Raw genomic sequence first — 57671 nt, forward strand, 5'->3', positions numbered from 1 at the left:
CGCAGCAGCGCCGAACTGCTGCCCGCCGCCCAGGCATTCATCGGCAAGGACGGCACAGTCAGCGCCTTCGAGAACAAGCTGATCGTCAACGCCAGCCCCGAACGCATCGACGACCTGCGCACCCTGCTGCAACAACTGGATACCGCACCCAAGCGCCTGCTGATCAGCGTCGACAACAACGACAGCAACTTCCAGGACAACCGTGGCAACGCGCGCGTCATCCACTATGGCACCAGCAACCGTGACGGCGGCATGCAGCAGATTCAGGCCAGCGAAGGCCAGCCGGCGCTGATCCAGATTGGCCAGAGCATCCCGATCACCAGTACCAGCACCGACGGCTACGGGCGCATCCAGAGCAACACCGAATACCGCAACGTGACCCAGGGTTTCTACGTCACCCCCAGCTTGAGTGGCGATACGGTTCGTCTGCAAATAAGCACCAATAATGACCGTATCAGCCAGGAACGTGCTGATGTAGTGAAAGTGCAAAGCACCGACACGACAATCACCGGCAAGCTCGGAGAATGGATCACCCTGGCCGGCTACAACCAGCAGAGCCAAGCCGACCGTAGCGCCTCAAGCCACAGTTACAGCACCCAACGGGGTGAAAACATGACTTTGCGCGTCAAAGTCGACCTTCTCGACTGATCCCAGGCAATTCAAGGCCTCGACCAAAGGCCTTGAAACTGACTGCCAAGTCGCATTAGACCAAAGATGTAGTAAGTGAAAAAAACCACTACAAAACATTTGACAGGGTCTTTTTCCCAAGGGCATGATGGCCTCGCTCCCGCTAATCAGGGGCCCTGGCAAGGGCCTTCGAGGCGCGCTCCTCCCACCCCTGGAGGCGTCTCGTGTCTATACGGCCCACAAGGCGGTTCGACGGGATTGCGACTGCAACGAAGAAGTTGTCCCGAGGGACGGAAGCGCATCACCGCAGTACTGGCAATCGCGTAGCACCGCAGCAAGGCAACCACGAGCCAACCTGCCGGAGCATCCTTTCGCCTGGCCTGCACACCCTTCCCCTTCGAGCCTTCGCGTTCGCCGCCGCACTCCTGCGAACAGGACAGCCGCCAGCTCCTGATCTGCTCCGAGCATCAGCACAATTACCCCAAGATCGATGCGACGAGGTTTATTTCCATGGCACTGACACGCGAACAGCAAATTGCAGCCCTCGAGAAAGACTGGGCCGAGAACCCGCGCTGGAAAGGCGTGACCCGTACCTACACCGCCGCTGATGTCGTTCGCCTGCGTGGCTCCCTGCAGCCGGAGCACACCCTGGCCCGCCTGGGTGCAGAAAAACTGTGGAAGTTGGTCACCGAAGGTGCCCACCCGTCCTTCCGCCCAGAAAAAGATTTCGTCAACTGCATGGGCGCCCTGACCGGCGGCCAGGCAGTGCAGCAGGTCAAGGCCGGCATCCAGGCCATCTATCTGTCCGGCTGGCAGGTTGCCGCCGACAACAACTCGGCCGAGTCCATGTACCCTGACCAGTCGCTGTACCCGGTCGACTCGGTACCGACCGTGGTCAAGCGCATCAACAACGCCTTCCGCCGCGCCGACCAGATCCAGTGGAAAGCCGGCAAGAACCCGGGTGACGATGGCTACATCGACTACTTCGCACCGATCGTGGCCGACGCCGAAGCCGGTTTCGGTGGCGTACTGAACGCCTACGAGCTGATGAAGAACATGATCGAAGCAGGCGCCGCCGGTGTGCACTTCGAAGACCAGCTGGCCTCGGTGAAAAAATGCGGCCACATGGGTGGCAAGGTACTGGTACCGACCCAGGAAGCCGTGCAAAAGCTGGTGGCAGCGCGCCTGGCAGCTGACGTATCGGGCGTGCCGACCATCATCCTGGCCCGTACCGACGCCAACGCCGCCGACCTGCTGACCAGCGACTGCGACCCGTACGACCAGCCGTTCGTGATTGGCGAGCGCACCCGTGAAGGCTTCTACAAGGTACGCGCCGGCCTCGACCAGGCCATCGCCCGCGGCCTGGCCTACGCGCCGTACGCCGACCTGATCTGGTGCGAAACCGCCAAGCCGGACCTGGACGAAGCCCGCCGCTTCGCCGAAGCGATCAAGAAGGAGTATCCGGACCAGATCCTGTCGTACAACTGCTCGCCTTCCTTCAACTGGAAGAAGAACCTGGACGACGCGACCATCGCCAAGTTCCAGCGCGAGCTGTCGGCAATGGGCTACAAGCACCAGTTCATCACCCTGGCCGGCATCCACAACATGTGGCACGGCATGTTCAACCTGGCGCACGACTACGCCCGCAACGACATGACCGCCTACGTGAAGCTGCAGGAGCAGGAATTCGCTGACGCCAACAAAGGCTACACCTTCGTGGCGCACCAGCAGGAAGTGGGCACTGGCTACTTCGACGACATGACCACCGTGATTCAGGGTGGCGCATCGTCGGTGACTGCACTGACCGGTTCGACCGAGGAAGAGCAGTTCCACTGATAGTGGGTTGCTGTTGAAGAAAGGCCCGAGGCTTGTTAAAGCCCCGGGCCTTTCTTTTGGGTCTGTACCCAGAAATACACGGAACCTGTAGGAGCGGCCTTGTGTCGCGAAAGGGCTGCAAAGCAGCCCCAGCATTTTTTGCCTCGATGCTTAAATCCTGGGGCCGCTCTGCGGCCCTTTCGCGACACAAGGCCGCTCCTACAAAGCAATCGCGAAGCCCTGCAATACCTCAGTGCTTCATGCCCAGCTCCGCATCATCCATCAGCGCCTTGGCCATCGCGCTCAGATAGTGGGCGGCCCAGATCATCATCGGTTTCTCATCCATCAGGCCGGTGATGGTCAGTTCGCGCACGTAACCCATCAATTCCGAAGACTGCTCGCGGGCGTCACGACAGGGAATGCCTGACTCGATGCGGAACAGTGGGTGGGTGCCGTTTTCGCCTTGGTAGAACGTGGTCTTGCCGACAGTGAATTGGGTGTCTTCTGTGGTCATTTTTGAATCCCCTGAAAATTCTCGACTGCCTGGACGGGCCCTTTCGCGGGTAAACCCGCTCCCACAGGGACTGTGCAAGCCTTGAAGACTGTGGTGATCCTGTGGGAGCGGGTTCACCCGCGAAGAGGCCCGCCCAGACAACACATCACTCAAGCCTCAGTGCAAAGTCCGAGGCTCAGCGGGCATCTGCACCTGGATCAATGCCGACTCAAGCAAAGCCCGCAGCGCCTCAAGCTCATGCATCGAGGTCATCATCAGGATCGACGCCGGTGATTTGGGCTGCACCAGCAAGGCCTGATGCACCACGGTCGCCGCGCACAGTGCGTAGTCGGTGGCCTGGATCAGGGTGTCTTCGAGGGAATGGGGGTTGTGGGGTGGATCGGGGACAACTTTCAGCATGACTCGCTCCTTTCTTTCCTGTTTGGCTACCATCCGCCCGCTGTCAAACGGTTGGGTGGCAGCTATGCGCGGGTTGACAGACCGGTGGAAAGAAAGAAAGACCGGCGCACGCGAGCGTGCCCACACGCACAGCCGCCATTGAGGCAAAGCGAGTGCACCTTCTTTCAATTCCGGCCTGTCAAAGCCGTGTCGTTGATGTGCAACGGCACGCCGAGACTAGAGCGCTGCCACAGCAGCCGCAACGGAAAAAAGGCGGCAAGAGTATGTTTGGGAAATGGCCTACATGGAAGGGGTTAAATCCGACATCTCAGGTGTTCTGCGCCCGGTTGCGTCAGGGCGGCGAGGTGCCTGCCTTGGTTTTTGCGGTGTTGCATAGATCGAGCGCCGCCCGCGCGGCGCTTCGCGGGACAAGCCCGCTCCCACATTTGTTGCAACGTGGCCATGCCTGTGGGAGAGGCGTTGTCCGCCTTGGCGCATGACTTGAGACAGATGGGACGGCAGCAGTTCCAGTCGAGAAATCAGGCCAGGGCAACCAGGCTGACAACCATGGCCTGACAGGTTCGGCACGTTGCAACAAATGTGGGAGCGGGCTTGTCCCGCGAAGCGCCGCGCGGGCGGCGCTCGGTCTCACAGGCGCCACATTCCTTTCATCAAGCCCATGGCAGCCCCAACACAATCCAAAGGCATCACCGGCAAAACCCACGATCAGGTCTATGCTTGAGGCAGCCCAGCCGCAAGGACCGCCCATGCCTCGCCCAAGCCACCTGATGATTCTCGCCTTGGCCGCCGCCACCCTCTATATATATGCACTGGCCAGCGACAACACCTTGCTCGCCCTCCTGGCCAAACCGATCCCGGTACTGACCCTGATCGCCTGGCTGCGCAGCACCCCTGCCACACCTTATCGCCAGTGGATCACCCTAGGCCTGGCACTCTCGGTACTCGGCGACATCCTGCTGGCCATCCCCGCCGACCTGTTCGTGTTCGGCCTTGCTGCCTTCCTCTGCGCCCACCTGGCCTACCTGCGCGCCTATTGCAGCCAGACCCTGCGCCCAGCCCTGCCCGCACTGCTGCTGAGCGGCATCACCGGCATCACTCTGCTCGGCGTACTGGCCAGCCGCGGCCTCGGCCCACTACTGATCCCGGTCGTGCTCTACGCCTTGGCCATCAGCGCCATGCTCTGGCGCGCCCTGGCCTGTGGCGGGCTCGCCGCGCTCGGCGCCTGCCTGTTCGTGCTTTCCGACAGCCTGATCGGTATCGACCGCTTCGTCAGCCCGTTCGCCGCCGCGCCGTACCTGATCATCCTCACCTACTGGCTCGGCCAATGGGCGATCGCTTCATCAGCCAGTCATCGCTCAATCGGTAAAGTATTGACCCAGGGCGGGGCAAGCGGCGTCAGAAGCTGCTAGAACAGGCGTTTTTTGCATTTGCAAGTAGGGGGAATCGCCAGATGAACTTTACAAGACACAGAACAACGGAAATATCAGACATCAGATCAAATGATATTAATTATCATTTCGAAACTTGCAATTCGTTACCATTCGCAGGAAACATAATTAACAAAACCGCACGCAATGCCCGAATCTCAAGGCTTTCAGCCAGTTACAAGCGGCTTTTGTACTTAATCCTACGAATAAATTTGCTACAGAAATTTTACTTGCACGGGGTTTACCCATAAAATCAGCGCGATTGATTCAGCTGCGACATTTGGTCACTGCATGTGCGACACCAGGTCGCCGCTCTACACTTATTTCAGACTGCAGAGCTGGGTCTCTGTATAAGGATCTCTAGCATGTCCGATTCGGCAGGACTCATCGCCCACAACTGGGGCTTTGCCATCTTCCTCCTGGGTGTCGTCGGCCTGTGCGCCTTCATGCTCGGCCTTTCCAGCCTGCTCGGTAGCAAGGCCTGGGGCCGCGCCAAGAACGAACCCTTCGAATCCGGCATGCTGCCCGTCGGCAGCGCCCGCCTGCGCCTGTCCGCCAAATTCTATCTGGTCGCGATGCTGTTCGTGATCTTCGATATCGAAGCCCTCTTTCTCTTTGCATGGTCTGTGTCCGTCCGCGAAAGCGGCTGGACCGGATTCGTCGAAGCACTCGTTTTCATAGCAATTCTGTTGGCTGGTCTTGTCTACCTATGGCGCGTCGGGGCACTTGATTGGGCTCCCGAAGGTCGCCGCAAGCGGCAAGCGAAGCTGAAACAATGAGGCTTTGGCATGCAATACAATCTCACCAGAATCGATCCGGATGCGCCCAACGAGCAGTACCCGGTCGGTGAACGGGAAACCGTCACCGATCAACTGCTGGAGGACCAGGTCCACAAGAACATCTTCATGGGCAAGCTTGAAGATGTGCTGCGTGGCGCGGTCAACTGGGGTCGCAAGAACTCCCTCTGGCCGTACAACTTCGGCCTGTCCTGCTGCTACGTGGAAATGACCACGGCCTTCACGGCACCCCACGACATCGCCCGCTTCGGCGCCGAAGTCATCCGGGCATCGCCGCGTCAGGCCGACTTCATGGTCATCGCCGGTACCTGCTTCGTCAAAATGGCGCCGATCATCCAGCGCCTGTACGAGCAGATGCTCGAGCCGAAATGGGTAATTTCCATGGGTTCGTGCGCCAACTCCGGCGGCATGTACGACATCTACTCGGTCGTTCAGGGGGTCGACAAGTTCCTCCCCGTGGACGTCTATGTGCCCGGCTGCCCGCCACGCCCTGAGGCTTTCCTGCAAGGCTTGATGCTGCTGCAGGAGTCGATCGGCCAAGAACGACGCCCGCTTTCCTGGGTTGTTGGTGATCAAGGTATTTACCGTGCCGAGATGCCAGCCCAGAAAGACCTGCGTCGTGAGCAGCGCATTGCAGTAACCAACCTGCGCAGCCCCGACGAAGTCTGATCCAGCGACCTGCCGCCCGCTCCCCTGGAGCCGGCGGCCTGGCTTCATTCTTAACGTTGACCCAAAGCGACCGAGACCATGACAGCGGACAACGCTATTTTCATTCCGCCCTACAAGGCTGACGACCAGGATGTGGTCGTCGAACTGCACAACCGTTTTGGCGCCGAAGCATTCGTCGCCCAGGAAACCCGCACCGGCATGCCCGTGCTGTGGGTCAAGCGCGAGCAGCTCAAGGAAGTGCTGAGCTTCCTGCGCGGCGTAGCCAAACCGTACAGCATGCTGTACGACCTGCACGGCGTCGACGAGCGCCTGCGCACCCAGCGCCGCGGCCTGCCAGCCGCCGACTTCAGCGTGTTCTACCACCTGCTGTCGATCGAGCGTAACAGCGATGTGATGATCAAGGTGTCGCTCAGCGAAGGCGACCTGAACCTGCCGACCGTGACCGGTATCTGGCCGAACGCCAACTGGTACGAGCGCGAAGTCTGGGACATGTTCGGCATCGACTTTGCCGGCCACCCGCACCTCAGCCGCATCATGATGCCGCCCACCTGGGAAGGCCACCCGCTGCGCAAGGACTACCCGGCCCGCGCTACCGAGTTCGATCCCTACAGCCTGACCCTGGCCAAGCAGCAGCTTGAAGAGGAATCGGCACGCTTCAACCCTGAAGCCTGGGGCATGAAGCGCCAGGGCGCCAACGAGGACTACATGTTCCTCAACCTCGGCCCCAACCACCCTTCCGCGCACGGTGCCTTCCGTATCGTCCTGCAGCTGGACGGTGAAGAGATCGTCGACTGCGTACCGGACATTGGCTACCACCACCGTGGCGCCGAAAAAATGGCCGAACGCCAGTCCTGGCACAGCTTCATCCCCTACACCGACCGTATCGACTACCTCGGCGGGGTAATGAACAACCTGCCGTACGTGCTCGCGGTCGAGAAGCTGGCCGGCATCAAGGTGCCACAGAAGGTCGACACCATCCGCGTGATGCTGGCCGAGTTCTTCCGTATCACCAGCCACCTGCTGTTCCTGGGTACCTACATCCAGGACGTCGGCGCCATGACCCCGGTGTTCTTCACCTTCACCGACCGCCAGCGCGCGTACACCGTGATCGAAGCGATCACCGGTTTCCGCCTGCACCCGGCCTGGTACCGCATCGGTGGCGTTGCCCACGACCTGCCGCGCGGCTGGGACAAGCTGGTCAAGGACTTCGTCGAATGGCTGCCCAAGCGCCTCGACGAGTACGAAAAGGCCGCCCTGCAGAACAGCATCCTCAAGGGCCGTACCATCGGCGTTGCCGCGTACAACACCAAGGAAGCCCTGGCCTGGGGTACCACCGGTGCCGGCCTGCGTGCCACCGGTTGCGACTTCGACCTGCGTAAAGCCCGCCCCTACTCCGGCTACGAGAACTTCGAGTTCGAAGTACCGCTGGCCCACAACGGCGATGCCTACGATCGCTGCATGGTCCGTGTCGAGGAGATGCGCCAGAGTATCCGCATCATCGACCAGTGCCTGCGCAACATGCCGGAAGGCCCGTACAAGGCGGATCACCCGCTGACCACGCCGCCGCCGAAAGAGCGCACCCTGCAGCACATCGAAACCCTGATCACGCACTTCCTGCAAGTCTCGTGGGGCCCGGTCATGCCGGCCAACGAGTCGTTCCAGATGATCGAGGCGACCAAGGGCATCAACAGTTACTACCTGACGAGCGATGGCGGCACCATGAGCTACCGCACCCGGATCCGTACCCCGAGCTACCCGCACCTGCAGCAGATCCCTTCGGTGATCAAAGGCAGCATGGTCGCCGACCTCATTGCGTACCTGGGCAGTATCGACTTCGTTATGGCTGACGTGGACCGCTAAGCATGAACAGCACGCTTATCCAGACAGACCGTTTCGCCCTGAGCGAAACCGAGCGCTCGGCCATCGAGCACGAAATGCATCACTACGAGGACCCGCGCGCGGCGTCCATCGAAGCCCTGAAGATCGTCCAGAAGGAACGTGGCTGGGTGCCGGACGGCGCCATCCACGCCATCGGCGAAGTACTGGGCATCCCGGCCAGCGACGTCGAAGGTGTCGCCACCTTCTACAGCCAGATCTTCCGTCAGCCGGTCGGCCGCCACATCATCCGCGTGTGCGACAGCATGGTCTGCTACATCGGCGGCCATGAATCCGTGGTCAGCCAGATTCAAAGCGAACTGGGCATCGGCCTGGGCCAGACCACCGCCGACGGCCGCTTCACCCTGCTGCCGGTATGCTGCCTGGGCAACTGCGACAAGGCCCCGGCGCTGATGATCGACGACGACACCTTCGGTGACGTGCAGCCGGCTGGTGTTTCCAAATTGCTGGAGGGTTACGTATGACCATTACTTCCTTCGGCCCGGCCAACCGCATCGCGCGCACGGCCGAAACCCACCCGCTGACCTGGCGCCTGCGTGACGACGGCGAGCCGGTCTGGCTTGCCGAGTACGAATCGAAGAACGGCTACGCTGCCGCCCGCAAGGCGCTGGCGCAGATGTCGGCCGACGACATCGTGCAAAGCGTCAAGGACTCCGGCCTCAAGGGGCGCGGTGGTGCAGGCTTCCCCACTGGCGTGAAGTGGGGCCTGATGCCCAAAGACGAATCCATGAACATCCGCTACCTGCTGTGCAACGCGGACGAAATGGAGCCGAACACCTGGAAAGACCGCATGCTGATGGAGCAACAGCCCCATCTGCTGGTAGAGGGCATGCTGATCAGCGCCCGCGCCCTGAAGGCCTACCGTGGCTACATCTTCCTGCGTGGCGAATACACCACCGCAGCGAAGAACCTGAACCGCGCCATCGAGGAAGCCAAGGCCGCCGGCCTGCTGGGCAAGAACATCCTCGGCAGCGGTTTCGATTTCGAGCTGTTCGTGCACACCGGTGCCGGCCGCTACATCTGCGGTGAAGAAACCGCACTGATCAACTCGCTGGAAGGCCGCCGCGCCAACCCGCGCTCCAAGCCGCCCTTCCCTGCCGCCGTGGGCGTGTGGGGCAAGCCGACTTGCGTGAACAACGTCGAAACCCTGTGCAACGTCCCGGCCATCGTCGCCAACGGCAACGACTGGTACAAGTCGCTGGCCCGTGAAGGCAGCGAAGACCACGGCACCAAGCTGATGGGCTTCTCCGGCAAGGTGAAGAACCCGGGCCTGTGGGAACTGCCTTTCGGCGTCACCGCCCGCGAACTGTTCGAAGACTACGCCGGCGGCATGCGCGACGGCTTCAAGCTCAAGTGCTGGCAGCCAGGTGGCGCCGGTACCGGCTTCCTGCTGCCCGAGCACCTCGACGCGCAGATGTACGCCGGCGGCATCGCCAAGGTCGGCACCCGTATGGGTACCGGTCTGGCAATGGCGGTGGACGACAGCATCAACATGGTTTCGCTGCTGCGCAACATGGAAGAGTTCTTCGCCCGCGAATCGTGCGGCTGGTGCACCCCATGCCGTGACGGCCTGCCATGGAGCGTGAAGATGCTGCGCGCACTGGAGAAAGGCCAGGGCCGCGCCGAAGACATCGAGACGCTGCTGGGCCTGGTCAACTTCCTCGGCCCTGGCCGTACCTTCTGTGCTCACGCACCAGGTGCCGTCGAGCCGCTGGGCAGTGCCATCAAATACTTCCGGTCCGAGTTCGAGGCCGGTGTCGCTCCAGCTGCGGCTGGCGATGCCCTGCGCCCCGACCTGGCCAAGCCAATCCAGGCCGGGCCGATCGTGGTCGGCGCATAACAAGATGATTAGGCGGGTGGTCCGTGCCACTCGCCAGCTTGCCGGCAGGCCCGAGAAATCGTGGCGTGTCGCAAGCTCACCGATTTCCATTAGCCACGCCCGCTCACGCGGGCCAACGAAGAACTTTGAACAATGGCCACTATCCACGTAGACGGCAAAGCGCTCGAAGTCAACGGTGCAGACAACCTGTTACAGGCCTGTCTGTCGCTCGGCCTCGACATCCCTTATTTCTGCTGGCACCCGGCGCTTGGTAGCGTTGGCGCCTGCCGGCAGTGCGCGGTCAAGCAGTACACCGACGAGAACGACACCCGCGGTCGTATCGTCATGTCCTGCATGACCCCTGCCTCCGACGGCACCTGGATCTCCATCGACGATGAAGAGTCCAAGGCGTTCCGCGCCAGCGTCGTCGAATGGCTGATGACCAACCACCCGCACGACTGCCCGGTGTGCGAGGAAGGCGGTCACTGCCACCTGCAGGACATGACGGTAATGACCGGCCACAACGAGCGCCGCTACCGTTTCACCAAGCGTACCCACCAGAACCAGGACCTCGGCCCGTTCATCGCCCATGAGATGAACCGCTGCATCGCCTGCTACCGCTGCGTGCGCTACTACAAGGACTATGCCGGTGGTACCGACCTGGGCGTTTACGGCGCCCACGACAACGTGTACTTCGGCCGCGTCGAAGACGGCGTGCTGGAAAGCGAATTCTCCGGCAACCTGACCGAGGTCTGCCCGACCGGCGTGTTCACCGACAAGACCCACTCCGAGCGCTACAACCGCAAGTGGGACATGCAGTTTGCCCCGAGCATCTGCCACGGCTGCTCCAGCGGCTGCAACATCAGCCCGGGCGAGCGCTACGGCGAACTGCGTCGGGTGGAAAACCGCTTCAACGGCTCGGTAAACCAGTACTTCCTGTGCGACCGTGGCCGCTTCGGCTATGGCTACGTCAACCGCAAGGATCGCCCACGCCAGCCACACCTGGCCGACGGCACCAAGCTTGGCCTGGACGCCGCCCTGGACAAGGCCGCCGACCTGCTGCGCGGACGTACCATCGTCGGTATCGGCTCGCCACGCGCCAGCCTGGAAAGCAACTACGGCCTGCGTGAGCTGGTCGGTGCCGAGTACTTCTACTCGGGTATGGAAGCCGGCGAACTGGCCCGCGTACGCCTGGCCCTGAACGTGCTGAACAACAGCCCGCTGCCGGTCCCGACCCTGCGCGACATCGAAGACCACGACGCCGTGTTCGTGCTCGGTGAAGACCTGACCCAGACCGCTGCCCGCGTCGCCCTGGCCGTGCGCCAGGCCACCAAGGGCAAGGCCGAGGCCATGGCCGAAGCGATGAAGGTGCAGCCGTGGCTCGACGCCGCCGTGAAGAATATCGGCCAGCACGCGCTGTACCCGCTGTTCATCGCTTCGCTGGCTGAAACCAAGCTGGACGACGTCGCCGAAGAATGCGTGCACGCCGCCCCGGCCGACCTGGCCCGCATCGGTTTCGCCGTGGCCCACGCCATCGACCCGAGCGCCCCTGCCGTCGAAGGCCTGGACGCCGAAGCGAAAGCCCTGGCCCAGCGCATCGCCGACGCCCTGGTCGCGGCCAAGCGCCCACTGGTCGTAGCCGGTACCTCGCTGGCCGACCCCGCGCTGATCGAAGCCGCCGCCAACATCGCCAAGGCGCTGAAGCTGCGCGAGAAGAACGGCTCGCTGAGCCTGGTGGTGCCTGAAGCCAACAGCCTCGGCCTGGCCATGCTCGGTGGCGAGTCGGTCGATGCCGCGCTGGACGCGGTCATCAGCGGCAAGGCCGACGCCATCGTCGTGCTGGAAAACGACCTGTACGCCCGCGTACCGGCCGCCAAGGTCGATGCAGCCCTGGCCGCGGCCAAGGTAGTGATCGTTGCCGACCACTCGAAAACCCCGACTGTCGACCGCGCCCACCTGGTGCTGCCGGCCGCCTCGTTCGCCGAAGGCGACGGTACCCTGGTCAGCCAGGAAGGCCGCGCCCAGCGCTTCTTCCAGGTCTTCGACCCACAATACCTGGACAGCAGCATCCAGATCCACGAAGGCTGGCGCTGGATGCACGCCCTGCGTGCCACCCTGCTGAACAAGCCGGTCGACTGGACCCAGCTGGATCACGTCACCAGCGCCTGCGCCGAAGCCGCCCCGCAACTGGCCGGTATCGTCAACGCCGCGCCAAGCGCCGCGTTCCGCATCAAGGGCATGAAACTGGCCCGTGAGCCGCTGCGCTACTCCGGCCGTACCGCCATGCGCGCCAACATCAGCGTGCACGAGCCGCGTACTCCGCAAGACAAGGACACCGCGTTCGCCTTCTCCATGGAAGGCTACTCGGGTTCGGCCGAACCGCGTCAGCAAGTGCCGTTCGCCTGGTCGCCGGGCTGGAACTCGCCGCAAGCCTGGAACAAGTTCCAGGACGAGGTCGGTGGCCACCTGCGTGCAGGTGACCCGGGCGTACGCCTGATCGAACCGCAAGGCGACCGCCTGCACTGGTTCAATACCATTCCGGGCGCCTTCAACCCGGCCCGTGGTACCTGGACTGCCGTGCCGTTCTTCCACCTGTTCGGCAGCGAAGAAAGCTCCTCGCGCGCCGCACCGGTACAAGAGCGCATCCCGGCAGCCTACGTGGCCCTGGCCAAGTCCGAAGCCGACCGCCTGGGCGTCAACGACGGTGCCCTGCTGAGCCTGAACGTTGCCGGTGTGGCTCTGCGCCTGCCGCTGCGTATCAATGAAGAGCTGGGCGCTGGCCTGGTCGCGTTGCCGAAAGGCCTGGCCGGCATTCCGCCTGCCATCTTCGGTGCATCCGTCGAAGGTCTGCAGGAGGCAGCACAATGAGCTGGTTCACCCCCGAAGTGATCGATGTGATCCTGACCGTGCTGCGGGCCATCGTGGTCCTGCTGGCGGTGGTGGTCTGCGGCGCGCTGCTCAGCTTCGTCGAGCGCCGCCTGCTGGGCTGGTGGCAGGACCGTTACGGTCCGAACCGCGTCGGCCCGTTCGGCATGTTCCAGATCGCTGCCGACATGCTGAAGATGTTCTTCAAGGAAGACTGGAACCCGCCCTTCGTCGACCGCGTGATCTTCACCCTGGCACCGGTAGTGGCCATGAGCGCCCTGCTGATCGCCTTCGTGGTCATCCCGATCACCCCGACCTGGGGCGTCGCCGACCTGAACATCGGCCTGCTGTTCTTCTTCGCCATGGCCGGCCTGTCGGTCTACGCGGTGCTGTTCGCCGGCTGGTCGTCGAACAACAAGTACGCCCTGCTGGGCAGCTTGCGCGCCTCGGCACAGACCGTGTCGTACGAAGTGTTCCTGGGCCTGGCGCTGATGGGCGTGGTGGTGCAGGTGGGTTCGTTCAACATGCGCGACATCGTTGAATACCAGGCCCAGAACCTGTGGTTCATCATTCCGCAGTTCTTCGGCTTCTGTACCTTCTTCATCGCTGGCGTCGCCGTGACTCACCGTCACCCGTTCGACCAACCCGAAGCGGAACAGGAACTGGCCGACGGCTACCACATCGAGTATGCCGGCATGAAATGGGGCATGTTCTTCGTCGGTGAGTACATCGGCATCATCCTCATCTCGGCGCTGCTGGTAACCCTGTTCTTCGGCGGCTGGCACGGCCCGTTCGGCATCCTGCCGCAACTGTCGTTCCTGTGGTTCGCGCTGAAGACCGCGTTCTTCATCATGCTGTTCATCCTGCTGCGCGCATCGATCCCGCGCCCACGCTATGACCAGGTGATGGACTTCAGCTGGAAGTTCTGCCTGCCGCTGACCCTGATCAATTTGCTGGTGACCGCTGCGATCGTGCTCTACAACACGCCAGCCGTCGCGGCCCAGTGAGGATTTGACCCATGTTCAAGTATATCGGCGACATCGTTAAGGGCACCGGCACCCAGCTGCGCAGCCTGGCAATGGTGTTCTCCCACGGGTTCCGCAAGCGCGACACCCTGCAGTACCCCGAAGAACCCGTGTACCTGCCGCCGCGCTACCGCGGCCGCATCGTCCTTACCCGCGACCCCGATGGCGAGGAGCGCTGCGTAGCGTGCAACCTCTGCGCGGTGGCCTGCCCGGTCGGCTGCATCTCGCTGCAGAAGGCCGAGACCGAGGACGGCCGCTGGTATCCGGAGTTCTTCCGCATCAACTTCTCGCGCTGCATCTTCTGTGGCCTGTGTGAAGAAGCGTGCCCGACCACCGCGATCCAGCTGACTCCGGATTTCGAAATGGCCGAGTTCAAGCGTCAGGACCTGGTGTACGAGAAAGAAGATCTGCTGATCTCCGGCCCCGGCAAGAACCCTGACTACAACTTCTACCGTGTTGCCGGCATGGCAATCGCTGGCAAGCCGAAGGGCTCTGCACAGAACGAAGCCGAGCCGATCAACGTGAAGAGCTTGCTCCCATAAGGACAGAAAGATGGAATTCGCTTTCTACTTCGCATCCGGGATCGCCGTGGTCTCCACCCTTCGGGTGGTGACCGGCACCAACCCCGTGCACGCCTTGCTTTACCTGATCATTTCGCTGATTTCCGTGGCCATGATCTTCTTCGCCCTGGGTGCGCCGTTCGCCGGCGCCCTGGAAGTGATCGCCTACGCCGGCGCCATCATGGTGCTGTTCGTGTTCGTGGTGATGATGCTCAACCTCGGGCCGGCTTCGGTCGCCCAGGAACGGGGCTGGCTCAAGCCCGGTATCTGGGCCGGGCCGGTGATCCTCGCCGCCCTGCTGCTGCTGGAGCTGCTGTACGTGCTGTTCGTCACCCCGAGCGGCGCCGGCATCAGCGGTACCACCGTGGGCCCGAAAGAAGTCGGCATCAGCCTGTTCGGCCCTTACCTGCTGGTGGTCGAACTGGCTTCGATGCTGCTGCTGGCCGCGGCCGTCACCGCCTTCCACCTGGGCCGCAACGAGGCGAAGGAGTAAATCATGGGTGCTATCCCTCTCGAGCATGGTCTGGCGGTCGCCGGCATCCTGTTCTGCTTAGGTCTGGTTGGCCTGATGGTCCGCCGCAACATCCTCTTCGTGCTCATGAGCCTGGAAGTCATGATGAACGCCTCTGCCCTGGCGTTCGTCGTCGCCGGTGCCCGTTGGGTCCAGCCCGATGGCCAGGTGATGTTCATTCTGGTGATCAGCCTGGCAGCCGCCGAGGCCAGTATTGGCCTGGCCATCCTGCTGCAGCTGTATCGCCGCTTCCACACTCTCGACATCGATGCTGCCAGTGAGATGCGCGGATGAACCTTCTCTTCCTGACTTTCGTCTTCCCCCTCGTCGGCTTCCTGCTGCTGTCGTTCTCGCGCGGGCGGTTCTCGGAGAACCTGTCCGCCCTGATCGGCGTCGGCTCGGTAGGCCTTTCGGCCGCCACCGCCGCCTACGTCATCTGGCAATTCAATGTCGCCCCGCCTGAAGGCGGCGCGTACAGCCAGCTGCTGTGGCAGTGGATGTCGGTGGACGGCTTCGCGCCGAACTTCACCCTGTACCTGGACGGCCTGTCGGTCACCATGCTCGGCGTTGTCACCGGTGTCGGCTTCCTGATCCACCTGTTCGCTTCCTGGTACATGCGTGGCGAAGCCGGTTACTCGCGCTTCTTCGCGTACACCAACCTGTTCATCGCCAGCATGCTGTTCCTGGTGCTGGGCGACAACCTGCTGTTCATCTACTTCGGCTGGGAAGGCGTGGGCCTGTGCTCGTACCTGTTGATCGGTTTCTACTACAGCAACCGCAACAACGGTAACGCGGCACTCAAGGCATTCATCGTCACCCGTATCGGCGACGTGTTCATGGCCATCGGCCTGTTCATCCTGTTCGTCCAGCTGGGTACCCTGAACGTGCAGGAACTGCTGGTGCTGGCACCGCAGAAGTTCCAGGCTGGCGACACCTGGATGGTGCTGGCAACCCTGATGCTGCTGGGTGGTGCGGTCGGTAAATCGGCCCAGCTGCCACTGCAGACCTGGCTGGCCGACGCGATGGCCGGCCCTACTCCGGTCTCCGCGCTGATCCACGCGGCAACCATGGTGACCGCGGGCGTGTACCTGATCGCCCGTACCAACGGCCTGTTCCTGCTGGCGCCGGACATCCTGCACCTGGTAGGGGTGGTCGGTGGCGTGACCCTGGTACTGGCCGGCTTCGCCGCGCTGGTGCAGACCGACATCAAGCGTATCCTCGCCTACTCGACCATGAGCCAGATCGGCTACATGTTCCTGGCCCTGGGCGTTGGCGCCTGGGACGCGGCGATCTTCCACCTGATGACCCACGCCTTCTTCAAGGCCCTGCTGTTCCTTGCCTCCGGTGCGGTGATCGTTGCCTGCCACCACGAGCAGGACATCTTCAAGATGGGCGGCCTGTGGAAGAAACTGCCGCTGGCCTACGCCAGCTTCGTGGTCGGTGGCGCTGCCCTGGCTGCCCTGCCGATCGTGACCGTGGGCTTCTACTCCAAGGACGAGATCCTCTGGGAAGCCTTCGCCAGCGGCAACACCGGCCTGCTGTACGCCGGCCTGGTCGGTGCGTTCATGACCTCGCTGTACACCTTCCGCCTGATCTTCATCGCCTTCCACGGCGAAGCCAAGACCGAAGCCCACGCTGGCCACGGCATCAGCCACTGGCTGCCGCTGGGCGTGCTGATCGTGCTGTCGACCTTCGTCGGCGCCTGGATCACCCCGCCGCTGGCAGGTGTGCTGCCTGAAAGCGCCGGCCACGCCGGTGGCGAAGCCAAGCACGCGCTGGAGATCACTTCGGGCGCCATCGCCATCGCCGGTATCCTGCTGTCGGCCCTGCTGTTCCTGGGCAAGCGCCGCTTCGTCAGCGCCGTCGCCAACAGCGGTATCGGTCGTGTCCTGTCGGCCTGGTGGTTCGCCGCCTGGGGCTTCGACTGGATCTACGACAAGCTGTTCGTCAAACCTTACCTGCTGATCAGCCACATCCTGCGCAAGGATCCGGTTGACCGCAGCATAGGCCTGATTCCTCGCCTGGCTCGCGGCGGCCACGTCGCCATGAGCAAGACCGAGACCGGCCAGCTGCGCTGGTACACCGCTTCGATCGCCGTTGGCGCAGTGCTGGTACTCGGCGCTGTGGTAGTGGCCGCGGTATGACCATGAACCTTGCGAACCTTGCGACCCTGCAAAAGGAAACGAACCCGTCATGATTTTGCCTTGGCTGATCCTGATCCCCTTCATCGGCGGCTTCCTGTGCTGGCTGGGTGAGCGCTTCGGCGCCACCCTGCCGCGCTGGATCGCGCTGCTGACCATGTCCCTTCTGCTCGGCATCGGCCTGTGGCTGTGGGGTAACGGCGACTACACCCTGGCACCCGCTCCGGGCGCCGAGCCTGCCTGGGCCCTGGAATACAAAGTCCAGTGGATCCAGCGTTTCGGCATCAGCATCCACCTGGCCCTCGACGGCCTGTCGCTGCTGATGATCCTGCTCACCGGCCTGCTCGGTGTGCTGTCGGTACTGTGTTCCTGGAAAGAGATCCAGCGTCACGTCGGCTTCTTCCACCTCAACCTGATGTGGATCCTTGGCGGCGTGGTCGGTGTGTTCCTGGCCCTGGACCTGTTCCTGTTCTTCTTCTTCTGGGAAATGATGCTGGTGCCGATGTACTTCCTCATCGCGCTCTGGGGTCACAGCTCGTCGGACGGCAAGAAGACCCGGATCTACGCGGCGACCAAGTTCTTCATCTTCACCCAGGCCAGCGGCCTGATCATGCTGGTGGCGATCCTCGGCCTGGTGCTGGTCAACTACACCAACACCGGCGTGATCACCTTCAACTACAGCGACCTGCTCAAGGCCGAACTGCCAGCCGGTACCGAATACCTGCTGATGCTGGGCTTCTTCATCGCCTTCGCGGTGAAGCTGCCGGTGGTGCCGTTCCACTCCTGGCTGCCTGACGCTCACGCCCAGGCACCGACCGCAGGTTCCGTGGACCTGGCCGGTATCTTGCTGAAGACTGCGGCCTACGGCCTGCTGCGCTTCGCCCTGCCGCTGTTCCCGAACGCTTCGGCCGAGTTTGCGCCAATCGCCATGACCCTGGGCCTGATCGGTATCTTCTACGGTGCCTTCCTGGCCTTTGCGCAAACCGACATCAAGCGCCTGGTCGCCTTCTCCAGCGTCTCGCACATGGGCTTCGTGCTGATCGGTATCTATTCCGGCAGCCAGCAGGCCCTGCAAGGCGCGGTGATCCAGATGCTGGCCCACGGCCTGTCCGCTGCCGCGCTGTTCATCCTGGCCGGCCAGCTGTACGAGCGCTTGCACACCCGTGACATGCGCCAGATGGGTGGCCTGTGGCACCGCATCGCCTACCTGCCGGCCATCAGCCTGTTCTTCGCCGCCGCCTCCCTGGGCCTGCCCGGTACAGGCAACTTCGTCGGCGAGTTCCTGATCCTGATCGGCAGCTTCGCCAGCGTGCCTTGGATCACCGTGATCGCCACCACTGGCCTGGTGTTCGGTTCGGTGTACTCGCTGATCATGATCCACCGCGCCTACTTCGGCCCGGCCAAGACCGACACCGTGCTGGCCGGCATGGACGGACGCGAACTGATCATGGTCCTGGGTCTGGCGGTACTGCTGATCCTGCTGGGCGTGTATCCGCAGCCGTTCCTCGACACCTCTGCCGCCACCATGAGTGGTGTGCAGCAGTGGCTCGGTTCCGCTTTCACTCAACTCGCTTCGGCCCGGTAAGAGCGCTATGGAATTCACCACTCAACACTTCATCGCATTGGCGCCGATGCTGATCACCACCATCACCACGGTGGTGGTGATGCTGGCGATCGCCTGGAAGCGCAACCACTCGCAGACCTTCCTGCTGTCCACCGTGGGCCTCAACCTGGCCCTGCTGTCGATCCTGCCGGCGCTGAAGGTTGCGCCGCTGGCGGTCACCCCGCTGATCACCATCGACAAGTTCGCCTGCCTGTACATGGCGATCATCCTGGTGGCGACGCTGGCCTGCGTCACCCTTGCCCACGCCTACCTCGGCGAAGGCTCCAAGGGTTTCCCGGGCAACCGTGAAGAACTGTACCTGCTGCTGCTGATGTCGGCCCTCGGTGGCCTGGTGCTGGTCAGCGCCAACCACCTGGCCGGCCTGTTCATCGGCCTGGAGCTGCTGTCGGTACCGGTCTATGGCCTGGTGGCGTATGCCTTCTTCAACAAGCGCTCGCTGGAAGCCGGCATCAAGTACATGGTGCTGTCGGCCGCAGGCTCGGCCTTCCTGCTGTTCGGCATGGCCTTGCTGTACGCCGACGCCGGCAGCCTGAGCTTCGACCAGATCGGCAAGGCCCTGGCCGCCACCAGCATGCCAAGCCTGGTGGCCCAGCTGGGCCTGGGCATGATGCTGGTCGGCCTGGCCTTCAAACTGTCGCTGGTACCGTTCCACCTGTGGACCCCGGACGTGTACGAAGGCGCCCCGGCACCGGTCGCCGCCTTCCTGGCAACCGCCAGCAAGGTTGCGGTGTTCGCCGTTGTCGTGCGTCTGTTCATGCTCTCCCCTGCTGCCAGCAGCGGCGCGCTGAGCACCGTACTGGCGGTGATTGCCGTGGCCTCGATCCTGATCGGCAACCTGCTGGCACTGACCCAGAGCAACCTCAAGCGCCTGCTCGGTTACTCGTCCATCGCCCACTTCGGTTACCTGGTCATCGCCCTGGTCGCCAGCAAGGGCCTGGCCCTGGAAGCCATGGGCGTGTACCTGGTCACCTACGTGATCACCAGCCTGGGCGCCTTCGGTGTCATCACCCTGATGTCCTCGCCTTACGGCGGCCGTGACGCCGATGCACTGTACGAGTACCGCGGCCTGTTCTGGCGCCGTCCGTACCTGACTGCGGTACTGACCGTGATGATGCTGTCGCTGGCGGGTATCCCGCTGACCGCCGGCTTCATCGGCAAGTTCTACATCATTGCCACTGGCGTCGAGTCGCACCTGTGGTGGCTGGTCGGTGCCCTGGTGATCGGTAGCGCCATCGGCGTCTACTACTACCTGCGCGTCATGGTCACCCTGTACCTGGTCGAGCCGAACCTGCGTCGCCACGACGCCCCGCTGAAATGGGAACAGCGCACCGGCGGCGTCATGCTGCTGGCCATCGCCATTCTCGCCTTCGTGCTGGGTGTGTACCCGCAACCGCTGCTGGAAATGGTCCAGCAAGCCGGCCTGCAACTGATCGGCTGATCGCCCCGGCAAAACAAGACACCCCGCTTATGCGGGGTGTTTTTTTATCTGCACGCTTTTATCCGTGAGCATGAAGGCTTATTCACCAGGATTGTCCTGGACGGCCCCCGGCAGCGCTGCCTTGCGTAAATCACCGTTGGCCGAAGGCAGGTACACTTCCGGGTTGGGCATGCCGCTGGGCGAGAGCTCATGGGTCATCTCGAACTCGGCACGCACCGACCAGCCACAGGCCTCGTTGGTGCATTGCAAATAGGCGATCCGCAGGAAAATATGACGCCCTTCACTGGTGCGTATACGCATCCGGCTGTGGCAATGCGGGCAAACCAGCTTGTATGTACTCACGGCAAGTACCTGCAAGCATTGTTCGGGCTTACCTTCTGTGAGAATAGTCGTCCGGTTTTGTCAGTATTGGCTGCATATATAGGTGTATTCTTCAGTTTGATGCTTCTCATTGCAGGAATGCTCCTTAAAACGCAGGGCTGTATTCATAACGAGTAGTTTAAGCCCATGGAATATCATTAAACCAGTCATGGATATTAGTTATGAGTACCCACGTACTTGCTTCGGTGCTGACCAGGCTGAAGCTTCTGACCGCTACGGAATCTGACGCCGAGCTGTCCAGAGCGCTCTCGATCAGCCCGCAGACATTGAGCAGCTGGAAGGTGCGCGACAGCATTCCTTACTCACTTTGCATAGACATCGCCAGGCAGTATGCATGCTCACTGGACTGGCTTCTGCTGGGTGAACCCGAACGACATCGCGCAGGCCTGGACGACGAAGGCTGGGAACAGGACATGCTCACGCGCCTGCGCACCCTGTCGCTTGCCGATCGCCAAGCCGTTCTCCTGCTGGTTCAGGACAAGCAACGCATCCAGCAGCTGGAGCGGCAATTGAGCGCGCTGACCAGTCGCTCGCCCAATGCCGCCAGCGGCTAGCCCCGGCGGCGCCAGCGCTGGATGAGTTCGCGCGGGTCCAGCGTATCCAGCCAGACCATCACCTTGAGGCTGATGGGGATCACCACCACGGCAGCGCGGCGAACAGGACATTGCCATCCACGCCCAGCAACTCCACCAGCGCCGGGGCCAGGCTGTCGACAACAGATTTTTCAGTCATGGGCAGCCCCTCGGTGTGCGGCGGGCAGGTAGGCGGTCGAGCCCAGGTTACGCATGACCGCGGCTTCGACAAAGCGGATGTAGCACACCTGCAATGCACGCCCGTGGTCATGCCCGGCCACATCCTCGAGGCGCTTGTAGCCCCGCTCTCGCAACACCGCGCGCCAGCGCGCGAATTCGCGTGCCGCGTCGATGGCAGCGCAGCGTGCGGCCACTTCCAGCACAGCCTCACTGACAGGCCGCTTCAGGTTCAGGCGCTCACGCAGCCTGTCCAGGTCTACCCGTGGCCAGAAGGGGTCATGGCAATCAGCATAACGCCGTAACCGAGGATCGTTGCCCATGCTTCACCCCCTCACTGCTCGGCCAGCATGCCGTAACGAATGGCCTTGATCACTGCAGCCACCCGTGTGGGCACATCGAATTTGCGCAGGATGTTCGACACATGGAAGTTCACCGTCGATTCCTTGCATTCCAGGATCTGGCCAATCTCCCACGAGCTCTTTCCGTAGGCACACCACAACAGCACTTGCCGTTCACGTGGCGTCAGGCGAACCGGGGCGTCCGCCAGGGGTTGCTGCGAATGTCGTGCGTTGTCAGTCATGTTTGAACTCCACGGGTGATTGAGCGAGGCATCGCTGCCGGTCTGCAATCACCTTACGAAGCGCGGGTCGCCCAGCTCCATCGCTGCGGCTTGTAAAGAACTTTCGTACAAAACCGTCTGACGAAGGTTGCGCGATATTTGTCGACTTTCCTCGTGCTCCAAGCGGCATTTCGCTCGTCTCAACGCCGTTGTCCATTCGCCTTTCGCCTGGAGTCGTACAATGCGTTGCGTTTTGCCCCCACCATCCTGCCTCGGCCTGCTGGCTGCTTTCGCTGCCTCCCAGCCCGCCCTGGCGGCACCTCCGGTCGAGTTGGGCCAGGTGCTGATCACCGATGAGGAGCAGAACGACCTGACTGCAGCCAGCGAACGCCTGCACGAAGTGCCGGGCGCAAGCAACCTGGTGGACATGCAGCGCGTGGGACAAGGCCGGGTTGCCAGCAACCAGGATGTACTGGCCTACCAGCCCGGGGTATTCGCCCAATCGGCGGGCAACGATGGCATCAAACTGTCGATCCGCGGTTCGGGCATCAACCGCGCACCGGGGGCCCACGGTTCCGGGGTGTACACGATGTTCGATGGCCTGCCCCTGACCGGCCCGGGCGGCACGCCCTACGAGCTGTTCGAGCCGCTGTGGCTTAGCCGTGCCGAAGTGCTGCGCGGCGCCAACGGCTTCGACCAGGGTTCCCTCGCCCTGGGCGGTGCGATCAACTACGTCACCCACACCGGCTACGACGCCGCGCCGCTGCAGGTGCGCTACGAAGTCGGCAGCCGCGGCTACCGGCATCGGCACATCAGCTCGGGGCAGGTACTGGGCAACCTCGACTACTACGTGGCCCTGACCGATTCGGAATATGACGGCTACCAGGCGCACAGCAGCGGCAGTGCCAAGGGTGTGGCGGCCAATGCCGGCTACCGCTTCAACCCGAACCTGGAAACCCGCTTCTACCTGCGCTACCGGGAAACCGAGAACGAGTTGGCCGGGCGCCTGACCAAGGAGCAGATCAAGCATCACCCACGCGCGGCCAACCCGGCCTACCTGGCCCGCGACGACAGCCGCCCGCAACCGGGCAGCACCTGGGTGGGCAACAAGACCACCTTCTACCTCGACGACGATGCGCGCCTGGAAGCCGGCCTGGTCTACCACGACTACCCGATGGACCTGCGCGAAGGCCCGATGCGCCTGAAGGTGGCCTATACCGATGTGAGCGGCACCTTGAACTACTTCCGCCGTGACACTTTGTTCGGCCACGAGAGCAAGACCACTGTCGGCTGGCGCACCACCAAACACCTGCCCAACAGCGGTGCTTCACAGTTCACCCGTAATGGCGACGTGTTCGGTGAGCGCATCCGTGACTTCACCTACCAGGGCTCGGACACCGTGCTGCATGTGGGCAATGACCTGGAGCTGGTACCGAACCTGTGGCTGACCACTGGCCTGGCGATGATCTATACCCGCCGTGAAAGTGATGTCACTTACCACCCTGCCGGGGGCGGCAAAGTGAGCCAGCATGACTGGGACTATGCACCACGCCTGGGGCTGCGCTATGACATCAGCCCGGACTTGCAGGTGTACGGCAACCTGAGCCGCTCGGTCGAACCACCCCATCCCTGGGCCCTGATCTGGAGTGCGCCCACAGCCAACCAACCGATCGAGATGCAAAACCAGACGGCCACCACACTGGAAATGGGTGCACGCGGCGAATCGGCATTGGGGCATTGGGACCTGGCGTGGTACTACTCGCAGGTTCGCCATGAATTGCTGGCGGTGGAGATCGTGCAAGGCGCTCCGGCCAAGGAATTCAACGCCAGCGCCACCGTGCATCAGGGCGTGGAAGCCGGCCTCGACAGTACCCTGTGGGAACGCGCCGGTACTGGCAGGCTGAGTTTGCGCCAGGCCTACACCTTCAGTGACTTCCACTACCGCGATGACGACAAGTTCGGCGATAACCGCCTGCCGGGCATCCCCATGCACTACTACCAGGCCGAGTTGCGCTATGACTGGCCGAGCGGTTTCTACGCCGGGGTGAACACGCAGATGGCGTCGAAGGTGCAGGTGGACTACGCCAACAGTTACCACGCCGATGAATATGCCTTGCTCGGCGCACGCCTGGGCTGGGATTCACCGAAGCAGGACTGGCAGACCTGGCTGGACCTGCGCAACCTGACCAACAAGCGTTATGCGGCGACGGTGACACCTGGCTACAACGATGCCGGAAAGGATGAGGCCCGTTCGACGCCAGGCGAAGGCTTTGGCGTGTATGCCGGGGTTTCCTACAGCTTCCGCTAGAACATGCCGCGCTCCGCTTCTGTAGGAGCAGCCTTGTGCTGCGAAGAGGCCGGTACAGATCCTATTGATGTGTGATTTGTACCGGCCTCTTCGCAGCACAAGGCTGCTCCTACAAAGAGACCGTCCATTCAACGATCGCGAATCAAACCGCCCTGTTCAACTTCACCCAGGAAGCGAACTTGTCGATAAACGCCTGCAAGAACGGCCGGGTCTTGTCATTGAGCTTGCCCGAATCCTCGAACAGGCTAGCCGCGCCGCCAATGTAGGCCTCGGGCATCTGCATGCACGGCATGTCCAGAAACACCAGCGACTGGCGCACGGCATGGTTGGCGCCGAAGCCACCAATGGCCCCCGGCGACACACTGGCCACCGCCGCCGGCTTGCCACTCCAGGCGCTTTGCCCGTAGGGCCGCGAGCCTACATCGATGGCATTCTTCAGGCCGCCAGGCACCGAGCGGTTGTACTCCGGGGTAACGAACAACACCGCATCACTGCGGCGGATCTCGTCGCGAAAACGCTTCCACGCGTCCGGCGCGTCGGCCTCGATATCCTCGTTGTACAACGGCAGATCACCAATCTCCACGATCTTCAGGGCAAGGCTGGACGGCGCCAGCTCCGAGAGTGCGCGGGCGACCTTGCGGTTGTAGGAGTCCTTGCGCAAGCTACCGACGACCACCGCTACCGAATACACCTGGCTCATGGCAATTTCCAACCTCTGCTGGGTAAAGGGACGTTGTAGTTATAGATGACCGTTCCTCGGCGCCTTGGTTTTTTTTCCACGGGGCGAAAACTTCCGACGCTGTTACACGGTCTATGCCTGCAGACATTTCCCACGTAATTCAGAGGTTTCCACCCAAATGGCAGCAGTAATGGTCGACCAATTCCACGCCCGTGACGCCGAAGGCCGCATCTACCCTGTGCACGAGTTCCAGGAGTCGACCCTGCAAACCGACGGCAGCACGCTGGGCGCGCCCATCACCACCTATCGCCTGGCCATCGGCGACAAGGTCAACCATCTGGGTGAAAATCGCTTCGAACTGGCGCGCAGCGGCGTCGAGATCATTCGCATTCCTTGATGCAGTCCACCGTGTAGCGGCCGCTTTCATTCTGCAGGCCGTGCACGTCGGCGACGAAACCTGGGAAGCCCTGGTTGAACGCCCGGGCGAAGGCCAGGTAATCGACTATCGAGCGGGTCGCCTCGGTAAACCGCTCCCCCGGCATGATCAACGGAATACCAGGCGGGTACGGCACCAGCATCACCGCTGCCACCCGCCCCAGCAGCGCCTCGATCGGCACTGCCTCCACCTCACCGCGCACCATCTGGTCATAGGCCCGGGCCGGGCTCACGGCCACCTCCGGCAAGCGCGTGAACAGCCGCTTCAATTGCTTGGCCGTAGCATTGGCGCGGTAGCAGCCATGCAACTGGTCGCACAGGTCGCGCAGGCCCATGCCCTGGTAGCGTGAGGCATCGGCAGCCACCACACTCGGCAGGCAGTTGCTCAGGGCGGTATTGCCGTCATAGTGGCGCTTGAATTCCAGCAATTCGGTGAGCAAGGTGCTCCACTTGCCCTTGGTAATGCCCATGGAGAACAGCACCAGGAAGCTGTACAGGCCGGTTTTTTCCACCACCAGCCCCCGCTCCCAGAGAAACTTGCTGACCACTGCCGCCGGGATGCCATGCTCGCCCAGTGCACCGCCCGCGCTCAGGCCCGGCATCACAAGGGTCACCTTCAGCGGGTCGAGCAGCACATAGTCATCCGCCACTTCGCCAAAGCCATGCCACTCCGCCCCCGGCTGCAGCAGCCAGTCCTGCGCGGCCAGGCGGTGGATGCCTTCGGCGCTCGGCGGCTGCCAGATGCTGAACCACCAGTCGTCGGCGGCGATGTGCTCGCGCAGGTTGGCCAGGGCACGGCGAAAGCTCAGCGCCTCGTCGAACATTTCTTGCAGCAGCGAACGCCCGGCCGGCCCTTCCATCATGGTCGATGCCACGTCCAGCGAAGCGAGGATGCTGTACTGCGGCGAGGTCGAGATGTGCATCATGAACGCTTCGTTGAAGCGGTCACGGTCCAGCTGGCGCCTGGCCCCGTCCTGCACATGAATCATCGAGGCCTGGCTGAACGCGGCCAGCAGCTTGTGGGTGGAATGGGTGCTGATCACCAGCGGGCTGTCTGCCGCGCAGGCCGTGCCCATGGCATAGCGCCCGGTAAAGAACTCGTGGAATGCCGCATAGGCGAACCAGGCCTCGTCAAAGTGCAGCACCTCGACACTGGCGCCCAGGGTCTGCTTGATCAGCCCGGCGTGGTAGCACAGGCCGTCGTAGGTGGAGTTGGTCACCACCGCCAGCTTGATGCGCTGCCCGCGATCGCGAGCAAGAGGGTTGGCCTGGATCTTCGCCTGGATCGCCTCGGGGCTGAACTCGCTGAGCGGGATCGGGCCGATGATCCCGAGTTCGTTGCGCTCGGGGCACAGATAGAGGGGAATGGCACCGGTCATGATGATCGCATGCACCACCGACTTGTGGCAGTTGCGGTCCACCAGCACCAGGTCGTCGCGGCCGACCATGGCGTGCCAGACGATCTTGTTGGCCGTGGAGGTGCCGTTGATGACGAAAAAGGTGTGGTCGGCGCCAAAGTTGCGCGCAGCCCTGGCTTCGGCTTCGGCCAAGGGGCCGGTGTGATCGAGCAGCGAGCCCAGCTCCGGCACGGAAACGGACAGGTCCGAGCGTAGGGTGTTTTCCCCGAAGAACTGGTGAAAGGCCTGGCCCACTGGGCTTTTGCGATAGGCCACGCCGCCGCCGTGGCCCGGGGTGTGCCAGGAATAATTGGACTGCGCGGTGTGCTGCACCAGGGCCTTGAAGAACGGCGGCAGCAGGCCGTCCAGGTAGATATGTGCGGCACGCGCCACCTGGCGCGCAAGAAACGGCACGGTGTCTTCGAACAGGTAGAGGATGCCCCGCAACTGGTTGAGCTCGCTCATGGCTTCGGCGGGGGCGTTTTCCAGGGTTACTTGTTCGCCCAGGGCGAAAATCGGCAGGCTGGGGGCGCGCAGGCGGGCCAGGCGGATCAGCTCGGCCATGTTCTGCAGCAGGTGGGTATTCTCGCCGACGCCCTCGGCGGCAATCAGCATGCAGGCCAGGCCATGGTGGGTGGCAGCGACCAGGCAGGCCTCGGCATGGTCGGCGGCGGCGAGGACGGCAAAGCCGTCCTGGCGCAGTTCCTCGGCGATGCCCCGCACACGCTCGCCAGCGACGCTGTCAACCTTGATGGCGCGGTGCACAATGAGGATGGGGAACTTGAGGTCCTTGTACATCAGGTGGCTACCTCCGAAGGACATGGCGTCTATTTCAGGGTAGTAGAACCTGTGTGATCAGGACCGGTATCGCCTTCAAGACATGCGCAGGATCTGTAGGAGCAGCCTTGTGCTGCGAAGAGGCCATTTCTGCTGAAGAAGATCTGTTGCCCTAACGGCCTCTTCGCAGCACAAGGCTGCTCCTACAGGTACATCACCGGCTTCGGAACTTGTGATGAACCTGTGGGAGCGGGTTCACCCGCGAAAGGGCCGGAGCAGGCGAAAGATCAGCCAGCAGGTGTCTCGGTCAGAGCCTGCCACATGGATGGCCCACCCGCCGACTTGGCAATGGCCGCCAGGCGCTCGGCATGCGCTTCCAGCTCTTCGGCACTGGCCATGATCACTCGCCCTGGCACACGCCCGCTAATACGGCGAATCTCGCTGCCACCAGCACCCGACCCTTCATCCTCGGCTTCTGCCCCATGCGCGGCCAGCGACAGGCTGGTCTGGCCACCGGTCATTGCCAGGTAGACGTCAGCCAGCAATTCCGAGTCGAGCAATGCGCCGTGCAGCTCACGGCCCGAGTTGTCGATATCGTAGCGTTTGCACAGGGCATCCAGGCTGTTGCGCTGCCCCGGGTGGCGCGCGCGCGCCAGCAGCAGGGTGTCGAGGATGGTGCAGTGCTGCGAAATGTCCGCGCGGTCCTGCTGGCCCAGCAAGGCAAATTCGTTGTTGATGAAGCCAACGTCGAACGCCGCGTTGTGGATGACCAGCGTGGCGCCCTGGATGAACTCGAAGAACTCCTCTGCGACATCGCCAAAGCGTGGCTTGCCGACCAGGAAGGCATCGGTGATGCCGTGGACGTTGATGGCGCCCTCGTCACTCTCGCGGTCTGGCTGCAGGTAGACGTGGAAGTGCCGCCCGGTCAGGCGCCGGCCGATGACCTCGACACAGCCGATCTCGATGATCCGGTGGCCTTCGCTGACCGGCATACCCGTGGTTTCGGTATCGAGAATGACGAACCGTTTATCTTGCTGCTGCTCCACGCGGGGCGCTCCAACTTGCATCAGTTACAAAGGCCGGAATTGTACCCCAGCTCAACGCTTGGCGCGCACCTCATCGACCCCACGGTTGGCCAGCTGGTCGGCGCGTTCGTTGCCGGGGTGGCCGATATGCCCGCGCACCCACTTCCAGGTCACCTTGTGGCGGTTGACCTGCTCATCCAGCTGCTGCCACAGGTCGGCGTTCTTCACCGGCTCCTTGGCCGCGGTTTTCCAGCCGCGCTTCTTCCAGTTGGTCATCCATTCGTTGATGCCCTTCATCACGTACTGCGAGTCGGTGGTCAGCACCACTTCGCATTCGCGCTTCAGCGCCATCAAGCCCTGGATCGCGGCCATCAGTTCCATGCGGTTGTTGGTGGTTTCGCGTTCGCCGCCCCACAGTTCCTTCTCGACGCCCTTGTAGATCATAAGGACGCCCCAGCCGCCAGGGCCAGGGTTGCCCTTGCAGGCACCATCGGTAAACATCTCGACGCTTTCGCTCATGTACCACTCATGTTCAGTGCTTTTCAGTATCCGGGTTGGCCGCCGTGCGGTTGACCTTGGCAAGTGGCAGCGGCAGCAGCTTGCCCATCGGCTCGCGACGCTCCTGGCGCAACGGCCGCAGGCCCACCACCATCTTGCGCGCTACCAGCAGGTACACCCCGCCACCGGAACTCTGCCAGCCGCCAGCCACCCGTTCCCAGCCCGCCAGGCGCTGCTGCCAGGCCGGTGAGGCAAGCGGCGGACGATAGCACCCGAAGCGGCGTTTCTCCAGCGCGAAGCCCAGCAGGTTGAGCCAGTCGCCCACCCGTGACGGCGAGATGCAACGGGCCTTGCGCAGGGCGCCGTGGCTGAAGAAATGGCGCATGCCCCAGCTGCTCCAGGGGTTGATCCCGACGATCAGCAGGTGCCCGCCAGGGCGCACCGCGCTGGCCGCCTCGCGCAGCAGGCCGTGAGGCGAAAGGCAGAAATCCAGGCCATGCTGCAGCACCACCACGTCGGCGGCGTGCTCGCTCAGCGGCCAGGCCTGCTCCTCGCAAACAATCTCCACCCCCGGCAGCGGTGCACCGAGGCGCACGTTGCGCTGCACCTGGGGCGCGCTGGGCGGTGGCTCGGCGCAGGGCCCGTAGTGCACAAGGTAACCCCCGAAGAAGCGCCCGAGCTCTTCTTCCAGCAGTTTTTCCTCCTCCCTGAGCATCAGTTGGCCGAGTGGGCCGTTGAACCACTCACGGGCCAGGCTGATCAGCTTGACCCAGTCCGGGTCGGCCTGGGCAAAGGCTTGGTCGGTCATTGCGCTCTCCCTCGAAGGTTCTCGCACCGCGCCATCGCGGATAAGATGCCTTCATGTGCCACGCTAGGCGAATCGGATCCGCACCATGATACAGATCGATGCTCTCCCCGCTTTCTCCGACAACTACATCTGGTTGTTACAGGATACTGCCAAACGCCGCTGCGCGGTGGTCGATCCGGGTGACGCCGGCCCAGTGGAACGCTGGCTGTCGGCCAACACCGGCTGGGTGCTGAGTGACATCCTGGTCACCCACCACCACAACGACCACGTCGGCGGCGTGGAAAGGCTCAAGCAGCTGACCGGCGCCCGGGTCTGTGGCCCGGCCCACGAGCGCATTCCCTGCCGTGACCTGGCGCTGGACGAAGGTGACCAGGTGACCGTGCTGGACGTGACCTTCCAGGTGCTGGCCGTGCCCGGCCATACGCTGGGGCATATCGCCTTGTTCAGCGACCAGCCGGCAACGCCGGTGCTGTTCAGTGGCGACACGCTGTTCGCCGCCGGTTGCGGGCGCATGTTCGAAGGCACTCCCGAACAGATGCAGCCAGCCCTCGCCCGCCTGGCAGCCCTGCCAGAGCAGACCGAGGTGTACTGCGCCCACGAATACACCATGAGCAACCTGCGTTTCGCCAAGGCGGTGGAACCCGAGAACCCGCACGTTCAGCAGCGGTTCGAGGACGTTACCCGTTTGCGTGCCGAAAATCGCATCACATTGCCATCAACGATCGGTCTGGAGCGCCTGACCAACCCCTTCCTGCGCACCTCTGAAACATTAGTTAAACAAAAAGCAGACGAATGGAAGGGACATTCAAACCCCTCGCATGTCGCTGTTTTTGCTGCCTTGAGGTCTTGGAAGGACACCTTCTGATAACCTCAAGATATATCGCAAGCGATGGTCAAAGGTTGACCAGGCCCGGAGCGGTTCCTAGAATCGCCGAAATTTTTCGCCCGGAAACCTGTGTCAGCCGATGTCTTCACGTAGCCGCAGAACCTCTCATTCCGTCGCCCTGACGCGCCTGGCCCAAATCAGTGCGCTGGCCCTGGCCGCCACCTTGGTGGGCTGCCAGAGCACCCGTCAGCTCGACGAATCCGATAGCGTTCGCGCGCACAACTACCAGGCGCGGATCAAGCACAAGCCTTCACCGCTGCTGGTAAAGCCGGCCGAACAGGCACCACAGGACGTGTGGGAACGCATGCGCCAGGGCTTCGCCCTGCAGGACAACATCGACGTCAACCCGCGCATCGAGCAGCAGCGCCTGTGGTTCGCCAGCAATCCAAGCTTCATCGAAAGCGCCGGTGAGCGTGGCAGCCTCTACCTGCACTACATCGTCGAGCGCCTCGAAGAACGCGACATGCCGCTGGAGCTGGCCCTGCTGCCAGCCATCGAAAGCGCCTACAACCCGATGGCCTACTCGCGCGCCCATGCCGCGGGCATGTGGCAGTTCATTCCGTCCACCGGTCGTCACTTCAACCTGCGCCAGACCAACTTCTACGATGGCCGTCGCGACGTGACCGCCTCGACCAACGCCGCACTGGACTACCTCAGCCGCCTGCACGACATGTTCAACGGCGACTGGTTGCTGGCCCTGGCTGCCTACAACGCCGGCGAAGGCACGGTCAGCCGAGCCATCGAGCGCAACGAGCGGCTCGGCCTGCCCACCGACTACTGGAACCTGCCGCTGCCGCAGGAAACCCGCGACTACGTGCCCAAGCTGTTGGCCCTGTCGCAGGTGGTACTCACGCCGCAAGCCTATGGCGTGAACCTGAACCCGATCGCCAACGAACCCTACTTCGAGGCGGTGGCCGTCAACGACCGCCTGGACCTGTCACGGGTAGCGGCCTTCGCCAACATCGACGAGGACGAGCTGATCCAGCTCAACCCGGCATTCAAGAAGCGCATGACCGTGGACGGCCCGCAGCAGCTGCTGGTACCCACTGCCAAGGCGCAGCTGCTGAGCGACAGCCTGTCCAACCTCAAACCCGAGCAGCTGGTCAGCCTGCAGCCGAACAAGGCCGTGTTCGCCCGCGCCGTGGCCGAAGCCAAGGCCCCAGTGGCGGCGCGCAGCTACCGGGTCAAGCGCGGCGACAACCTGGGCGCCATCGCCAAGGCCAACCGCGTTTCGGTCAAGGACATCAAGCGCTGGAACCGTCTCTCCGGCAACAACGTGCGCGCTGGCCAGGTCCTGGCCCTGCGCGGCGGCAGCGCGCCGAGCGCTGCTGGCAATCGGGTAGCCGCCTCCGGGCAGCGCTCCACGCAGTACAAGGTACGCAAAGGCGATTCGCTGTACCTGGTGGCCAAGCGCTTCAACGTGGAAATGAAACACCTCAAGCGCTGGAACCCGCGCAGCGGCCATGCCCTGAAGCCAGGCCAGACCCTGACCGTCTACCTCTCGCATTGATCCCCGCCTACCGCATTGACGCGGTGGCTGTAGGAGCGGCCTTGTGTCGCGATAGGGCTGCGCAGCAGCCCCAGATTATTGGAGGTGATGCCGATATCGCTGGGGCTGCTACGCAGCCCGATCGCGACACAGGGCCGCTCCTACAGCTACCGCGTCATTCCCATTGGACAGAAGCAGGCACGCCCGCCAACCCCACCTTCAAAACCTCTCTTTTTCCAACCCCACCAAGCTGTTACTGTACCCCGATCAAAGCCCAACGCCTCTGGATCGGATGCCGACTTGATACGTCCCCTCCTGCTGTCTCTCAGCCTGGCCTTGAGCTTTCCCGCAGCCGCGATGGTGAGCGAAAGCCACGGATACGCGCAGTTCGGCACGCTCAAGTACCCAGCCACATTCACCCATTTCGACTGGGTCAACCCGCAAGCGCCCAAGGGCGGCACCTTGCGGGCGATGGCTTTCGGAACCTTCGACACCCTCAACCCCTACACCTTCAAGGGGTCGAGCCCGATTACCACGCCCAATTTCCAGCAGTACGGCATCAGCGAGCTGAACGAGCCGCTGATGGTCGGCACCGGCCAGTACGACCCGTCCGGCGACGAACCGACCTCCAGCTACGGCCTGATCGCCCGCTCGGTGGAGTACAGCGAGGACCGCAGCTGGGTGGTGTTCAACCTGCGCCCGGAGGCCCGCTGGCATGACGGCAAGCCGATCACCTCGGCAGACGTGGCCTTCTCTTACCGCACGCTGCTCAAGGATGGCCACCCGATCTACCGCACCAACCTGCAGGAAGTGCAGCGGGTGGACATCCTTGGCCCGCTGCGCATCCGCTTCGTGTTCAAGCGCGCCGGCAACCCGCTGCTGATCCTGCGCCTGGGCGAAATGCCGGTGCTGCCCAAGCACTACTGGCAAAAGCGTGACTTCAAGGCCACCACCTTCGAGCCTCCACTGGGCAGCGGCCCCTACCGCATCACCCAGGTCCAGCCTGGGCGCCGGTTGGTGTTCGAACGGGTAAAGAACTACTGGGGCAAGGACCTGGCGGTGAACCGTGGCAAGTACAACTTCAACCGCGTGGAATACGAGTTCTACCGCGACGCCACGGTCGCCTTCGAAGCATTCAAGGCCGGCGAGTTCGACATCTATATCGAGCACCAGGCGAAGAACTGGGCCAACGGCTACAACTTCCCGGCCGTGCGCCGGGGCGAGGTGATCAAGGCGCAGATCCCGCACCGCATCCCCACGCAAACCCAGGGCCTGTTCATGAACAGCCGCCGGGCCACCTTCAGCGACCCACGGGTACGCCAGGCGCTGGGGCTGATGCTCGACTTCGAGTGGACCAACCGCGCGCTGTTCAGCGGCGCCTACCGCCGCTCGACCAGCTACTATCCCAACAGCGAATTCGCCGCCACCGGCCTGCCCACCGGCAAGGAATGGCTGTTGCTGGCACCGTTTCGTGACCAGTTGCCGGCCAGCCTGTTCAGCGAACCTTACAAGGTCAGCCATACCGATGGCCGTGGCATCAACCGCCAGACCCTGCGCCAGGCCCTCGGCCTGCTCGCCGAGGCCGGCTGGAAGCTGAACGGCCAACGTCTGGTCGACAGCAAGGGCCAGCAGCTGCGCATGGAACTGCTGCTGGTAAACCCCAACCTTGAACGCATCCTGCAACCTTATGTCGAAAACCTGGCCAGCATCGGCATCGATGCGCGCTTGCGTACCGTGGACCGCGCCCAGTACAAACAACGCCTGGACCAGTTCGATTTCGACATGATTCTGATGACCCTGAACCAGACCCTGAGCCCGGGCCTCGAACAGTGGCTGTACTTCCACTCCAGCCAGGCAACCACCAAGGGCAGCAAGAACTATGCTGGGGTCAAGGACCCGGTGGTCGACCATCTGCTCGACACCCTGCTGGCCGCCCGCACCCGCGATGACCAGGTCGCCGCCGCCCGCGCCCTGGACCGCGTGCTCTCATGGCAGTACTACATGATCCCCAACTGGTACCTCGACAATCATCGCCTGGCCTACCGCAACCGGTTCGCCTTCGTCACCACGCCGCCCTACACCCTTGGGCTGAACAGCTGGTGGATCAAGACTTCGGAGAAAGCCCAATGACGCCAACGCACCGACTGCGCCGGTTGGCCGGCAGCCTGTTGCTTGCCTGCCTGAGCCTTCCCGCCCTGGCCGCACCGCAACACGCGCTCACCCTGTACGACGAGCCCCCAAAATACCCCGCCGACTTCAAGCACTTTGCCTACGTCAACCCTGACGCACCCAAGGGTGGCACCTTCCGCCAGTCCAGCTTCGGCGGTTTCGACAGCCTCAACCCGTTCATCAACAAGGGCGTTCCGGCCGAGAACATCGGCAGCATCTACGACACCCTGATGCGCCAGAGCCAGGACGAGCCGTTCACCGAGTACGGCCTGGTGGCCGGCAAGATCGAAAAGGCTCCGGACAACAGCTGGGTGCGCTTCTACCTGCGCCCCGAGGCACGCTTCCACGACGGCCACCCGATGCGCGCCGACGACGTGGTGTTCACCTTCAATGCCCTGATCAAGGACGGCGCGCCGCTGTACCGCCAGTACTATGCCGACGTCGCTGAAGTAGTCGCCGAAGACCCGCTGACGGTGCTGTTCACCTTCAAGCACAAGAACAACCGCGAGCTGCCGCTGATTCTCGGCCAGCTGCCGGTACTGCCCAAGCACTGGTACGAAAGCCGCGAGTTCAACCGCGGCAACCTGGAAATCCCGCTGGGCAGCGGCCCTTACAAGGTTGCCGAGGTCAAGGCCGGGCGCTCGGTGCGCTACGAGCGGGTCAAGGACTACTGGGCCAAGGACCTGCCGATCAACCGCGGCTTCTACAACTTCGACGTGATGACCTTCGACTCCTACCGCGACACCACTGTCGCCCTGGAAGCACTCAAGGCCGGTGCGTTCGACTATGCGCTGGAAGTCAGCGCGAAGAACTGGGCCACCGCCTACAACGTACCCGCCGTGCGCGATGGCCGCCTGATCAAGGAAGAGTTGCCCAACGGCAACCCCACGGGCATGCAGGGCTTCATCTTCAACATCCGCCGACCGGTGTTCCAGGACGTGCGCGTGCGCCAGGCGCTGAGCCTGCTGCTGGACTACGAGTGGACCAACAAGCAGCTGTTCAACGGCGCCTACACCCGCACCGGCAGCTACTTCGAAAACTCGGAAATGGCCGCCCGCGGCCTGCCCAGCCCCAGCGAACTGAAAATCCTCGAACCGCTACGTGGCAAGGTCCCCGAGCAGGTATTCAGCGAAGCCTTCCGCAACCCGGTCAGTGACGGCAGCGGCATGATCCGCGAGCAGCAGCGCCAGGCCTACAAGCTGCTGCAGGAAGCCGGCTGGAAAATCGTCGACGACAAGATGGTCGACGCCCAGGGCAAGCCGGTGAGCATCGAGTTCCTGCTGGCACAGACCGAGTTCGAACGCATCCTGCTGCCGTTCAAGCGCAACCTCGCCGACCTTGGCATCGACCTGAACATCCGCCGGGTCGACGTGTCCCAGTACATCACCCGCCTGCGCTCGCGCGACTACGACATGATCGTCGGTGGCTACCCGCAGTCCAACTCGCCGGGTAACGAGCAGCGCGAGTTCTGGTCCAGTGCCGCCGCCGACAACCCCGGCAGCCGCAACTTCATCGGCTTGCGCGACCCTGCCATCGACCAACTGGTGGAACAGCTGATCAATGCCGATTCGCGGCAGAGCCTGATCGACCACTGCCGGGCCCTCGACCGCGTGCTGCTGTGGGGCTACTACGTGATCCCCAACTGGCACATCAAGACCTGGCGCGTGGCCTACTGGAACCACATCGGCCACCCGGACGTCTCGCCCAAGTACGACATCGGCATCGACACCTGGTGGATCAAGCCCGGCGTAACCCCGGCCGCCAACGCAGCCGCTGCGGACGAGGCCGAATAACATGCTGGCCTACATCCTGCGCCGCCTGCTGCTGATCATCCCGACCCTGTTCGGCATCCTGATCATCAACTTCATCATCGTCCAGGCCGCCCCCGGCGGCCCGGTCGAGCAGATGATCGCCAAGCTCGAAGGTTTCGAAGGCGCCACCAGCCGCATTGCCGGTGGCGGTGCCGAAGTGTCCGTGGCCGGCTCCAACTACCGTGGAGCCCAGGGCCTGGACCCGGCACTGATCGCCGAGATCGAACGCATGTACGGCTTCGACAAGTCGCCGCCCGAGCGCCTGTGGATCATGATCAAGAACTACGCCCGGCTGGACTTCGGCGACAGCTTCTTCCGCGATGCCAAGGTCATCGACCTGATCATCGAGAAGATGCCTGTGTCAATTTCGCTGGGGCTGTGGAGCACGCTGATCATGTACCTGGTGTCGATCCCGCTGGGCATCGCCAAGGCCGTGCGCCACGGCAGCCATTTCGACGTGTGGACCAGTTCGGCGATCATCGTCGGCTATGCCATCCCGGCGTTCCTGTTCGCCATCCTGCTGATCGTGCTGTTCGCCGGCGGCAGCTACTTCGACTGGTTCCCGCTGCGCGGCCTCACCTCCAACAACTTCGACGAGCTGAGCACCACCGGCAAGGTGCTGGACTACTTCTGGCACCTGGTGCTGCCGATCACCGCGCTGGTCATCGGCAACTTCGCCACCATGACCTTGCTGACCAAGAACAGCTTCCTCGACGAGATCAACAAGCAATACGTGGTCACCGCCAAGGCCAAGGGCCTGAGCCGACCACGGGTGCTCTACGGCCATGTGTTCCGTAATGCCATGCTGCTGGTGATTGCCGGTTTCCCTTCGGCGTTCATCGGCATCTTCTTCACCGGTTCCTTGCTGATCGAAGTGATCTTCAGCCTCGACGGCCTCGGCCTGATGAGTTTCGAGGCGGCCATCAACCGTGACTACCCGGTGGTCTTCGGCACCCTGTTCATCTTCACCCTGCTGGGGCTGGTGGTGAAACTGATCGGCGACCTGACCTACACCCTGGTCGATCCACGCATCGACTTCGCCAGCCGGGAGCACTGACATGGCCTTGTCCCCCCTCAACCGCCGGCGCTTCGAGCGCTTCAAGGCCAACCGCCGTGGCTGGTGGTCGCTGTGGCTGTTCCTGATCCTGTTCGGCCTGAGCCTGGGCGCCGAACTGATCGCCAACGACAAGCCGATTGCCGTGCGCTACGACGGCGAATGGTACTTCCCTGCATTCAAGCGCTACCCGGAAACCACCTTCGGCGGCGAATTCCCGCTGGAAGCCAACTACAAGAGCCCGTACATCCGCGAACTGCTGGAGAAGAAAGACAGCTTCGTGCTGTGGGCACCGATCCCGTTCAGCTACCAGAGCATCAACTACGACCTGCGCGTACCCGCCCCGGCCCCACCGTCGGCGGACAACTGGCTGGGCACCGATGACCAGGGCCGCGACGTGCTGGCACGGGTGATCTACGGCTTCCGCATTTCCGTGCTGTTCGCCCTGACGCTGACCCTGCTCAGCTCCATCGTCGGCGTGATCGCCGGCGCCTTGCAGGGCTTCTATGGCGGCTGGGTCGACCTGGCCGGGCAACGTTTCCTGGAAGTCTGGTCGGGCCTGCCGGTGCTGTACCTGCTGATCATCCTCGCCAGTTTCGTGCAACCCAACTTCTGGTGGTTGCTGGGCATCATGCTGCTGTTCTCGTGGATGAGCCTGGTGGATGTGGTACGCGCCGAGTTCCTGCGCGGGCGCAACCTGGAATACGTACGCGCTGCTCGCGCGTTGGGGATGCGCAACGGCGCGATCATGTACCGGCACATCCTGCCCAACGCCATGATCTCGACCATGACCTTCATGCCATTCATTCTCACCGGCGCCATCGGCACCCTCACCGCCCTGGACTTCCTCGGTTTCGGCCTGCCGCCGGGCGCACCATCGCTGGGCGAACTGGTGGCCCAGGGCAAGTCCAACCTGCAGGCCCCATGGCTGGGCATCAGCGCCTTCGCCGTGCTGGCGCTGATGCTGAGCCTGCTGGTATTCATCGGCGAATCCGCCCGCGATGCCTTCGACCCGAGGAAGTGACATGAGTGAACAGAACCTGATCGAAGTGCGCGACCTGGCGGTGGAGTTCGTCACCGGTGACCAGGCCCACCGCGTTGTGAACGGCATCAGCTTCGACATCCGCAAGGGTGAGACGCTGGCACTGGTGGGCGAGAGTGGCTCGGGCAAATCGGTCACCGCGCACTCGCTCCTGCGCCTGCTGCCCTACCCCCTGGCCCGCCACCCCAGCGGCAGCATCCGCTACGAGGGCAAGGACCTGCTGCAGCAGAACGAGAAGACCATGCAGCGCATTCGCGGCAACCGCATTGCAATGATCTTCCAGGAGCCGATGACCTCGCTGAACCCGTTGCACTGCATCGAGAAGCAGATCAACGAAATCCTCCTGCTGCACAAGGGCCTGACCGGCAAGGAGGCCACGGCGCGCACCCTGGAGCTGTTGGAGATGGTCGGCATTCCCGAGCCACGCAAGCGCCTGAAGGCCTTGCCCCATGAGCTGTCGGGCGGGCAGCGCCAGCGGGTGATGATCGCCATGGCCCTGGCCAACGAGCCGGAACTGCTGATTGCGGATGAGCCAACCACGGCGCTGGACGTGACTGTGCAGTTGAAGATTCTCGAACTGCTCAAGGAACTGCAGGCGCGTCTGGGCATGGCCCTGCTGCTGATCAGCCATGACCTGAACCTGGTGCGACGCATCGCCCACCGTGTGTGCGTGATGCAGCACGGGCAGATTGTCGAGCAGGCCGAATGCGCCAGGTTGTTCAGCGCACCGCAGCACCACTACACGCAGATGCTGATCAATGCCGAACCCAGCGGGCTGCCGGCGCACAACCCGGTGGGCGCGCCATTGCTGGAGGTGGATGACCTCAAGGTGTGGTTCCCGATCAAGAAGGGCCTGCTACGGCGCACGGTCGACCATGTGAAGGCGGTGGACGGGATCAACTTCAGCTTGCCGCAAGGGCAGACGCTGGGGATTGTCGGCGAGTCCGGGTCGGGCAAGTCGACTTTGGGCCTGGCGATCTTGCGGCTGATCTCCAGCCAGGGCGGCATTCGCTTTCATGGGCAGAACCTAGAAGGGCTGAACCAGAAGGCCGTGCGCCCGTTGCGGCGCGAGATGCAGGTAGTGTTCCAGGACCCGTTCGGCAGCCTGAGCCCACGCATGTGCGTGGAGGATATCGTCGGTGAAGGGTTGCGCATTCACCGCATTGGCACGGCGCAGGAACAGGAAGCAGCGATTATTGCGGCCCTGGAGGAAGTCGGGCTGGACCCACGCACACGGCATCGCTATCCGCACGAGTTTTCCGGTGGGCAGCGCCAGCGCATTGCCATTGCCCGGGCGTTGGTATTGAAGCCGGCGCTGATCCTGCTGGATGAACCTACGTCGGCGCTGGACCGCACGGTGCAGCGGCAGGTAGTGGAATTGCTGCGCAATCTGCAGCAGAAATACAACCTGACCTACCTGTTCATCAGCCATGACCTGGCGGTGGTCAAGGCGTTGAGCCACCAGTTGATGGTGATCAAGCATGGGCATGTGGTGGAGCAAGGGGATGCACAGGCGATCTTCCATGCGCCGCAGCATCCGTATACCCGGCAGTTGCTGGAGGCGGCGTTCTTGGAAGTTGAGGCAGGTTCGCCTTAAGTTTTGTAGAGTCCTCAAGATCGAGCGCCGCCCGCGCGGCGCTTCGCGGGACAAGCCCGCTCCCACATTTGTTGCAACGTGGCCATGCCTGTGAAAGAGGCGTTGTTAGCCTTGGTGCAAGGCTTGAGGTAAGTGGGGCGGCAGCAGTGCCAACTCAGAAATCCAGGCAGCCCACCAAAGTTGGCCACCATGGCCTGACAGGTTCGGCACGTTGCAACAAATGTGGGAGCGGGCTTGTCCCGCGAAGCGCCGCGCGGGCGGCGCTCGATTTTCGCGCCACCACAGAAATCAAACCGGTCACCTCCCGCCCTGACGCAATCGGGCGCAGAACACCTGCCATGTCAGATTTAACCCCTTCCCTGTAGGCCATTTCCCAAACATACTCCTGCCGCGTGTTTTCCGTTGCGGCTGCTCTGGCTGAGCTCTAGTCTCGGTTGGTCGCTGAAGATCAGCGATACAGCTTTGACAGGCTGTGACGGTTAATTCACGCAGGCAGTCTCCGCTTCATGGTGGCTGTGCGTGTGGGCACGCTTGCGTGCGCCGGAACTTTTGCGTGATTTACCGCCGGTCTGTCAACCCACGTACAGCTGCCACCCGACTGTTTGACAGCAGACAGGTGGCCGCACAGCCAATGGTTAATCACGATGCTGAACATTGTCCCCGATCCACCCCACAACACCCATTCCCTCGAAGACACCCTGATCCAGGCCACCGACTACGCGCTATGCGCGGCCACTGTGGTGCATCAGGCCTTGCTACTGCAGCCCAAATCGCCGGCTTCGATCCTGATGATGACCTCGATGCATGAGCTGGAGGCTCTTCGGACTTTGCTTGAGTCGGCACTGGTTAAGGTGCAGATGCCCGCTGAGCCTCGGACTTTGCACTGAGGCTTTAGTGTTGCGTTGTCTGGGCTGGCCTCTTCGCGGGTAAACCCGCTCCCACAGTATCTCCACAGGCCTTGAGGTAGATGCAGTACCTGTGGGAGCGGGTTCACCCGCGAAAGGGCCCGTCCGGGCAGTCGAGAATTTTGAGGGAATTCAAAAATGACCAAAGAAGACACCCAATTCACTGTCGGTAAAACCACGTTCTACCAAGGCGAACACGGCACCCACCCACTGTTCCGCATAGAGCCCGGCATTCCCTGTCGCGATGCCCGCGAGCAATCTTCGGAGCTGATGGGCTATGTACGCGAACTGACCATCACCGGCCTGATGGATGAAAAACCGATGATGATCTGGGCTGCCCACTACCTGAGTGCGATGGCCAAGGCCCTCATGGATGACGCCGAGCTGGGCATGATGCGCTGATGCCGGGAATGCCTGGGACCGAATGTTGTGACGCCTCGAAGGAAAGTCACGCTACCCAGGCACCCAGCCATCATGAGGTATCGTTTCGTTTATTGCGATTTTCGAATATTTCGAATATAACTCGGTTAGGCTGTTGCACCGTCGCAGCAGCGCCACGATCGATATCCCACTGGAGATGCCCATGACCACCGCCGACCTCTCTCGCAAGATGCTTCCCGATGAGAAAGAGATTGCCGTGGCAGTCGAATCGAGCCGAACGCTAGCAGCCTTCCTCTCGACAAAATCAGATACCCAACGGATTGAGCTGCTCAATGAAGAGAATCAGCGCCAGGTTGTTGAAGTACCTACCTTCGCGCTGCGTCTGTTTGGCGAGATTCTCAGCGAGCTGGCTCTGGGGAACTCGGTCAAAGTCGTTCCAATCCACGCCGAATTGACTACCCAAGAGGCAGCAGACCTACTCAACGTCTCTCGGCCGTACTTGGTAAAACTGCTAGACGAATCTGTGATTCCTCACACAAAAACGGGTCGCCATCGTCGGGTCAAATTCTCCGACCTGGTTGCCTACAAGGACAAACGTGACGAGGTAAGCCGTGCCGCAATGGACGCGCTGGCAGCCGAAGCCCAGGAGTTACGGATGGGGTACGAATGAAGCACTCGCCCTTCACGGCCATTTACGACGCGAACGTTCTTTATCCTGCCCCACTCCGTGATTTCCTGATGAACCTTGCATTGACAGGTATTTACCGAGCACGTTGGTCAACGAAGATTCATGACGAGTGGAAACGCAATTTATTGCTCAACCGGCCTGACCTCACCCTCGAGCAAGTAGATCGGACGTCACGGCGAATGGACGCTGCTGTACCTGACGCACTCGTAACTGACTACGAGTCGCTGGTAGAAGGGCTGGACTTGCCAGATAAGGATGATCGACATGTCCTCGCTGCTGCAATCAAGTGCAACGCTTCCGTCATCGTCACCTTCAACCTGAAGGATTTCCCCGAAACGGCTCTCGACGTTTTCGATATCGAGCCCTTACACCCGGATGACTTCATCGCCGACCTGTGGGACCTGGACAAGGCAGCAGTACTTGAGGCTGCCCAGCGGCAGCGAATGTCCTTGAAAAACCCACCTCACAGCGTGCAGCAGTATCTCGACAGACTGCTTCAGCAAAAGCTTCCCGAGTCGGTGAAGTTGCTTTCAGAATTCAAATTCCTCCTCTGAACATGCTACTCAGACGCTTTCTTGGTCTGAAGGGTGTTTGGTAAGACCGCTCCCACAGTGGAAGCATACGCCCGCTAGACAGGTGATAGCTGGCAACCACTGCTCCGGGCAGCGAATCCAATTATCAAATTTTCTGACAACAATCGTCTTCCATCATCAGCCAGATCGGACATAAATTCTCCACCGTCAACCCCAGCAGCAACGGTAGAGCCCCATGTCCAGCCCACAACACCAGCCCGCCTCCCCTGCCCTGACCACGCTGATCCAGCGCTCCGGCCTGCCCAGCCCTGCGCTCGGCGAAGCCCAGGCACATGCCGTGCTGCAAACGCACTACGGCATTGCCGGCAACCTCTCGGCATTGGGCAGCCAACAGGACCTGAACTTCCGAGTAGACGCTCCACAAGGCCGTTTCGTGCTCAAGGCCTGCCACGGCAGCTACGCCCAGGTGGAACTGGAGGCCCAGCACGCCGCCCTGGCCTACCTGCGCGAACAGGGCTTGCCTGTGCCCGCCGTGCGCCCGGCTAGCGATGGCCAGATGCTGCTGGCGTTGGAAATAGACGGGCAACCGCTGCGCATGCGCCTGCTCGACTACATCGAAGGCCAGCCACTGACCCGCCTCAAGTACATGGAGCCACGCCTGATGGCCGAACTCGGCGGGCTCTGCGCGCGGCTGGACAAGGCCCTGGCCACTTTCGACCACCCGGGCCTGAAGCGCACCCTGCAATGGGACCCGCAACATGCCCAGGCACTGATCCAGCACCTGCTGCCCGTGCTGGGCAACGCCGAGCAACGCGCCCGTATCGAACGGGCCACCCAGCTGGCCGCCGAGCACCTGGCGCCGCTGGTCGACCAGCTGCCAAGCCAGGCCGTGCACCTGGACATCACCGACGACAATGCCGTCTGGGCCCGCGATGTCGAGCGCCAGTGGCAGTTGCAAGGGGTGATCGATTTCGGCGACCTGTTGCGCACATGGCGCATCGCCGACCTGTCGGTGACCTGCGCCGCATTGTTGCACCACGCCGAGGGCGACCCGCTGCGCATCCTGCCGGCCGTGCGTGCCTACCAGGCGCTCAACCCGCTGAGCGAAGCCGAACTGCGGGCGCTGTGGCCACTGGTGCTCAACCGCGCTGCCGTGCTGGTGCTGAGCAGCGAACAGCAACTCACCGTCGACCCCGGCAACCAGTACACCCGCGACAACATCGCCCATGAATGGGAAATCTTCGACACTGCCACCGCCGTACCTTTCGCGTTGATGGAAGCGGCCATCCTGCAAGCTGCGGGCCTGCAGCCAGCCACGCCGGACCTGAGCGGCTGCGCCCTTCTGCTCCCTGAACTGGGTCGGCAGGCAGTGACGCGCGTCGATCTGGGCGTGCTCAGCGTGCATTGCGAGGCGGGCAACTGGGAGCAACCGGGCTTCGACCAGCACCTGCTGACCACGCAACAGGCCCCGGCCTGCAGCCTGCACGGGCAGTATCGCCTGTCGCAAACCCATATCGATCGCCCCGAAGAGCCTGCCACCTGTGCCCTGGGCGTCGAGCTGCATGTACCCAACGGCAGCCTGGTGCAAGCGCCAGATGCCGGCACCTGGCAGCGCCATGGCGACGGCCGTGGCTGCCTGCGCAGCGCGCACTGGGCGTTGTGGCTGCAAGGCCTGGAAGACGCGCCTGCAGATGGCCAGGCCGTGGAAAAAGGCCAGTCGCTGGGCAGCAGTTGTGGCTTCCTCAGCGTGCAACTGTGCCTGGATAGCGGCATCCAGCCGCCGTTCTTCGCCACCCCATCCCAGGCAACCGCCTGGCTGGCCCTGTGCCCGTCGCCAGCTGCGTTGCTGGGCTTCGACTGCAATGCCGAGCCGCTGCCCGACCCGCAGGCCCTGCTGGCCCGCCGCGACGCCAGCTTCGCCCGCTCGCAGAAGCACTACTACGCGCAACCGCCTCACATCGAACGCGGTTGGCGCAACTACCTGATCGACATGCAGGGCCGCTCGTACCTCGACATGCTCAACAACGTCGCAGTGCTGGGCCACGGCCACCCGCGCATGGTCGCCGAGTCGGCACGGCAGTGGTCGCTGCTGAACACCAACTCGCGCTTCCACTATGCGGCCATCACCGAGTTCTCCGAACGCCTGCTGGAGTTGGCACCCGAAGGCTTCGACCGGGTGTTCATGGTCAACAGCGGTACCGAAGCCAACGACCTGGCGATTCGCCTGGCCTGGGCCTACAGCGGCGGGCGCGACCTGCTCAGCGTGCTGGAGGCCTACCACGGCTGGTCGGTGGCCACCGATGCCATCTCCACTTCCATCGCCGACAACCCGCAGGCCCTGGAAACCCGCCCGGACTGGGTGCACCCGGTCGAGGCGCCGAACACCTTCCGCGGCCGCTTCCGTGGCGCCGACAGCGCCACCCACTACCTGCGTGACGTCGACGCCAAGCTGGCCGACCTCGACGCCCGTGGCCGCCAGTTGGCGGGCATCATCTGCGAACCGGTGTACGGCAATGCCGGTGGTATTTCGTTGCCGGCCGGTTACCTGCGCGAGGCCTATGCCAAGGTCCGCGCCCGGGGCGGTGTGTGCATCGCCGACGAGGTGCAGGTCGGCTATGGCCGCCTGGGCGAGTACTTCTGGGGCTTCGAGGAACAGGGCGTGGTGCCCGACATCATCACCATGGCCAAGGGCATGGGCAACGGCCAGCCACTGGGCGTAGTCATCACCCGTCGCGAGATCGCCGAAGCGCTGGAGGCCGAGGGCTACTTCTTCTCCTCGGCCGGCGGCAGCCCGGTCAGCTGCCGCATCGGCATGGCGGTGCTGGATGTGATGCAGGAAGAAGGCCTGTGGGACAACGCGCGCGATACCGGGCGCTATTTCAAGGCGCGCCTGCAGGCACTGGTCGACAAGCACCCGCTGGCCGGCGCGGCGCATGGTTCGGGCTTCTACCTGGGGCTGGAACTGGTGCGCGACCGCGCAACGCTGGAACCGGCAACCGAGGAAACCATGGCCCTGTGCAACCGCCTGCGTGACCTGGGCATCTTCATGCAGCCGACCGGTGATTACCTGAACATCCTCAAGATCAAGCCGCCGATGTGCACCACCCGGGCGAGCGTGGACTACTTTGTCGACAGCATTGATCGGGTGCTGGGTGAAGGGCTGTAGGTGCTTGGCTTTGGTTTTTCAGCGACCGTGAGATCGAGCGCCGCCCGCGCGGCGCTTCGCAGCACAAGGCTGCTCCTACATCTGTTTCGGGCCAGTAACGCCTGTACCAGTGCACGCGACCGCCTTGTTTGCCCGACACGATATCGAGGTGGACACCAAGGGGCCGCGCGCCCTCGCCTCAGGATTTATTGGCCCGAAACAAATGTAGGAGCAGCATTGTGCTGCGAAGCGCCGCGCGGGCGGCGCTCGATCTCACAGGCGCTGACAATCCCCCGGCGAACCACTCTGCGCCCTGGCGCATTCTCAAACAAAAGCCCCATAATTTTCTTCCATAGAAATTCCCCGTCATCAGGTTTACTGACAATGGCCTTTACCAGCGACTCCCTGGCAATCTTCCTCGCGGTGCTGGAGGCAGGCTCGTTCTCTGCCGCCGCGCGCAAGCTGGGGCGTGTGCCTTCGGCCGTGAGCATGGCCATCGCCCAGCTGGAGGCGGAGCTGGACCTGGTGCTGTTCGACCGGGCCACGCGCAAAGCCTTGCCAACCAGCGCCGCCCTGGCCCTGGAGCCCCAGGCCAGGCAGGTGATCTGCCAGCTCAACCTGCTCGATGCCCAAGCCCTGCAACTGCACAAGGGGCTGGAAAAGCGCCTGACTATCGCCATGGCCCCCGAGCTGCAGACCGGCCGCTGGAGCCAGCCGCTGGAAACCCTCGCCCAGGAATTTCCCAGCCTGGAAATCGAAGTACGCTCGGCCACCCAGGCCGAAGCCATCCGCCTGCTGCATGACGGTAGCGTGCAACTGGCACTGGTCTTCGAAAGGCCTGGCATCGACGAGCGCGAGTCATTCCTGGAGGCCGGCAGCCAGTTGCTGGTGGCCGTCGCCTCCCCCCGCCATCCGGCCGGGCAGAACAGCGGCACGCCGCTGCCGGAAGAGACTTTCGCCGAACAGCGGCAGATCATTGTGGCATCGGGCAAGGCTACCGGGTCGGACCCACGCATGGTGCTGTCGCGGCGCATCTGGCTGACCGACAGCTACCTGGCCACGCTGGACCTGGTGCAATCGGGCCTTGGTTGGGCCTACCTGCCGCAGCCTTTGGTCGAGCCGTTGATTGCTTCGGGCGCGCTGGCGGAGGTGCGTTTCGACAACATGGCCAGCCGATTGCGCTTGTGGGTGGACATCATCTGGGTCAAGTCGCGCCCGTTGGGCCTGGGCGCGCGGCGTTACCTTGACGTGATGCGCCAATGCTTTGAAACAGAATCCCCGAGGTCCTGAGCGATACGACTGCCTCGTCCGACAGCGAAAAATCCTACAGCTGGTTAGGAAGCCGATAACTACCTGCAGCATTGATTCCCCGTTAGGTTTCTGCTCGCCATCAAGAAGAAAAGGAACTTCTCATGTCGAGCCAGTCCACGCAGGGCTACGTGCAGTCGGTCGATCACTTCGCCAACCAGCAGCGCCAACCAGAAGAAGCCCTCTACCTTTTACTGGACCCATTCGCCGGCTGCCCGCCTGAGCACCCGCTGGCCATCGCTGCCCTCAGCGAAGCGCTGGGTAGTGATGCCGTAACGCGCATCGACTGCAGCCGCCTGGTGCAGGATCCCGAGTGCTGGCCAGCTCTGGTGCGGCTCGCCGAACCCGGCGATGCGCCCACAGCCCTTGCCCCATTAAGCGCGACCTGCGCCGCTCGTGAATCGGCAGCTACCTGGCACCACGTGTGTGGCTGGCTGATCAGCGATCAACCCGCCGACCTCATCGCCCAGCACATCAGCCAACAGTGTCAGGTGCTGCACCAACCAGAACCGCACGGTATCACCGCCTGGTTCGAACCCGTGCGGCTGGCGCTGCTACGCGCGACCCTGAAAAACGCAGGCGAAGTCCTCGGGCCTGTTCGCAGCTGGCTACATCCCGATGGTTCTGGCAGTTGCGAGGTATTCGAGCGAGAACCCATGGCTGGCGAACTGGCCGTCCCCGAGGCCGTAAGGGCGACCCAGCACGTCGCACCGCAGATCATTCAACTGCTCGGTGCCTGGCATCGCCTGAGTGCCGTGCAGCATCCCCATGCACCCTGGCACTTCCCAGGTTCATCAGGCCTGCCGGAAAACGCACCCACCCATGCCATGAACCTGATCCTCAAGGCCTTCAGGCAAGGCCTGCGCGACCGTGCCGATATCCAGTGCATGTGCCTGCACATGCTCATGATTCACCCACTGCTCCTTCAGCACCCGACCATCCAGCACGAGGTGGAAAGGGCCGCGGCCGGCGAGCAGCGCCTGGCGGACCGCTTCGCCAGCTACGACGACTGCACCTGGTCGCACATCGTCGCCGGCCTGCCGAAGGCAAGGAGTTACCCATGAGCATCAGCAAAGCCATCCACATCGCCATGCAGGAAGAGATCCCCAACACCTACGGCACCTGCAATGCCTGCGAACGCTCCGGCCTGCCGATTCTACTGCTGCGCGAGGCCTACGCCCCACGCCCGGACACAGGGCGCCCCTATCGCCTGGCAGACGACAGCGAAATCATCTTCCACCCGATGCACACCGACCAATTGCGCCTCCTGCGCCAAGGTTATGTCTACGTACTGCTCGACCAGGAAATCTGGCAGGCCTACGAGGTGGCGGCGGAAGGTACCTTGCGGCGCTTTCCGGTCTCTCAGATGCCCTTCGGGCCACCCAGGTCGTTACCCAAGGTATGCGCCACCGAAGGCCACGATGTGATTGCCTCGTTCATCAACATCGATACCCTGCTCTACCGTAAGGCCTGGATCGCCTTCGCCAACGACCCCTGGCCCCGTTCGGTACTCGACCGCTATCGGCAAGGCATCGCCGACAGTGACCCGGGCACCCTCGCCCGCTTCGTCGAGGTGGACCTGAACACCGCACGCAACGACCCTGCCAGCCTCGGCATCGCCATGACCGATAGCTTCCGCTTCGGCCTGGAACAGGTGCTGGAGTTTTCCACCTTTTCCTCTGCCAGGTTTACCAGCGTTCATGGCTTTTACAGCCGCCTGGGCCGCTGGCATGAAACCCGCACGCATGTGCGCAATGTCATCCAGCAGGAACAACTGCCCAATGGCGTGCTGGCGCTGACACTGCCCGACCCGGTCGGCATGGTCATGGAGCTCAACGCGCAACGCACTGGCTGGGTGCAGGCCCTGCAGGAATGGCGGGCGCAGCCGCAGCGGCACTTCGAATACTTCACCTCGCAAGCACTACTGGGCATCCGCGAATTGCACGCGGCCATGGCTGCCGTGCAAGGTGCCGAGGACGCGCAGCGGGAAGCCCGGCAGATCGAGCAGTGGAACGACAGCCCGATCGCGGCCAAGGCGTATCTGCCGCCGGTGGACATCGACGCGCAGACCGAACGCAACACCGCGCGCAAGCAGCAGGACGCCCGCGAGCGGCTGGAAGAGCGTTACGACGAAAGCGCCCGCGCCGCGTTCCAGGCCGATTACGACCGCGAACTGAAAAACTGGCAGTCGATGATCGACCAGGTTGGCGATCTGTATGCGCGGCACTATGCCAAGCGGGCGTTTCAGCAGATCGGCTACTACGACTATGACGCGACCTCCCCCGTTTCGGTGGAGTACTTCATCCAGATGATGGCCGCCTGCCTGGCCGGCGGGCCCACTGAAACCTTGCCGCAGGAGGGTCAGCCGCTCGGGATCACCCAGCATATCTGGCAGCAGCTGCTGGAAGACGACCGCAGCCTGTTGTACCAGGCACTGCTGGCCAAGAATCAGAAGCTGATGCAGCAGGTGGCCAGGGCGCTGTCCGGGGACGACTTCGGCAAGGTGTACGACATCATCAAGGGCATCGCCGGTACCGCCGATGGCCAACTGCTGATGATCAAGCCGATACAGGATGCCGTTGGCCAGTTGCTGGCCGCGACCAACAGCGCAGGGAATGCGCTCAGCCAGCACCTGAGTGAACGGACCAAGACCCTGATCGGTCATGTGCATCGCTCGGCGTTTGCACTGTTCGCCGGGCAGCAGGTAACGCCGCTGCGGGTGTCGCTGACAGTGGGCGAATACATGAGCCTGCTCAATGAAGCCCTGGAAGCGCGGACCGATGCGTTTCTGCAGCAGGTAGACAAGCAGTTCCGTGACCCACTGGGCCGCAAGGTGCGGGCCATGGTGCTGAGTGGGGCGATCAATATTGCGGCAGCGGGTAACCGCAGCCAGATGATCGAGGTGATGCTCTGGACGCTCGAAAGCGCCGAGAGCCTGCAGGCGCGGCTGGTGCAGTTGCGCGAGGGTGCAGCCGGCGGCGTCGGGGCGCTGGTACGCAATGTTGCGATTGGTGCGGGTACGCTGCGTGCGCAGGTTACGGGTGGTTTGAAGATCAGTTCTACGGCCGCGCAAAGCGTGGCAAGCGATGCGATGCGCAGCCTGCGGGATGCTGCAGCGAGCAGTGGAAGTGTGAAGCTGATGCTTGCCTTGGGGGGCATATGGTTCCAGCAGGATAGTCTGGGCAAGAACTATCGGGCGTTGCAAGAAACACATCAGAACAATCCAGAGGCGCTTGCGGCGATCTGGTCTTCATCGCTTGGGTTGTTGGGAGTGAGTGTCGAAGTGGCAGGCCTTGCTGTCACACTTGTACGACCGAAGATACCGTGGCCCGGAACGGTAACCATAGCTTCACTAGGAAAGAACCTAGCCAAGTATGGCGGCGCCATCACTGCACTCGCCAATGCCATGGATGCAGTGCAATACGTGAATGCGCTCGCCAGAACTAATAACCAAGGGGACAGCACCTCTGCAAACCAGTACGCTCGCGCGGCCGTGCTTGCTACAGTTTCCACTGTCTCTGGTATTTACTCGGCATTATTCGCAAGTTCGCTACTCGGCCCCTTAGGCTTTACGATCATCCTTGGTCTGGCAGCCTATACGCTGGCGATGGATGCCAAAAATCAAGAATCTTCACTATTAGAGCTTTGGTCCCGACATAGTAGATGGGGAACACCAGAGGAACATCGGCGCTGGATGAATCCACAAGATCTGGATACCGCAATTGGCTCACTGAACGCGGCAGCCTTGGGAGTTCAAGCGCAGGCTTCAATTGAGACAAGATTTCAACCAACTCACAGTACGCACACGCCAGACCAAACAAAAGCCTTCATCAGCGATGACGCTGCTGTCGCGGCAGGCTTTTATCTCGATTTGTACATAAGCTTGCCAAATTTCAGTACTGAAGACGCACAGTACAAATGGCAACTGACTGTATACCCAGCAGGGCAAAATCGACTGCCTTTTTATCTCTCTGGTAATAGTTCACATCCAAAAGTAGTCGAATACGTGCCCGAAGAAACCAAAAAAATCTTTGCTAGCCCTGAAAGCGTCAGCGAACGAATAATTTTTAAAACCACCGATAAGACCCTGCACATCAGCACTTCAATTCCACTACTGGAAAACCATTGTACAAAAGCTATTGAGCTAACGCTCACTTATTGGCCCAACAAGCATGACATGTCAGGTTATGCAAAAGTGACAATGAGAGAAAACAATCTATCCTCGCTAAGGAGTCTATTCTAATGGCCCGCCCGCACCTTAACCCGCCATGTACAGGATGGATAGAGGACCTACCCCATCCTGACATTCCCATTGCGATCGAAGCCAGCCTGGGCAATCAATCCCCTAACCATCAGGATCTTATCTACCTTGAAGTACCCAGACCCCTCGGTTGGGCAAGAGAAGTAATGGCTTTCCTTTCGCTTCCAACTATCGCCATCACCACCCCTCTGTTCAGTTTCATAAACTCCAACTTAGAACGGAGAGACTTCGAATCCGTGCTAATTGATATATTAATACTTGCATGCGGAGTATGGGCATCCGTATTTTGCCTTCGAGTAAGCATATCCCCACCCCGAGATGAACCCCTTCGCTTCAACCGAGTACGTAAAAAATTGTATGCATACAATTTCAAGTACTGCTGGTGGAACCCCTTCACGAACTGGAAAGTAGAAACAGTTTGCTACGACTGGTCCCAAGTCCGCGCCGAGCGCTGGTCCCAGGCCGGCGCACTGCCAAACGGTGGGTTAATTTTCAAATGGGGTGTCACACTCTCCATCGTTGCACCAGGCACAAACAATGTCATCGACCGTTTTCCTCTGGTTACGATGGGTGCCGACCAGCATGCCTGGGCCTACATCTGCACCTACATGCAGGAAGGCCCCTCAGCCCTGCCACCACCCGGGGAACCCAAGGATCACAACGATGTGCTCTGGTGTGAGTTCGCCCTGCGCCTGGCACCCCGAGTAGAGTGGCCAGCGGAAATGGATCTGGAGTCGAGAACCGCCCCCTGAACTTACTGTGTTGCGCTGCTTGCGTTGGCCCCATCGCCGGCATGCCAGCTCTCATAGAACTGCACATAACTCATTGAATTAGCAGGGACCCTGTGGGAGCGGGCACGCCCGCTCCCACAGGGATTACATGGTGGGCGCCACCAACCTGTATCCCACCCCTGGCTCGGTGATGATGAACCGCGGCGCCGTGGGGTCATCTCCCAACTTCTGCCGCAGATGCCCGACCACTATCCGCAGGTAATGGGTGTCATCCACATGGGTAGGCCCCCAGATATCCTTGAGCAGTTGCTGCTGGGTAATCACCCGCCCCGGGTGCCCGGCCAGTTGCGCCAGCAACGCATACTCCTTGCGGGTCAGCGCCACTTCCACGCCATCCAGGGTCACCCGGCGAAAGGCAAAGTCCACCATCAGCGGCCCAAAGCTGGCCGCCACTTCCGAGCCACCGGCCTGCGGCACCTGGCGCAGCAAGGCACGCACCCGCGCCAGAAACTCCTGGATGCCGAACGGCTTGGTCACATAGTCGTTGGCTCCACCATCCAGCGCATCGACCTTCTGCACTTCACTCGCGCGCACCGACAACACCAGCACCGGCACCGCGCTCCATTCGCGCAGGTCACGCAGTACCTGCTGGCCGTCCATGTCCGGCAGGCCCAGGTCGAGTACCACCAGGTCCGGCTTGCCCAGCGCCGCCTGGGCGAGCCCTTCCGCGCCGGTGGCGGCCTCGAGCACCTTGTAGCCTTGCGAGGCCAGGCTGATGCGCAGGAACTTGCGGATCTGCGGTTCATCGTCGATGACCAGGAGGGTGGCGGACTGACTCATGGGGTTTCGCTTTCGGTTTCAGGTTGAGGGGGCAGCGGCAAGCATAAAGTGATGCTGGTGCCCTGGCCATCGATGCCTTCGCCCACGAGGATCTGGCCGCCATGGGCGCCGATCATGCCCTGGCAGATCGCCAGGCCCAGGCCGGTGCCCTGCCCGCCGCGGTCACCGCGAGCGGCGGTGTAGAACATGTCGAAGATCTTCTCGCGGTCTTCCACGGGAATACCGGGGCCCTGGTCGCTGACGGCAAAGCACAACCGGGCGTCCTGCACCGACACCTGCAGCTCCAGCCGGCCATTGGCTGGCGAGAAGCGCGCGGCATTTTCCAGCACGTTGACCAGCGCCTGCTCGATCAACGCCGCATGCACGAACAGCAACGGCAGCTCGGCCGGCACGTCGGTGTGTACCCGCAGCGGCGCCAGCACCGCGCGCAGGCGGTTGAGTGCACTGCCGACGATGTCGGCAGGCGCCACCCAGTCGCGGGCCAGCTTGAGGCCGCCGTGGCCCAGGCGGGTCATGTCGAGCAGGTTCTGGATGTAGCGGTCGAGGCGTTCGGCCTCGTTGCGGGTGCCCTCCAGCAGTTCGCGGCGGTCGGCAGCGGGGATCGCCTCGCCCAGCGCCAGCAGGCTGTCGATGCTACCGCGCATGGCGGTCAGCGGGGTACGCAAGTCATGGGAAACGGACGCCAGCAAGGCGCTGCGCAGCTGCTCGGTTTCGCCATGCAGCCGCGCGGCCTCCAGTTGTTCGGCCAGCCGGGCGCGGGCCAGGGCCTGGGCCAGTGGTTGGCCAAGGGCGGTGAGCAGGCGCCGGCGCGGGTCGCTGAGAGGCTGGCCGGAGCGTGAGCGCACACCAAGCAATGCCAGGGGCTGCTCATCCACCGCCAGTGGCCACCACCACCAGCGGCCATTGGGCAGGGTGTCGCTGCCATGACCGGCGGCCTGGCCGTGCTGCCAGGCCCATTCTGCAGCGGCGCGTTCGTTATCGCTGAAAGCATGGGCTTCGCCGCTGACCACCTGCAACTGGCCTTCGACATTGCGCTCCAGCAGGCACACCTGCATGTCCTGCCAACCGTCCAGGTGCTGGCCGGCGGCGTTGAACACCGCCTGGCGGTCGGTGGCCACGGTCAGCCGGCGCGACAGGTCGAGCAACTGGCTGGTCTGCGCCTGGGTCTCGCGCAGCGCCTGCAACTGGCGGCGCTGGCGGGCGGCCAGGTTGCCGGTGAGCGCGGCCATCAACAGGAAGAACACCAGGGTCAGCACGTCTTCTTCGCGCTGGATCCTGAACGACAGGTTGGGCGGGATGAACAGGAAGTCGTAGGTCAGGAACGACAGCAACGCGCAGGCCAGCGCAGGCCCCAGGCTGCTGCGCACTGCCACCAGCAACACCGCGGCCAGGAACACCAGCGATATGTTGGGCAGCGCCAGCACACTCGACACCGCCCAGGCCAGGCCTGCGGCCATGACCGTGGCCAGCAGCGCCAGCAGGTAATGGCGCCAGACCCACACCCGCCGTACCGCCGAACGCGGCGCTTGCGGCTGCGCGTCGCGGTCCAGCACGTTGATTTCCAGGCCGTGGCTTTCGCGCAGCAGCCGCGCGGCCACACCGGCACCGAACAGGCGCCGGCGCAGGCGGTCGCGGGACTGCCCGACCAGCACCAGGCTGGCCCGCCGTTCGGCGGCATGCTGGATCAGTGTGCGCACCACTTCGCCGGCACGCAGCAGTACCACCTCTCCACCCAGGCGTTCGGCCAGTTGCTGGGCAGCTTGCAGGCGCTGGCGTGCGGTTTCGTCGCGCAGGCGGCCGTTGTCCACGTGCACCAGGCTCCAGGGCAGGTGGCGGCGTTGCGCCACGCGGCTGGCATGGCGCACCAAACGTTCCGCCTGGTCGTCGCCATCCACGCCCACCAGCAAGCGCCCACGCAGGGCCGGGGCTTCCTGGCCGCGCTGGCGATAGCCGTGGGCAAGGTCGGCATCCACCTGGGCGGCAGCGGTCTGCATGGCCAGCTCGCGCAGGGCGGTAAGGTTGGTTTGCGAGAAGAACGCATCAATGGCGGCCCGCGCCTGCTCGGGCACGTACACCTTGCCTTCGCGCAGACGTTCGAGCAGCTCGCGGGGTGGCAGGTCGATCAGCACCAGCTCGAAGGCTTCCTGCAGCACCCAGTCCGGAAGGGTTTCGCGCACTTGCACGCCAGTAATGTCGCGGACCTTGTCGTTGAGGCTTTCCAGGTGCTGGACGTTGACCGTGGTGTACACATCGATGCCGGCGGCCAGCAGTTCCTGTACGTCCTGCCAGCGTTTGGCGTGGCGGCTGCCGGGCGCATTGGTGTGGGCCAGTTCGTCGACCAGCACCAGGGCCGGCGCGGTCTTGAGAAGGCCGTCGAGGTCCATTTCCTCGAGCGTTACGCCGCGGTACTGGCTGCGCAGCAGGGGCTGCTGCTGAAGGCCAGCGAGCAATACCTCGGTTTCGGCACGGCCATGGGTTTCGACCACCCCGGCCAGCACCTGCACGCCCTGGCGTTGCTGGGCGTGGGCGGCCTGGAGCATGGCGAAGGTCTTGCCGACGCCGGGGGCGGCGCCAAGGAACACCTTCAACCGCCCCCGGCCGCTTCGCGGGAGGGTAGCCAACAGCGCGTCTGCGCGGGCGGAGTCACTCATCTTTCATCCTTTGGTGTGGCGGCGTCCTGCAGCCTCTTTTGGGCCTGCTTCGCAGGCCTTCGCGGGCTTGCCCGCTCCCACAGGGTGATCGCAATACTCGGAAGCTGCGCTGTACCTGTGGGAGCGGGCAAGCCCGCGAAGGGCCGCAAAGCGGCCCCCATATCAGTGGCCCAGATGCTCAAGTGCCTGGTTCAAGGCCAGCACATTGACCACCGGCGGGCCGATCAATGGGTGGAGGGTGGCCTCTTCCAGCAAGCCTTGCAAGCGCTCCACCGGCAACTGCCGTGCCGCGGCCACCCGAGGGATCTGGTAGGCCACGGCCTCCGGAGGCAGGTGCGGGTCGAGGCCGCTGCCCGAGGTGGTGAGCAGCGCCTGGGGCACCGGCCCCTGCTGCGCCTGGTACAACGCAGCCGCATCGCCCTTGACCCGCTCGGCCAGCGCCGGGTTGCTCGGCGACAGGTTGCTGGCGCTGCTGGCCACGGTGGCGTAGGCGCCTGCCGATGGCCGCGCGTGGAACCAGCCATCGCCCTGGAAATCCTGGGCGATCAGCGCCGAGCCACGTACCTGGCCCTGATCATCGCGCACCAGGCTGCCATTGGCCTGGCTGGGGAAAATCACCTGGGCAATACCGGTCACCGCCAGCGGATACAGCGCGCCGGTCACCAAGGTCATCAACAGGGCCAGGCTCAATGCCGGGCGTACATAAGCATTCATGGTGGCCTCCTCAGACCAGGTGCAGAGCATTGAGCAGCAGGTCGATCAGCTTGATCCCGGCAAACGGCACGACAATGCCACCCAGCCCGTAGATCAGCAGGTTGCGCCGCAGCAGGTGCGCCGCACTGGCCGCCTGCACCCGCACGCCGCGCAGCGCCAGCGGGATCAGCACGATGATGATCAGCGCGTTGAATACGATGGCCGACAGAATCGCACTCTGCGGGCTGGCCAGGTGCATCAGGTTGAGCACGCCCAGCTGCGGGTAGATGGCGGCGAACAGCGCCGGCAGGATGGCGAAGTACTTGGCCACATCGTTGGCGATGGAGAAAGTGGTCAACGCGCCACGGGTCACCAGCAGCTCCTTGCCGACCTGCACCACATCCAGCAACTTGGTCGGGTCGCTGTCCAGGTCGACCATGTTGGCCGCCTCGCGCGCGGCCTGGGTACCGTCGTTCATGGCCATGCCCACGTCAGCCTGGGCCAGTGCCGGGGCGTCGTTGGCGCCATCGCCGCACATGGCCACCAGGCGGCCGTCGTTCTGCTCCTGGCGGATGCGCGCCAGCTTCTTCTCTGGCGTGGCCTCGGCCAGCACGTCATCCACGCCGGCCTCGGCAGCGATGGCGGCGGCGGTCAGCGGGTTGTCGCCGGTCACCATCACCGTGCGAATGCCGAGCTTGCGCAGCTCGGCAAAGCGCTCGCGAATGCCGGGTTTGACCACATCCTTGAGGTGGATCACGCCAAGCAGGCGCTTGTCCAGGCACACCAGCAGCGGTGTACCGCCGCTCTGGGCAATACGCTCCACTTCACGGGCCAGTGCTGGTGGCATTTCCAGGCGTTGCATGCCGACGAACGCCAGTACGGCATCGACAGCGCCCTTGCGGTAGCGGTTTTGCTGAAAGTCGATCCCCGACAGGCGCGTCTCGGCGCTGAAAGCCACGGCCTCGAACTGGCCGGCGGACGGTTCGACAAAATCATGCAGCTGGCGCAGATATTCGACGATCGACTTGCCCTCGGCGGTGTCGTCCGCCAGCGAGGCCAGCAAGGCGCCCTCCCCCAGCTCGCGGGCGGTGATGCCCGGTGCCGCGTGCAGCGCACTGCAGCGGCGGTTGCCGAAGGTAATGGTGCCAGTCTTGTCGAGCATCAGCGTATGCACGTCACCGGCCGCCTCCACCGCCCGGCCCGAGCGGGCGATGACGTTCAGCCGCACCAGCCGGTCCATGCCGGCAATGCCGATGGCCGACAGCAGGCCGCCGATGGTGGTGGGGATCAGCGTTACCAGTAATGCGGCGAGAAAGATCAGCGGCAGGCTGCCACCGACAAAGTGGGCGAACGGCTGCAGGGTCACCACCACGATCAGGAAGATCAGGGTCAGGCCGATCAGCAGGATGTCGAGGGCGATCTCGTTGGGCGTCTTCTGCCGCTTGGCGCCCTCGACCAGGGCAATCATGCGGTCGAGGGTCGATTCGCCCGGGTTGCTGGTGATGCGGATCAACAACCAGTCTGAGACCAGCCGGGTATTGCCGGTCACCGCTGAGCGATCGCCGCCGGACTCGCGGATCACCGGTGCGGACTCGCCGGTAATGGCGGCCTCGTTGACCGCAGCGATACCTTCAAGCACCTCGCCGTCACCGGGAATCATTTCACCAGCTACCACGCGCACCACATCGTCCTTGCGCAGCGCGCTGGCCGCTACGGTTTCGTAGCTGCCATCGCGCTTGCG

Annotated in this window: 49 protein-coding genes (2 of these 49 cut by a window edge); 35 read left to right on the forward strand and 14 right to left on the reverse strand. The window is 62.9% G+C overall.

Features of this window, described 5'->3' with window-relative positions; translation table 11 throughout:
* Both ACK56M_RS19450 and aceA read left to right on the forward strand, forming a co-directional pair.
* On the forward strand, nt 1-648 hold the 3' portion of the coding sequence (locus ACK56M_RS19450) for a secretin N-terminal domain-containing protein (protein WP_024087406.1). Its footprint begins 87 nt before the window's first position; the window shows 648 of its 735 coding nt (coding positions 88-735); its start codon lies beyond the left edge, outside the window; it ends in the stop codon at nt 646-648.
* 489 nt (nt 649-1137) lie between these two features.
* Nucleotides 1138-2463, forward strand: a complete 1326-nt coding sequence (aceA, locus tag ACK56M_RS19455) for an isocitrate lyase (RefSeq protein ID WP_013973380.1) — start codon at nt 1138-1140, stop codon at nt 2461-2463.
* Nucleotides 2464-2692: 229 nt separating this feature from the next.
* On the opposite strand, the gene ACK56M_RS19460 is transcribed toward aceA, so the two are convergent.
* A complete protein-coding gene (locus ACK56M_RS19460; protein ID WP_015271050.1) occupies nt 2693-2956 on the reverse strand; it encodes a DUF3077 domain-containing protein in 264 nt (87 codons plus the stop codon).
* Between the two features lie 156 nt (nt 2957-3112).
* A complete protein-coding gene (locus ACK56M_RS19465) occupies nt 3113-3355 on the reverse strand; it encodes a hypothetical protein (protein ID WP_015271051.1) in 243 nt (80 codons plus the stop codon).
* A gap of 746 nt (nt 3356-4101) precedes the next feature.
* On the opposite strand from ACK56M_RS19465, the gene ACK56M_RS19470 reads away from it, so the two are divergent.
* The 14 genes from ACK56M_RS19470 to nuoN all read left to right on the forward strand — a co-directional run bounded on the left by ACK56M_RS19470 (nt 4102) and on the right by nuoN (nt 20127).
* Nucleotides 4102-4764, forward strand: coding sequence for a lysoplasmalogenase (locus tag ACK56M_RS19470; protein WP_015271052.1), 663 nt, complete (start codon nt 4102-4104; stop codon nt 4762-4764).
* A 383-nt stretch (nt 4765-5147) separates the two neighbouring features.
* A complete protein-coding gene (locus ACK56M_RS19475; RefSeq protein ID WP_003251427.1) occupies nt 5148-5561 on the forward strand; it encodes an NADH-quinone oxidoreductase subunit A in 414 nt (137 codons plus the stop codon).
* 9 nt (nt 5562-5570) lie between these two features.
* The gene (locus ACK56M_RS19480; protein WP_003251429.1) at nt 5571-6248 is read left to right on the forward strand and encodes a NuoB/complex I 20 kDa subunit family protein; all 678 of its coding nucleotides are present in this window, start codon (nt 5571-5573) and stop codon (nt 6246-6248) included.
* A 78-nt stretch (nt 6249-6326) separates the two neighbouring features.
* Complete coding sequence (nuoC, locus tag ACK56M_RS19485) at nt 6327-8108, forward strand: NADH-quinone oxidoreductase subunit C/D (RefSeq protein WP_013973384.1); 1782 nt, start codon at nt 6327-6329, stop codon at nt 8106-8108.
* 2 nt (nt 8109-8110) lie between these two features.
* Nucleotides 8111-8608 (forward strand): NADH-quinone oxidoreductase subunit NuoE, encoded by a 498-nt coding sequence (nuoE, locus tag ACK56M_RS19490; RefSeq protein WP_003251433.1) that lies wholly within the window; start codon nt 8111-8113, stop codon nt 8606-8608.
* Nucleotides 8605-9984, forward strand: a complete 1380-nt coding sequence (gene nuoF, locus ACK56M_RS19495; RefSeq protein WP_015271053.1) for an NADH-quinone oxidoreductase subunit NuoF — start codon at nt 8605-8607, stop codon at nt 9982-9984. The genes nuoE and nuoF overlap by 4 nt, the downstream gene beginning before the upstream one ends.
* A 132-nt stretch (nt 9985-10116) precedes the next feature.
* The gene (gene nuoG / locus ACK56M_RS19500) at nt 10117-12831 is read left to right on the forward strand and encodes an NADH-quinone oxidoreductase subunit NuoG (protein ID WP_015271054.1); all 2715 of its coding nucleotides are present in this window, start codon (nt 10117-10119) and stop codon (nt 12829-12831) included.
* Nucleotides 12828-13835 carry an NADH-quinone oxidoreductase subunit NuoH gene (gene nuoH / locus ACK56M_RS19505; protein WP_003251440.1) on the forward strand — a complete coding sequence of 336 codons (1008 nt, stop codon included), beginning with the start codon at nt 12828-12830 and terminating at the stop codon, nt 13833-13835. The genes nuoG and nuoH overlap by 4 nt, the downstream gene beginning before the upstream one ends.
* Nucleotides 13836-13846: 11 nt before the next feature.
* Complete coding sequence (gene nuoI, locus ACK56M_RS19510) at nt 13847-14395, forward strand: NADH-quinone oxidoreductase subunit NuoI (protein WP_003251442.1); 549 nt, start codon at nt 13847-13849, stop codon at nt 14393-14395.
* Nucleotides 14396-14405: 10 nt separating this feature from the next.
* Entirely contained in the window at nt 14406-14906 is a 501-nt protein-coding gene (gene nuoJ / locus ACK56M_RS19515; protein WP_003261007.1) for an NADH-quinone oxidoreductase subunit J, read from the forward strand.
* 3 nt (nt 14907-14909) lie between these two features.
* Entirely contained in the window at nt 14910-15218 is a 309-nt protein-coding gene (nuoK, locus tag ACK56M_RS19520) for an NADH-quinone oxidoreductase subunit NuoK (protein ID WP_003251446.1), read from the forward strand.
* Nucleotides 15215-17068: an NADH-quinone oxidoreductase subunit L gene (gene nuoL / locus ACK56M_RS19525; RefSeq protein WP_013973388.1), complete on the forward strand. Its 1854-nt coding sequence runs from the start codon at nt 15215-15217 to the stop codon at nt 17066-17068. Before nuoK ends, nuoL begins: the two co-directional genes overlap by 4 nt.
* 49 nt (nt 17069-17117) lie before the next feature.
* Entirely contained in the window at nt 17118-18650 is a 1533-nt protein-coding gene (gene nuoM / locus ACK56M_RS19530) for an NADH-quinone oxidoreductase subunit M (protein WP_015271056.1), read from the forward strand.
* Nucleotides 18651-18657: 7 nt separating this feature from the next.
* Entirely contained in the window at nt 18658-20127 is a 1470-nt protein-coding gene (gene nuoN, locus ACK56M_RS19535) for an NADH-quinone oxidoreductase subunit NuoN (protein WP_013973390.1), read from the forward strand.
* A 78-nt stretch (nt 20128-20205) separates the two neighbouring features.
* On the opposite strand, the gene ACK56M_RS19540 is transcribed toward nuoN, so the two are convergent.
* A complete protein-coding gene (locus tag ACK56M_RS19540) occupies nt 20206-20469 on the reverse strand; it encodes an ogr/Delta-like zinc finger family protein (protein ID WP_023662582.1) in 264 nt (87 codons plus the stop codon).
* A 200-nt stretch (nt 20470-20669) separates the two neighbouring features.
* On the opposite strand from ACK56M_RS19540, the gene ACK56M_RS19545 reads away from it, so the two are divergent.
* Nucleotides 20670-21062, forward strand: a complete 393-nt coding sequence (locus ACK56M_RS19545) for a helix-turn-helix domain-containing protein (RefSeq protein WP_411958940.1) — start codon at nt 20670-20672, stop codon at nt 21060-21062.
* A gap of 170 nt (nt 21063-21232) precedes the next feature.
* Here ACK56M_RS19545 and ACK56M_RS19550 read toward each other — a convergent pair whose 3' ends face one another.
* Both ACK56M_RS19550 and ACK56M_RS19555 read right to left on the reverse strand, forming a co-directional pair.
* Nucleotides 21233-21580, reverse strand: coding sequence for a head completion/stabilization protein (locus ACK56M_RS19550; protein WP_023662584.1), 348 nt, complete (start codon nt 21578-21580; stop codon nt 21233-21235).
* 11 nt (nt 21581-21591) lie between these two features.
* Entirely contained in the window at nt 21592-21840 is a 249-nt protein-coding gene (locus ACK56M_RS19555; RefSeq protein ID WP_003261017.1) for a helix-turn-helix domain-containing protein, read from the reverse strand.
* 220 nt (nt 21841-22060) lie between these two features.
* Between ACK56M_RS19555 and ACK56M_RS19560 the strand changes: the two genes are divergently transcribed.
* A complete protein-coding gene (locus tag ACK56M_RS19560; RefSeq protein WP_411958941.1) occupies nt 22061-24127 on the forward strand; it encodes a TonB-dependent receptor family protein in 2067 nt (688 codons plus the stop codon).
* 142 nt (nt 24128-24269) lie between these two features.
* Here ACK56M_RS19560 and chrR read toward each other — a convergent pair whose 3' ends face one another.
* A complete protein-coding gene (gene chrR / locus ACK56M_RS19565; RefSeq protein WP_015271060.1) occupies nt 24270-24827 on the reverse strand; it encodes a class I chromate reductase ChrR in 558 nt (185 codons plus the stop codon).
* A gap of 157 nt (nt 24828-24984) precedes the next feature.
* On the opposite strand from chrR, the gene ACK56M_RS19570 reads away from it, so the two are divergent.
* Entirely contained in the window at nt 24985-25203 is a 219-nt protein-coding gene (locus tag ACK56M_RS19570; protein WP_015271061.1) for a hypothetical protein, read from the forward strand.
* On the opposite strand, the gene ACK56M_RS19575 is transcribed toward ACK56M_RS19570, so the two are convergent.
* The 4 genes from ACK56M_RS19575 to ACK56M_RS19590 all read right to left on the reverse strand — a co-directional run bounded on the left by ACK56M_RS19575 (nt 25187) and on the right by ACK56M_RS19590 (nt 29746).
* Nucleotides 25187-27436 (reverse strand): Orn/Lys/Arg decarboxylase N-terminal domain-containing protein, encoded by a 2250-nt coding sequence (locus tag ACK56M_RS19575; RefSeq protein ID WP_100414089.1) that lies wholly within the window; start codon nt 27434-27436, stop codon nt 25187-25189. The two genes, ACK56M_RS19570 and ACK56M_RS19575, sit on opposite strands and share 17 nt — an antisense overlap.
* A 266-nt stretch (nt 27437-27702) precedes the next feature.
* A complete protein-coding gene (gene dnaQ, locus ACK56M_RS19580) occupies nt 27703-28461 on the reverse strand; it encodes a DNA polymerase III subunit epsilon (RefSeq protein WP_015271063.1) in 759 nt (252 codons plus the stop codon).
* A gap of 51 nt (nt 28462-28512) precedes the next feature.
* A complete protein-coding gene (rnhA, locus tag ACK56M_RS19585; protein WP_003261021.1) occupies nt 28513-28959 on the reverse strand; it encodes a ribonuclease HI in 447 nt (148 codons plus the stop codon).
* Nucleotides 28960-28972: 13 nt separating this feature from the next.
* Nucleotides 28973-29746 carry a class I SAM-dependent methyltransferase gene (locus ACK56M_RS19590; protein WP_013973399.1) on the reverse strand — a complete coding sequence of 258 codons (774 nt, stop codon included), beginning with the start codon at nt 29744-29746 and terminating at the stop codon, nt 28973-28975.
* A gap of 85 nt (nt 29747-29831) precedes the next feature.
* Here ACK56M_RS19590 and gloB point away from each other — a divergent pair, with 85 nt between their 5' ends.
* From gloB to ACK56M_RS19670, 16 genes are all read left to right on the forward strand, one after another.
* Entirely contained in the window at nt 29832-30611 is a 780-nt protein-coding gene (gene gloB / locus ACK56M_RS19595) for a hydroxyacylglutathione hydrolase (RefSeq protein WP_015271064.1), read from the forward strand.
* 100 nt (nt 30612-30711) lie between these two features.
* The gene (locus ACK56M_RS19600) at nt 30712-32142 is read left to right on the forward strand and encodes a lytic transglycosylase domain-containing protein (RefSeq protein WP_015271065.1); all 1431 of its coding nucleotides are present in this window, start codon (nt 30712-30714) and stop codon (nt 32140-32142) included.
* Between the two features lie 279 nt (nt 32143-32421).
* A complete protein-coding gene (locus ACK56M_RS19605) occupies nt 32422-34251 on the forward strand; it encodes an extracellular solute-binding protein (RefSeq protein WP_024087409.1) in 1830 nt (609 codons plus the stop codon).
* Nucleotides 34248-36083: an extracellular solute-binding protein gene (locus ACK56M_RS19610; protein WP_024087410.1), complete on the forward strand. Its 1836-nt coding sequence runs from the start codon at nt 34248-34250 to the stop codon at nt 36081-36083. Before ACK56M_RS19605 ends, ACK56M_RS19610 begins: the two co-directional genes overlap by 4 nt.
* Nucleotide 36084: 1 nt before the next feature.
* Nucleotides 36085-37158, forward strand: coding sequence for a microcin C ABC transporter permease YejB (locus tag ACK56M_RS19615; RefSeq protein ID WP_009686399.1), 1074 nt, complete (start codon nt 36085-36087; stop codon nt 37156-37158).
* A gap of 1 nt (nt 37159) precedes the next feature.
* Entirely contained in the window at nt 37160-38179 is a 1020-nt protein-coding gene (locus ACK56M_RS19620; RefSeq protein ID WP_013973404.1) for an ABC transporter permease, read from the forward strand.
* Between the two features lies 1 nt (nt 38180).
* On the forward strand, nt 38181-39794 hold the full coding sequence (locus ACK56M_RS19625; RefSeq protein WP_085720482.1) for an ABC transporter ATP-binding protein: 1614 nt from the start codon (nt 38181-38183) through the stop codon (nt 39792-39794).
* Nucleotides 39795-40438: 644 nt separating this feature from the next.
* Entirely contained in the window at nt 40439-40681 is a 243-nt protein-coding gene (locus ACK56M_RS19630) for a hypothetical protein (protein WP_015271069.1), read from the forward strand.
* Between the two features lie 156 nt (nt 40682-40837).
* Complete coding sequence (locus tag ACK56M_RS19635) at nt 40838-41101, forward strand: DUF3077 domain-containing protein (protein WP_015271070.1); 264 nt, start codon at nt 40838-40840, stop codon at nt 41099-41101.
* Between the two features lie 181 nt (nt 41102-41282).
* On the forward strand, nt 41283-41750 hold the full coding sequence (locus tag ACK56M_RS19640; RefSeq protein ID WP_015271071.1) for a helix-turn-helix domain-containing protein: 468 nt from the start codon (nt 41283-41285) through the stop codon (nt 41748-41750).
* A complete protein-coding gene (locus tag ACK56M_RS19645; protein ID WP_015271072.1) occupies nt 41747-42322 on the forward strand; it encodes a PIN domain-containing protein in 576 nt (191 codons plus the stop codon). Before ACK56M_RS19640 ends, ACK56M_RS19645 begins: the two co-directional genes overlap by 4 nt.
* 214 nt (nt 42323-42536) lie before the next feature.
* A complete protein-coding gene (locus ACK56M_RS19650; protein WP_411958942.1) occupies nt 42537-45467 on the forward strand; it encodes an aminotransferase in 2931 nt (976 codons plus the stop codon).
* A gap of 363 nt (nt 45468-45830) precedes the next feature.
* Nucleotides 45831-46736, forward strand: a complete 906-nt coding sequence (locus ACK56M_RS19655) for a LysR family transcriptional regulator (RefSeq protein ID WP_013973410.1) — start codon at nt 45831-45833, stop codon at nt 46734-46736.
* A 122-nt stretch (nt 46737-46858) separates the two neighbouring features.
* On the forward strand, nt 46859-47818 hold the full coding sequence (locus ACK56M_RS19660; RefSeq protein ID WP_411958943.1) for a hypothetical protein: 960 nt from the start codon (nt 46859-46861) through the stop codon (nt 47816-47818).
* Nucleotides 47815-50997 carry a T6SS effector BTH_I2691 family protein gene (locus tag ACK56M_RS19665; RefSeq protein ID WP_015271075.1) on the forward strand — a complete coding sequence of 1061 codons (3183 nt, stop codon included), beginning with the start codon at nt 47815-47817 and terminating at the stop codon, nt 50995-50997. Before ACK56M_RS19660 ends, ACK56M_RS19665 begins: the two co-directional genes overlap by 4 nt.
* 164 nt (nt 50998-51161) lie before the next feature.
* Nucleotides 51162-51767 carry a DUF6708 domain-containing protein gene (locus ACK56M_RS19670; RefSeq protein WP_308700760.1) on the forward strand — a complete coding sequence of 202 codons (606 nt, stop codon included), beginning with the start codon at nt 51162-51164 and terminating at the stop codon, nt 51765-51767.
* 123 nt (nt 51768-51890) lie between these two features.
* Here ACK56M_RS19670 and ACK56M_RS19675 read toward each other — a convergent pair whose 3' ends face one another.
* From ACK56M_RS19675 to kdpB, 4 genes are all read right to left on the reverse strand, one after another.
* Entirely contained in the window at nt 51891-52586 is a 696-nt protein-coding gene (locus tag ACK56M_RS19675; protein ID WP_013973414.1) for a response regulator, read from the reverse strand.
* Nucleotides 52583-55237 (reverse strand): DUF4118 domain-containing protein, encoded by a 2655-nt coding sequence (locus ACK56M_RS19680; protein ID WP_411958944.1) that lies wholly within the window; start codon nt 55235-55237, stop codon nt 52583-52585. The genes ACK56M_RS19675 and ACK56M_RS19680 overlap by 4 nt, the downstream gene beginning before the upstream one ends.
* Nucleotides 55238-55399: 162 nt before the next feature.
* A complete protein-coding gene (gene kdpC / locus ACK56M_RS19685; protein WP_015271077.1) occupies nt 55400-55951 on the reverse strand; it encodes a potassium-transporting ATPase subunit KdpC in 552 nt (183 codons plus the stop codon).
* A 10-nt stretch (nt 55952-55961) separates the two neighbouring features.
* On the reverse strand, nt 55962-57671 hold the 3' portion of the coding sequence (kdpB, locus tag ACK56M_RS19690; protein WP_061304231.1) for a potassium-transporting ATPase subunit KdpB. It continues 345 nt past the right edge of the window; only the last 1710 of its 2055 coding nucleotides appear in the window; its start codon lies off the right edge, out of view; it ends in the stop codon at nt 55962-55964.

The sequence above is a fragment of the Pseudomonas sp. s4 genome (assembly GCF_046764235.1).
In the GTDB taxonomy this organism is placed as follows: domain Bacteria; phylum Pseudomonadota; class Gammaproteobacteria; order Pseudomonadales; family Pseudomonadaceae; genus Aquipseudomonas; species Aquipseudomonas asiatica.

Bases quoted from the DNA above. Each gene is read 5' to 3' on its own strand.
- aceA (WP_013973380.1), top strand. From the start codon at position 1,138: ATGGCACTGACACGCGAACAGCAAATTGCAGCCCTCGAGAAAGACTGG.
- ACK56M_RS19460 (WP_015271050.1), bottom strand. From the start codon at position 2,956: ATGACCACAGAAGACACCCAATTCACTGTCGGCAAGACCACGTTCTAC.
- ACK56M_RS19465 (WP_015271051.1), bottom strand. From the start codon at position 3,355: ATGCTGAAAGTTGTCCCCGATCCACCCCACAACCCCCATTCCCTCGAA.
- ACK56M_RS19470 (WP_015271052.1), top strand. From the start codon at position 4,102: ATGCCTCGCCCAAGCCACCTGATGATTCTCGCCTTGGCCGCCGCCACC.
- ACK56M_RS19475 (WP_003251427.1), top strand. From the start codon at position 5,148: ATGTCCGATTCGGCAGGACTCATCGCCCACAACTGGGGCTTTGCCATC.
- ACK56M_RS19480 (WP_003251429.1), top strand. From the start codon at position 5,571: ATGCAATACAATCTCACCAGAATCGATCCGGATGCGCCCAACGAGCAG.
- nuoC (WP_013973384.1), top strand. From the start codon at position 6,327: ATGACAGCGGACAACGCTATTTTCATTCCGCCCTACAAGGCTGACGAC.
- nuoE (WP_003251433.1), top strand. From the start codon at position 8,111: ATGAACAGCACGCTTATCCAGACAGACCGTTTCGCCCTGAGCGAAACC.
- nuoF (WP_015271053.1), top strand. From the start codon at position 8,605: ATGACCATTACTTCCTTCGGCCCGGCCAACCGCATCGCGCGCACGGCC.
- nuoG (WP_015271054.1), top strand. From the start codon at position 10,117: ATGGCCACTATCCACGTAGACGGCAAAGCGCTCGAAGTCAACGGTGCA.
- nuoH (WP_003251440.1), top strand. From the start codon at position 12,828: ATGAGCTGGTTCACCCCCGAAGTGATCGATGTGATCCTGACCGTGCTG.
- nuoI (WP_003251442.1), top strand. From the start codon at position 13,847: ATGTTCAAGTATATCGGCGACATCGTTAAGGGCACCGGCACCCAGCTG.
- nuoJ (WP_003261007.1), top strand. From the start codon at position 14,406: ATGGAATTCGCTTTCTACTTCGCATCCGGGATCGCCGTGGTCTCCACC.
- nuoK (WP_003251446.1), top strand. From the start codon at position 14,910: ATGGGTGCTATCCCTCTCGAGCATGGTCTGGCGGTCGCCGGCATCCTG.
- nuoL (WP_013973388.1), top strand. From the start codon at position 15,215: ATGAACCTTCTCTTCCTGACTTTCGTCTTCCCCCTCGTCGGCTTCCTG.
- nuoM (WP_015271056.1), top strand. From the start codon at position 17,118: ATGATTTTGCCTTGGCTGATCCTGATCCCCTTCATCGGCGGCTTCCTG.
- nuoN (WP_013973390.1), top strand. From the start codon at position 18,658: ATGGAATTCACCACTCAACACTTCATCGCATTGGCGCCGATGCTGATC.
- ACK56M_RS19545 (WP_411958940.1), top strand. From the start codon at position 20,670: ATGAGTACCCACGTACTTGCTTCGGTGCTGACCAGGCTGAAGCTTCTG.
- ACK56M_RS19550 (WP_023662584.1), bottom strand. From the start codon at position 21,580: ATGGGCAACGATCCTCGGTTACGGCGTTATGCTGATTGCCATGACCCC.
- ACK56M_RS19555 (WP_003261017.1), bottom strand. From the start codon at position 21,840: ATGACTGACAACGCACGACATTCGCAGCAACCCCTGGCGGACGCCCCG.
- ACK56M_RS19560 (WP_411958941.1), top strand. From the start codon at position 22,061: ATGCGTTGCGTTTTGCCCCCACCATCCTGCCTCGGCCTGCTGGCTGCT.
- chrR (WP_015271060.1), bottom strand. From the start codon at position 24,827: ATGAGCCAGGTGTATTCGGTAGCGGTGGTCGTCGGTAGCTTGCGCAAG.
- ACK56M_RS19570 (WP_015271061.1), top strand. From the start codon at position 24,985: ATGGCAGCAGTAATGGTCGACCAATTCCACGCCCGTGACGCCGAAGGC.
- ACK56M_RS19575 (WP_100414089.1), bottom strand. From the start codon at position 27,436: ATGTACAAGGACCTCAAGTTCCCCATCCTCATTGTGCACCGCGCCATC.
- rnhA (WP_003261021.1), bottom strand. From the start codon at position 28,959: ATGAGCGAAAGCGTCGAGATGTTTACCGATGGTGCCTGCAAGGGCAAC.
- ACK56M_RS19590 (WP_013973399.1), bottom strand. From the start codon at position 29,746: ATGACCGACCAAGCCTTTGCCCAGGCCGACCCGGACTGGGTCAAGCTG.
- gloB (WP_015271064.1), top strand. From the start codon at position 29,832: ATGATACAGATCGATGCTCTCCCCGCTTTCTCCGACAACTACATCTGG.
- ACK56M_RS19600 (WP_015271065.1), top strand. From the start codon at position 30,712: ATGTCTTCACGTAGCCGCAGAACCTCTCATTCCGTCGCCCTGACGCGC.
- ACK56M_RS19610 (WP_024087410.1), top strand. From the start codon at position 34,248: ATGACGCCAACGCACCGACTGCGCCGGTTGGCCGGCAGCCTGTTGCTT.
- ACK56M_RS19615 (WP_009686399.1), top strand. From the start codon at position 36,085: ATGCTGGCCTACATCCTGCGCCGCCTGCTGCTGATCATCCCGACCCTG.
- ACK56M_RS19620 (WP_013973404.1), top strand. From the start codon at position 37,160: ATGGCCTTGTCCCCCCTCAACCGCCGGCGCTTCGAGCGCTTCAAGGCC.
- ACK56M_RS19625 (WP_085720482.1), top strand. From the start codon at position 38,181: ATGAGTGAACAGAACCTGATCGAAGTGCGCGACCTGGCGGTGGAGTTC.
- ACK56M_RS19630 (WP_015271069.1), top strand. From the start codon at position 40,439: ATGCTGAACATTGTCCCCGATCCACCCCACAACACCCATTCCCTCGAA.
- ACK56M_RS19635 (WP_015271070.1), top strand. From the start codon at position 40,838: ATGACCAAAGAAGACACCCAATTCACTGTCGGTAAAACCACGTTCTAC.
- ACK56M_RS19640 (WP_015271071.1), top strand. From the start codon at position 41,283: ATGACCACCGCCGACCTCTCTCGCAAGATGCTTCCCGATGAGAAAGAG.
- ACK56M_RS19645 (WP_015271072.1), top strand. From the start codon at position 41,747: ATGAAGCACTCGCCCTTCACGGCCATTTACGACGCGAACGTTCTTTAT.
- ACK56M_RS19650 (WP_411958942.1), top strand. From the start codon at position 42,537: ATGTCCAGCCCACAACACCAGCCCGCCTCCCCTGCCCTGACCACGCTG.
- ACK56M_RS19655 (WP_013973410.1), top strand. From the start codon at position 45,831: ATGGCCTTTACCAGCGACTCCCTGGCAATCTTCCTCGCGGTGCTGGAG.
- ACK56M_RS19660 (WP_411958943.1), top strand. From the start codon at position 46,859: ATGTCGAGCCAGTCCACGCAGGGCTACGTGCAGTCGGTCGATCACTTC.
- ACK56M_RS19665 (WP_015271075.1), top strand. From the start codon at position 47,815: ATGAGCATCAGCAAAGCCATCCACATCGCCATGCAGGAAGAGATCCCC.
- ACK56M_RS19670 (WP_308700760.1), top strand. From the start codon at position 51,162: ATGGCTTTCCTTTCGCTTCCAACTATCGCCATCACCACCCCTCTGTTC.
- ACK56M_RS19675 (WP_013973414.1), bottom strand. From the start codon at position 52,586: ATGAGTCAGTCCGCCACCCTCCTGGTCATCGACGATGAACCGCAGATC.
- ACK56M_RS19680 (WP_411958944.1), bottom strand. From the start codon at position 55,237: ATGAGTGACTCCGCCCGCGCAGACGCGCTGTTGGCTACCCTCCCGCGA.
- kdpC (WP_015271077.1), bottom strand. From the start codon at position 55,951: ATGAATGCTTATGTACGCCCGGCATTGAGCCTGGCCCTGTTGATGACC.